Genomic DNA, 55,916 nt, shown 5'->3' with positions numbered 1-55,916 from the left:
GCTCAACATCGCCTGGCGCAGGCGCGTCGGGTCGCCGCTGATGACGCGCGGCACCTGCGGCTGGATAAAACTGATCAGTTCGACGTTCTGCTGTTCGGCCTTGGCGCGGAAAATACTCAGGCAGTCTTCAATCAGCGCGTTGAGGTCGAACTGCACATCGTCCAGCTCGATCTGCCCGGACTCCAGTTTGGAGATGTCGAGAATCTCGTTGATCAGCGTCAGCAGTTCGTTGCCAGCGCTGTGGATGGTTTGCACGTAGTCGCGCTGCTTGACCGACAGCGGCGTACCCAAGAGCAATTCGGTCATGCCAAGCACGCCGTTCATGGGGGTGCGGATTTCGTGGCTGATCTTCGCCAGGAATTCGGCCTTGGCGGCGATCTCGGCATTGCTGGCGGCCAGGTCGCGGCTGAGGCTGAAGCGCGCTTCAACGATTGCGCGCTGGCGCTCGCCCAGGGCCAGGCTCATCAGCAGGCCACTGAGGCAGATAAAGCCGAGCAGGGTCACGATCAAGCCTTGCGGCGCTACCAGTGTCAGGCCGAGCAGGGCCGGGAGGATGATCAGCGTGCCGATGTTGAACACCACCATCGCCGCCACGAACAAACGCGCGGGCCGGTAGCCTTTTTGCCAGTGATACGCCGAGACAAACAGCATGCTCAGGCCGGCCAGGGCCACCAATGCATAAGTGATGATGTTCAGCGGCAAGGTGTTGACGAACAACAGCAGCAGGCCACACAACACGATCAGCAGAATGTCGGCCATCAGCAGCTTATTCAGCGGGTGCGGGCCCAATGGCATGAAGAAACGGTAAGCATACATCAGCCCGCACGGCGCGGTCAGCAGCAGGGCGAGGTAGGCGCCCGGGGTCTGCACGGCGTGCCAGTTTGGCAGCAACGGCCCCACCAGGTTGAGCAGCAGTGCAAGGCTGAGCATCAACAGCACTTCGCAGGCGGCCAGCCATAAACTGCTGCGTGAGCGGTGATAGGCGAAGCGCGTGAGGTTGTGCAGGATCAGCATCACCAGGCAGCCGAACAGCAGGCCGTAGATCAGCGTCTGGTTCTGGTCGGCAGCGGCGAGCACTGCGGGTTCCAGCGTTATGTACGGGCGCAGTTCGTGTTCCGAGACCAGGCGCAGGTACACCTCAAGCGGCTTCTGGCTTTGCGGCATCGGCAGCATGAAGTCGCTGCTGGGCAGCGGGCGTTCCGCCTGGGGCTGGCGGGTGCCGGTGCTTTGTTGCTCCACCAGCGTGTCGCCGTCCAGTACATAGAGGCTCAAGTGCGAGAGGTCGGGGGCGAACACCCGCAGCACTTGCTCGTGCTTGCCGGGTTGCAGCTTGAAGCGTACCCACAGCGCGCCGTCCGGCTCGGCGGCGGTGATCCGGTCCAGTTCGATGGGGCTGAATTGATTGGTGTAGCGGGCGGAACGGATATCGCTCAGCTGCAGGTCGGCCTGTTCATCAAGCAATACTGCCCACCCACTGCCTTGCGCGGCGGCCTGGGCCGGGAACAAGCAGAGCAGTGTCAGCAGGCTGACTGTAAAACCTATGGCGATCCTGAGCCAGCGCACGGCGAAATCCCTTCGTAGGTTGATGCACGGGTTAACTATGCGCGGGGCGACATGGGTACGGCAAGGGCCAGAGGCCCTTGCCTAACCGAACGGATAGCTACGCAAGTGTAGCTGTTCAGCTGTTCTCGCCGCGTTCACGGGCAATCGCGCGATAGCCGATGTCTGTGCGGTAGAACAGGCCTTTCCAGTCGATTTTCGCCGCCAGCTTGTACGCCTGTTGTTGCGCGGCGTCGACACTGGCACCCATTGCGGTGGCACACAATACACGGCCACCGGCGGTTACAACTTTGCCGTCCTTGAGCGCGGTGCCCGCATGGAACACCTTGCCTTCCAGCGTAGCAGCCGCGTCCAGACCTTCAATCACATCGCCCTTGGCGTAGTCGGCAGGGTAGCCGCCAGCCGCCAGTACGATGCCAACGCTTGGGCGCGGGTCCCACTGGGCTTCTACTTTGTCCAGCGCCTGGGCGAGGGCCGCTTCTACCAGCAGCACCAGGCTCGATTGCAGACGCAGCATTATCGGCTGGGTTTCCGGGTCGCCGAAGCGGCAGTTGAACTCGATGACTTTCGGGTTACCGGCTTTGTCGATCATCAGGCCTGCGTACAGGAAACCGGTGTAGACATTGCCTTCCTCGGCCATGCCACGCACGGTCGGCCAGATCACCAGGTCCATCACACGCTGGTGCACTTCGCTGGTGACCACCGGGGCAGGGGAGTAAGCACCCATGCCGCCGGTGTTCGGGCCAGTGTCGGCATCGCCGACGCGTTTGTGGTCCTGGCTGGTGGCCATTGGCAGTACGTTCTTGCCGTCGACCATCACGATGAAGCTGGCTTCTTCGCCGTCGAGGAATTCCTCGATGACGACGCGCGAACCGGCTTCACCAAATGCGTTGCCGGCGAGCATGTCGCGTACGGCGTCTTCGGCTTCTTGCAGGGTCATCGCCACGATCACGCCTTTACCGGCGGCCAGGCCATCGGCCTTGATCACGATTGGCGCACCTTTTTCACGCAGGTAAGCCAGGGCCGGCTCGATCTCGGTGAAGTTCTGGTAGTCGGCGGTCGGGATCTTGTGGCGTGCCAGGAAATCCTTGGTGAACGCTTTGGAGCCTTCCAGCTGGGCCGCGCCGGCGGTTGGGCCGAAGCAATCCAGGCCACGACTGCGGAACAGGTCGACGACGCCTGCCACCAAAGGCACTTCGGGGCCGACGATGGTCAGGGAGACGTTTTTCTCGGCAAAATCGGCAAGCTGCTCAAGGGCCAGCACGTCGATGGCGACGTTTTCGCACTTGGCTTCAATGGCGGTACCGGCGTTGCCGGGGGCGACGAAAACCTTTTGGACGCGCGGGTCCTGGGCAACTTTCCAGGCCAGGGCGTGTTCACGGCCACCGCTGCCAATGATCAAAACATTCATTTCAAAAACCTCAAATTCTGTAGGCGCTCAGGGCGCGCTTCAATGTGGAGCCGAACTCACGTGGCGAGCGGGCTTGCCCCGCGTTGGGTTGCGAAGCGGCCCCAAAACCAGACGCCGCAGATTGCCTGATCCAGAGCGTTCTGCTTGATTGGGGCTGCTGCGCAACCCAACGCGGGGCAAGCCCGCTCGCCACAAAGGGCCCGCTCCCACATTTCGATCGAGTTGTATCAGTGGCGGAAGTGGCGCATACCGGTGAAGACCATGGCGATGCCGGCTTCGTCAGCAGCAGCAATCACTTCAGCATCACGCATCGAGCCGCCTGGCTGGATCACGGCGGTCACACCGGCTTTCGCGGCGTTATCCAAACCATCGCGGAACGGGAAGAACGCGTCAGACGCCATCACCGAACCCTGCACCTGCAAACCAGCATGCTCAGCCTTGATCGCGGCAATACGCGCCGAGTTCACGCGGCTCATCTGGCCGGCGCCGACGCCGATGGTCTGGCGGTTCTTGGCGTAGACGATGGCGTTGGATTTAACGTACTTGGCGACTTTCCAGGCGAAGATCAGGTCGTTGATCTCTTGCTCGGTCGGCGCGCGTTTGGTCACGACTTTCAAGTCTTCGCTGCCGATCATGCCGATGTCGCGGCTCTGTACCAGCAAGCCGCCGTTGACGCGCTTGTAGTCCCAGGCAGCGGCGCGGTCTGCCGACCACTCGCCGCAGGCCAGCAGGCGCACGTTGGCTTTGGCTGCAACGATGGCACGGGCCTCTTCGCTGACGCTTGGAGCAATGATCACTTCAACGAACTGGCGCTCGACGATGGCCTTGGCGGTCTCGGCATCCAGCTCGCGGTTGAAGGCGATGATGCCGCCGAACGCAGATTCAGTGTCGGTGGCGTAGGCCAGTTCGTATGCCTGGCGAATGCCGCCTTCGGCGTCGGGGCTGACGGCCACGCCGCACGGGTTGGCGTGCTTGACGATCACACAGGCCGGCTTGACGAAGCTCTTCACACATTCCAGCGCGGCGTCGGTGTCGGCCACGTTGTTGTAGGACAGCTCTTTGCCTTGCAGTTGGGTCGCGGTGGCGATGCCGACTTCGGCAGGCTTGGCCTCAACGTAGAACGCCGCGCTTTGGTGCGGGTTCTCGCCGTAACGCATTTCCTGGGCCTTGATGAACTGGCTGTTGAAGGTGCGCGGGAACTGGCTGCGATCTTCGGTGCTGAGGGTTTCAGCCGCCTGGTTCACGGTGCCCATGTAGTTGGCGATCATGCCGTCATAGGCCGCGGTGTGTTCGAACGCCTTGAGCATCAGGTCGAAACGCTGGGCGTAGGTCAGGCCACCGGCTTTCAGGCTTTCCAGCACGTTGGCGTAATCGCTGGCGTTAACCACGATGGCCACGTCTTTGTGGTTCTTGGCAGCGGAGCGAACCATGGTCGGGCCGCCGATATCGATGTTTTCGATGGCGGTGGGCAGGTCGCAGCCTGGCTTGTTGATGGTGGCTTCGAACGGGTACAGGTTAACGGCCACCAGGTCGATCGGCTTGATGCCGTGCTCGGTCATGATGGCGTCGTCGATGCCGCGACGGCCGAGGATGCCGCCGTGGATCTTCGGGTGCAGGGTCTTGACCCGACCGTCCATCATTTCTGCGAAACCGGTGTAGTCCGCCACTTCTACTGCGGCCACGCCGTTGTCCTGCAGCAGTTTGAAGGTCCCGCCCGTGGAGAGGATTTCCACACCCAGGGCTTCCAGCTCCCGGGCAAATTCGAGGATCCCGGTCTTGTCGGAGACACTGATCAAGGCGCGGCGGATCGGCAGGCGGGTGGTCTGGTCGGTCATTTCAATTTCCATCAAAAGCAAAGGAGTCAGCAAAAAAGGCGACCGTTTTTTACGCGGGCGCCTTTCTGGTTTGATTGAATGCTTACAGCAAATCGTACTGCTTGAGCTTTTTGCGCAAGGTCCCACGGTTCAGGCCCAGCAGCTCACTGGCTTTAGTCTGGTTGCCCTTGACGTAGTTCATCACGCTCTCGAGCAACGGCGCTTCCACTTCGGAGAGCACCAGGTTGTACACGTCCGTGACGGAAGCGCCCTCAAGGTGGGCGAAATAATTGTGCAGCGCCTTCTCGACACTCCCGCGAAGGGTCTGGCCTTCTTCGCTCGGCGTGTTGAGGTGCTGTTTCAAATTGACGTTGTCGCTCACGGGTGTTGTTCCACTCACTAAAGTCTCGGTCATCATCGTCATGCGGCCACCCCTTTTGCGTCCCCTGTCCCCAGGCTCTTTTCGCGCTCGCTGAAAAACTCTCGAACGGTGGCGACCTGTATTTGCGTTCCATCCAAACGATTGAAGCGGGCGCGAAACTCCTTGGCGCCCGGCAAGGTTGCGAGATACCAGCCGACATGCTTGCGAGCAATGCGTACTCCCATCACGTCTCCATAGAAGGCGTGCAGGGCGGCCAAATGCTCTAGCAGAATACGTTCCACCTCGACCAACTCCGGTGCCGGCAACATTTCGCCAGTACGCAGAAAATGCTCGATCTCACGAAAAATCCACGGCCGCCCCTGTGCAGCCCGGCCAATCAACAAGCCATCGGCGCCGGTAGCGTGCAGCACGCGACGGGCTTTCTCGGCAGAGTCGATGTCGCCATTGGCAAACACCGGCATCGACACTGCCTGCTTGATTGCGGCGATGGTGTCGTACTCGGCTTCACCGGTGTAAAGGTCGGCGCGGGTGCGGCCATGCACCGCCAGCGCTGTAATGCCTGCCTGTTCGGCGATCTTCGCCACCGTCAGGCCGTTCTTGTTGTCCCGGTCCCAGCCGGTACGAATCTTCAGGGTGACCGGTACATCCACTGCGGCCACCACGGCCTGCAGGATCTCGGCGACCAATTGCTCATCTTTCAACAACGCGGAACCGGCGGCCTTGTTGCAGACCTTCTTGGCCGGGCAGCCCATGTTGATGTCGATGATCTGTGCGCCCAGCTCCACGTTGGCTCGGGCCGCATCCGCCAGCATCTGTGCATCTCCACCGGCGATCTGTACCGAGCGGGGCTCGGGATCACCTTCGTGGATCATGCGCATCCGCGATTTGCGGGTGTTCCACAAGCTCATGTCACTGGTGACCATTTCCGAGACTACTAGACCCGCGCCCAAACGCTTGCACAGCTGACGAAAGGGCTGGTCGGTGACGCCCGCCATTGGGGCGAGGATCAAGCCGTTGGGCAATGTGTATGGGCCGATGCGTACCGCCGACATAGGACTTCCCTGTTGTGGGGCCGGATCATTAGAGTTCGAAAAAGGGTTGGCATGATACCCGCTCTCGATGACTGGATAAAGGCTGAATTGGATAAAATCTGAACAGTTATTTCTTTATCGCTACCGGTTTGGTTGCGAGAGGACCAGTCAAGAATCCGCCGTCAAACCTCGGCGTGTGCGCCTGTTCACTCGGGCGAATGGAAACTCAGGCTGTAATTCACCGCTTTGTTGCCCGGATCAAGGATGTCGAGGGAGATATGGATCGGTGTCTGTGATGGCATTTCGCTCACCCCGGCCAGTTCACCGCTCAGGTATTCGGCAGGCTTGAAGCGACGACTGGCAATCAGGCCACCATTCAAATCGGCAAAACGCAGCTCCAGCAGCGGGAAGGGCTGGGAGAACGTGGCACGGTTATAGATGATCGCATCCACCACCAGCGCCCCGGCGAACTCCGGGTTGCTGCGCACCACCAGGTTGCTGCTCTTGATGTGGGAGATATCAACCCGCGATGGCACTGTGCAACCGAGTGTCGGGCACAGTTGTTGGAACCACGGGCGGTAGGCGTCCTGACGGGCGAGGTCGTCGAATTGGTAAGCGACATACTGGGCAGCCAGGCCGGCGGCGGCCAGCAGCACCAGGATGATCCAGATCAGGCGACGGCCCCAGCCTGAAGGGCGTTTGTGCCCATAAAGGTGCAGCGGGTCGTCTTCCAGGTCCTGAAGTACGTCGTCGTGAGCGCTGGTTGCCGGGCGCGGGCGCTTGCCACGCGGTTGCGGCCGCTCTGCGGGTTTCGGCTCGTCCACATCGTGGGGGATGGGGCTGAACGGCGGGTCGAGATCGTCATCATCATCGTCATCGTGTGCGCGCAACGGCGGCGCTTCATCGACATCGTCGACGTGAAACGACATCGACGGTTCGGTGCGCTGCCGGGTTGCCGGCGTTTTGGCTGGCGTGGGTTCGTCTTCGGGCGTTGGGGAGCGCTCCTCAGGCGGTTCACTGAACAGGCTGGCAGCCCACTTTTCTTCTTCGGCCTTGACGGTGTGACGGCTGGCGCTGAGGGCGTCTTCCTTCTGCCTACGGTCAGTATTTGCCTGGCGGCGCTCCGCACCCAGCGGCTGCGCGTGCTGAATCTCGCGGCGTTCCAGCTTGGCCAGTTCTTCGTCCAGGTCCAGGTTGTCCAGGTCCAGCTCTTCGGCGGTCCACTGTTTCTGGCTGATGGCCCGGGGTGCCTCGGGAGCGGGCTCGAGCGTTTTCTCAACGACGACCGGCAGCTCGGGTTCCGGCGCAGACGCTTTAGCGCGCTGCTCCAGCAACTGGCGCGCTGCGTTGAACACTTGCAGGCACGAGCCGCAGCGAACCACGCCGCGGGCCACGCTCAATTGGGCGTGGTTGACGCGAAAGCGTGCTTGGCAATGCGGGCACTGGGTGACGAAACTGTCGGTCATGCGGCCATCCGATTCAGGCAAGCGCTCATTCTAGCGCCGACGACCACTGATGCGTACCCAGCCATCACGGTTAGCGATCGGATCCAGCTCGAAATCCCTGGCATAGGCGGCGGCGACGTCTTCACCTTGTTCGGCGAGGATGCCCGACAGCGCCAGACGGCCGCCCGGCTTGACCAGGCTCGACAGCTGCGGCGCCAGCGACACCAGCGGCCCGGCGAGGATGTTCGCGACCAGCACATCGGCCTGTACCTGGGGCAATTGCTCCGGCAGGTAGAGCGGGAATTTTGCTTCAGGGATGTTGTTGCGCCCGGCGTTATCGCGGCTGGCTTCAAGGGCCTGCACGTCGATGTCGGTGCCGACGGCTTCCTTGGCGCCCAGCAGCAGGGCGGCAATCGCCAAAATCCCCGAGCCGCAGCCGAAGTCGAGCACGTTGCAGTCGGTCAGGTCCTGGCCGTCAAGCCACTCCAGGCACAGCGCGGTGGTGGGGTGGGTGCCGGTGCCGAACGCCAGGCCGGGGTCGAGCAGCAGGTTGACCGCCTCGGGCTCAGGCGCGGCGTGCCAGCTTGGCACGATCCACAAGCGCTGGCCGAAACGCATCGGCTGGAAGTTGTCCATCCAGCTGCGTTCCCAGTCCTGGTCTTCGATGATTTCGCTGTGGTGCTCGGGCAGTGGGCTGCCGGTGAGCAGTTCCATATGGGCCAGAACGGCGGCGGCGTCGGTGCCGTCTTCGAACAGGGCCAGCAAGTGGGTGTGGGACCACAGCGGCGTGGTATTGAGTTCGGGTTCGAAGATCGGTTGGTCTTCGGCGTCCATGAACGTGACCGAGACGGCGCCGACTTCGAGGAAAGCGTCTTCGTAGGTTTCGGCTTGTTCTGGGCTGATGGCGAGACGGACTTGCAGCCAAGGCATGGCGGGCACCTTTGAAAAAATTGAATGTGCAGCGGGGGGCCGCGAAAGCGCGCAAGTTTACGCGAGCGGCGGGAGGGGTGTACACATAACAAATGTGGGAGCGGGCTTGTGTGGGAGCTGGCTTGCCTGCGATGCAGACACCTTGGTTTAACTACCGGACCGCGGCGATGCTATCGCAGGCAAGCCAGCTCCCACACAAGCCAGCCTCCGCAGGTTTTAGTGCTACCCAGAAACAACAAAGCCGCCCGAAGGCGGCTTTGTCTGGTGGAGCACTTACTGATTGGCCAGCTTGTGTTCCAGGTAGTGAATGTTCACACCACCTTCGCAGAAGCCTTCATCACGAACCAGATCCCGATGCAGCGGAATATTGGTCTTGATGCCATCCACCACGATCTCGTCCAGCGCGTTACGCATACGGGCCATGGCCTCGTCACGCGTAGCACCCCAAGTGATCAGCTTGCCGATCAACGAGTCATAGTTCGACGGAACCTTGTAGCCGCTGTACAGGTGCGAATCCACCCGTACACCGTTGCCGCCCGGTGCATGGAAATGCTTGACCAGACCAGGGCTTGGGATAAAGGTTTTCGGGTCTTCGGCGTTGATCCGGCACTCCAGGGAGTGGCCGTGGATCTTCACGTCGTCCTGGGTGTACGACAACACGTTGCCAGCGGCGATGCTCAGCATCTCCTTGACGATGTCGATACCTGTGACCATCTCCGAAACCGGATGCTCTACCTGCACACGAGTGTTCATCTCGATGAAGTAGAAACGGCCGTCCTCGTACAGGAACTCGAACGTCCCCGCGCCACGGTAGTTGATGTCGATGCACGCCTTGACGCAACGAGCCAGAACTTCCTGACGCGCTTTTTCATCCAGGCCCGGAGCCGGAGCTTCTTCCAGGACCTTCTGGTGACGACGTTGCAGCGAGCAATCGCGGTCGCCCAGGTGGATGGCGTGGCCTTGACCGTCGGACAGTACTTGCACTTCCACGTGACGCGGGTTGGTCAGGTACTTTTCCAGGTAGACCATCGGGTTGCCGAACCAGGCGCCCGCTTCGGAGCGAGTCTGCTTGGCAGCTTCGATCAGGTCTTCTTCCTTGTGCACCACACGCATGCCACGACCACCACCGCCACCGGCGGCCTTGATGATCACCGGGTAGCCGACTTCGCGACCAATGCGCAGCGCGGTTTCTTCGTCTTCAGGCAGCGGGCCGTCGGAGCCAGGAACGGTTGGCACGCCAGCGGCGATCATCGCGTCCTTGGCAGAAACCTTGTCGCCCATCAGGCGGATGGTTTCGGCTTTCGGGCCGATGAAGGCAAACCCGGATTTCTCCACCTGTTCGGCGAAGTCGGCGTTTTCCGCGAGGAAGCCGTAACCCGGGTGAATCGCGTCAGCGCCGGTCACTTCTGCGGCGGCGATGATGTTCGAGACTTTCAGGTACGAGTTCGTGGCCAGTGGCGGGCCGATGCAGATGCTTTCGTCCGCCAGTTTCACGTGCATCAATTCGGTATCGGCCGTCGAGTAAACAGCGACGGTCTTGATGCCCTCTTCCTTACAGGCGCGCAGGATACGCAGCGCGATCTCGCCGCGGTTGGCGATCAGGACTTTTTGCAGTTTCTTCGCAGGTTTCAACATCGAAGGCGCTCCGCGGTTCAAACGATGGTGAACAGCGGCTGGTCGTACTCAACCGGCTGACCGTTTTCTACCAGGATGGATTCGATGACGCCGGCTTTTTCAGCAGTGATGTGGTTCATCATCTTCATCGCTTCAACGATGCAGATGGTGTCGCCCACTTTCACGGTCTTGCCGACTTCAACGAAGGCTGGCGAGGTCGGTGCCGGGGTACGGTAGAACGTACCGACCATTGGCGACTTGACCACGAAGCCGTTCAGCGCAGGTGCGGCTGGCGCAGCAGGTGCGGCAGCGGCAGCAGGAGCGGCGGCCGGAGCAGCAGCGGCCGGAGCCGGTGCTTGCATCTGCGGTGCGTAGAACTGTTGTGCTGGCGTCTTGCTGTGACGGCTGATCCGTACGGACTCTTCGCCTTCCTTGATTTCCAGCTCGTCGATACCGGATTCTTCCAGCAGTTCGATCAGTTTCTTAACTTTACGGATATCCATGAATCATCAACTCCCAAGGGTCGGTCAGGGGCGCTTGGCCGGTTGTTCAATGTGTTCCAGGGCGGCCTCCAGGGCCAGTCGGTACCCGCTGGCGCCAAGGCCGCAGATCACACCCACTGCTACATCGGAGAAGTAGGAGTGATGGCGGAAAGCTTCGCGTTTGTGCACGTTCGACAAATGCACTTCGATGAATGGGATGCTCACCGCCAGCAGCGCGTCACGTAATGCAACACTCGTGTGCGTAAAAGCGGCGGGATTGATCAGGATAAAGTCCACGCCTTCGCCACGCGCGGCATGGATGCGATCAATCAATTCGTACTCGGCGTTACTTTGCAGGTAGAGCAGATGGTGGCCGGCTTCACGTGCCCTGCGTTCGAGATCGAGGTTGATCTGATCCAGGGTCACTGACCCGTAGACGCCCGGTTCACGGGTGCCGAGCAGGTTCAGGTTGGGTCCGTGAAGAACCAGAAAGGTCGCCATCGGCTGTTCCTTGTTATTGATGTGGGTACGGCAGAACCCGGCGACTATGCCGCAAAGCCTTTGTGACTGTCCAGTTCTATGCAGTAGGCGGCACGATTAGCGAGGATTGCGCAAAATTTGTGACCGGGGGCCGGATTCCGGTCATTGGTAATACCGTTTCACGGGCTACAAGGATTCAATGTGGGAGCTGGCTTGCCTGCGATAGCGGTATGTCAGCACATGATTTGTTGACTGACCGACCGCCATCGCAGGCAAGCCAGCTCCCACATTTTTGATCTTTGTGAGGCAGCAGATCGGTTCAGACGCGAAACGCCTGCACCGCCGTATTGAGCTGCCCACCCAGCACCAGCAAGTGCTCACCCTGGCGACGCCCCTGGCCAATGCGCAGCAGATTATCCTCGCCCAGCTGGTGAATCCGTTCGCTGTTATCGCGAATCTCACTGACCGCGCCACTTTGCTGCGCCGTCACATCGGCGATGCGCACGGCGGTGTCGGAGATGGTCTGGATGGCGCCGACGATCTCATCCAGCGCGCCATCCGCCGCCTGGGCCTGCTGGGCAGTGGCTTCGGCGTGCTCGACCTGCGCACGCATGCCTTCCACCGACTGGCGGGCGGCGGCTTGCAGGCTGGCGATCAGGCCCTGGATTTCGGCGGTGGCGCCGGCAGTGCGCTGGGCCAGGGAGCGCACTTCGTCGGCGACCACGGCAAACCCACGCCCGGCTTCACCGGCGCGCGCCGCTTCGATAGCGGCGTTGAGCGCCAGCAGGTTGGTCTGGTCGGCAATCGAGCGAATCACGGTGAGCACGCCGCCAATGGTTGCAGACTCTTCGGCGAGTTTTTCGATCATCTGCGCGTTTTGCTGCACTTCACCCACCAGCGCATGCAAACCGGTGAGGCTCAGGCCGATGACCCGTTGGCCCTGTTCCACGGCCTGGCCCGCGCTACGACTCGCCCCGGCAGCCTGGCTGGCGTCACCGGCCACTTGCTGGATAGTCGCTTCCAGTTCGCCCAACGAGTCGCGTATCTGCGCGGTATCCCCGGCCTGGCGTTCGGCGCCGTCATGCAGCCCGCTGCTCAGTTCGGCGAGGGCACGGCTGGTGCCGGCGACTTCTTCGGCATTGCCGCGAATGGTCCCCACCAGATCCACCAGATAGGCGCGCAGGCGGTTCAGCGAGGCTTCGATATCGTGCAGTTCGCGGTTGGTCTTGCCCAGGGCAATCGGCTGGCCAAAATCGCCCTCGGCCCATTTCGACAGCGCCGGTGCCAGGTCTGTCAGCACCCGCGCCAGGCGCCGTTGCAGGGTGTCGATCAGCAGCGCGATCAGCAGGATCAGGCCGATCACCACGCCTTGCATCAGGCGCACTTCGCCCTGGATTTTGCCGTGTTGCGCGCGCACCACCGGTTCCAGACCGGCAATGGCCTGTTGCACGGCGGCGATCTTGAGGTGGGTGCTGGTGGCGAGGTCGGCGCGTTGCTGAATTTGCTCGCGGGTGCGCTTGAGTTCGGCGGGGTAGCGGGTCAGCAGGCTGTTGAGTTCGCGCTTGAGGTCGACGCCAGTGTCCTGCACTTCGGCTTTTTCGCTGTTTTCCAGGCCCATCATCGCGGAAAAGTCATCGGCGCCGGATGCACTGCTGGCCTTTACGCCGAGCAAGGGCAACTGCGCCAACAGGTCGGCCTGAGTGCGGATGCTGGCGATTTCGCGCTCCACATCATCGGCCAATTCCGCGCGCCCGCTGCTCACCAGCTTGTCGCGGGCCAGAGACAATTTGCCCAGGTGCTGGGACGCCGCCAGCAGAGGCGGCAAGTACCGCGCCGCCTCGGGCGAATTGACGCCCGTGGCGTACTGACTCAGTTGCTCCAGGTTCGCGCCCAATTCGCGCTCGGCTTGCAGCAGCAGCGCTTGCGGGTCGCCCGCCAGTTTGCCGGCGGCGAGCAGGTCGGTTTTGCTGAAGGCGTCCAGCTCCACCAGGCTGGGGCGCAGGTTTTGCGCGAGGTCGACAGGCAGGTCATCCAAGTGTTGCAGCAGGTTTTCCAGGCTTTGGCTGGCACTGCTCAAGCGCAAGGCATCGCCGCTGGCCAGGTAGTCGTCGATACTGCGCGCGGCCTGATTCTGGAAGCTCTGGGACAGCCCGAGGTAACGTTCCATCAGCAGGTAAGGACGTTCGAGCGCCCGTTGCGACCACCATAGCGTCGCCCCAAGTGCCAGGCATACGGCCACCAGCAGGAAGGTATTGAGATTGGTCAGCAACTTCAGGCGCATGCGTGGTTTCAACCGACAGCAAAAGGTAAGTGCCTGAAGTTATTGCGTTTCCGTTACAAAGTTATGACGGAATCAGTAGATTCCGGTGAAAAGATGGCACTTTGCTTTGATGCGCGCGCAGCCAGCACCCGGTTGCGCCCCGCGTGCTTGGCGCGGTACAGCGCTTCGTCGGCCTGGGCTGCCATCATCAAGCTGTCGGAACCGTCGCACAGCTCCACCAGCCCGGCGCTGAACGTGCACCACAAATCCTGGGGTTGGGCGGGGTAGTGGATTTCGGCAAAGCGCCCGCGAATTTCGTCCAGCACCTTGCAGGCCGAATCCAGGTCGGTGTCGGGCATCACGATGGCGAATTCTTCACCGCCGTAGCGGCCGATGTAGTCGGTCTTGCGCAAACGCTGCTTGAGAAACAGCGCCAGGCTTTTGATCACGCGGTCGCCCATGGGGTGGCCGTGGCTGTCATTGACGCGCTTGAAATGGTCGATGTCGAGCATCGCAAAGCTCAGCGGCTTGTTCTCGCGGCGCGCGCGAAAGCTGCAGTCTTCGAGCAATTGCAGAATGTGGGTGTGGTTGTACAGGCCGGTCAGGCTGTCACGCACCATCCGCGCCTTCAAATGGCGTGCACGTGCCGCGCGGTTGCGCACGGTGGTGATCAAGTGGCGCGGCTTGATGGGCTTGGTGAGGAAGTCGTCGCCGCCTTCGCTCATGGCGTCCAGCTGTTTGTCCAGGTCGTCTTCGGCCGACAGGTAGATGATCGGCACGCTCACATAGCGGTCGTTGTGGCGAATCACCTTGGCCAGTTCGGTGCCGGTGCAGGCGGGCATGTACATGTCGAGGATGATCAGGTCTGGCTGAAAATCCGCCAGCTCGGCCATGGCCTGAATCGGCTCGATCAAAGTGCGCGTGACAATGCCGGCGCTGTTGAGCAGGCGCTCGGTGTGCAGCGCCTGGGCCCGCGAGTCGTCGATGATCAGCACTTTATACGGCTCGTACTGGGCGACGCAGGTCAGCACTTCGATTTTTTCCAGCAGGCTTGAGGCTTCCAGCGTACCGGTAAGGAATTCCTGGCCACCCGCGCGCACGGCGGCCAGGCGGGTCGGGGTGTCGGTTTCATGCAGGCTGAAAAACAACAGCGGCAGCTTTTGCTCCAGGCCTTCCTGAGCTTGGGCGGCGAGCTTGAGGCCCAGGCCGGTGCCGCAGAAATCCACGTCCATCACAAGGGCTGACGGCAGGCGCTCGGCCATGGAGGCTTGAAATGCGGCCACGCTGTCCAGGGATTGGGCGCTCATGCCAAAGAACTCCAGCTGCTTGGCCAGGCGCTCGGCGCGGTCGTGATCGGCCAGCATCACGTAGATCGGCTTGCGCATCGGCGGCAGTAAGGTTTGTTCCAGACTGTCACCCTGGCGCAGGCCCGTGCGGGACAGGCGCTGCATCAGGCGATTGAGTTCAGTGATCAATTGGCTGCTCAAGCGGCCGCGATTGTCGTCCACGGCCTTGAGGGATTCGCCGATGTGCCGTGCCAACTGGCCGTGCTCCGGCTGTTCGAAGCGCTCGGCAAAGCGCAGCAGGCGCAGGTTGGCTTCGCTGAGTTCGGAAAAATCGGCATTCGACCATTCGCTGCGTTGCAGGCGTTGCCAGATCTCAAGAATTTGACGTGCCTGATGAATTACCCGCTGGGCAAAATGGTGCTTGAGACGCTCACGGCTGGGGTCTTCTGGCTCGGTCATATCCTGACTACTAGTTAGGGTGCATGCTGAGGTCGACTGATGGCTCTATGCTAGCACCTCTTGTCATGCTCCATGAGTGTCATACGTCAATTAAGTACAGGTCGAGGCTATTCAGTTTTCGACCTGATGGTCGCGCAGCGTAAAAAGCGTGCATCCTTTATAGTCCATGCGGTGGCGCGCGCCACTTTCGTGAAAAGCCCCGCACCGATGGGCACGATGGGGTAGGGTTGTGGTCGGAGTGTTTGAACGCACCCGGACCATTGACGTGCATGAACTCAAGTGATTGAAAGGATATCGCCATGCTGGACTGGAAAAACCGTGAAGGAGCTGCCAAAGGCCCCGCCCCTGAGCCCAAATCGGCCAACCGCGGCTATTTTCGCAACCTGCTGATGAGCAAAGCCTTGCTCAGCGTGCTGGTCTTGTACCTGTTGGTCACCGGTGGCCTGGGGTGGTACTGGAGCGAAGAGCCCGCACTGTTCCCGGTTCAGCAAAACGCCCAGCTGGCCGCTGAAAAGGACGGCAAGCAGATGGTGGTGGGCTTCACCACCGTCGAAACCCTCAAAACCGTGGCTGGCACCTTGCTCAGCAAGCCAGGCGGTTACATTTCCAACGACCGTTTCCCGCCAGGCCTGTGGATGGACAACATGCCGAGCTGGGAATACGGCGTGCTGGTGCAGGTGCGTGACTTGACCCGCGCCCTGCGCAAGGATTTCGCCCGTTCGCAGTCGCAATCGGCGGAAGACGCTGATTTGGCCAAGGCCGAGCCGCGCTTCAACTTCGACAACAAGAGCTGGGTGCTGCCGTCCAGCGAGTCGGAATATCAGGAAGGCATCAATTCCCTGACCCGCTACGAAGCGCGTCTCTCCGACCCTAATCAACGCGGCGCGCTGTTCTATGCGCGTGCCGACAACCTGAACAACTGGCTGGGTGATGTCGCCACTCGTTTGGGTTCGTTGTCGCAGCGCCTGTCGGCCAGCGTTGGCCGGGTCAAGCTGAATACTGCACTGAAAACCGAAGCCCTCGCGCCGGGTGAAGTGCCACAGTTGGACGAAGAAATCGTCGAAACGCCGTGGATGCAGATTGACAACGTGTTCTACGAAGCCCGTGGTCAGGCCTGGGCCTTGTCCCACCTGCTGCGCGCCATCGAAGTCGACTTTGCCGATGTGCTGGCCAAGAAAAACGCCACCGTGAGCGTGCGCCAGATCATTCGTGAGCTGGAAGCCTCGCAGGAACCGGTGTGGAGCCCCATGATTCTGAATGGCAGCGGCTTTGGCATCCTTGCCAACCACTCGCTGGTCATGGCCAATTATATTTCCCGGGCCAACGCTGCAGTCATCGATCTGCGTCAGCTCCTCAACCAGGGTTGATGATGGCCGCTACTCACAATGAGGCCGCGCACCGCGCGGCCTCTGACGCTGAACTGATCTGCTGGGTCGACGAACAGGACAACCTGCTCGGCGCCCTTGTCAGGTCCGACCTTCGCCAGCGCGGCCTGATCGGCCGTTGCACCTTTATCTTCCTGTTCAACTCCGCCGGTGAACTCTGCGTGCATCGCCGCACCTTGAGCAAAGCCATGTACCCGGGTTTTTGGGACACGGCGGCGGGCGGAATGGTGGCAGCGGGTGAGTCCTACGCCGTATCAGCGGCCCGTGAGCTGGAAGAAGAGCTGGGCGTCGCCGGCGTGGAGCTGACCGAGCACGACCATTTCTTCTTTGAAGACGGCGACAGCAAGCTGTGGTGCAAATCCTACTCGGCGGTCTGGGACGGCCCGCTGCACCTGCAGCCGGAAGAAGTCATGGAAGCGCGCTTTTTACCCCTTGAAGTTGTGCTGCAGGAAGCCGAACAAAAGCCTTACTGCCCGGACGCTCAGGAGGGCTTGCGGCGCTATCTGGCCTCACGTCGCTAAAGTTGCATAAATTGGCGCCATTTGGGCCTTAGCAAGTCGGCTGTTTGCCGTTACACTGCGCGACTTTTCACCCGAACCACCCTTGGCGGTTCGGTAGCGCTGCCCCTGCCTGAGTGGGGCTTCGCGGTTGGTAACCCGCCTTCTTTTACGAGAGCCGGGTACCGATCAGTCTTTGTCCTCCCAAGAGGATTGCCGGTGGCCAAAAAAGCCGCATCCTTCGCCGCCCTTGGTGGCCTGGTATTTTCCACCGATGCAGGTCGACACTGCCCGGACTGTCGTCAGCCCGTGGACGCGTGTACCTGTAAAAACACCCTGATCCCTGAAGGCGACGGTATTGCCCGCGTGCGACGCGAAAGCAAGGGCCGTGGCGGCAAGACGGTGACCACCATCACCGGCGTGCCCCTGGCCGAGGACGCCCTGAAGGAACTTGCCACCACGCTGAAAAAGCGCTGTGGCACCGGTGGCGCGTTGAAAGACGGGGTCATCGAGATTCAGGGCGAGCACGTCGAATTGCTGTTGGCCGAGCTGATCAAGCTCGGGTACAAGGCCAAGAAGTCCGGCGGCTGAAAGCCTCTTCCAGACCTGTGTCTAAACTCTGTCCTGCAAGTGAGGTCTACCTCCGTTGCAGGCAAATCGTCATTTTCATTCTTTAGACTGCGCCAGCCTCTGATAGGGGCGGCGCGTTCGCCTTCATTTATAGGGGACTTCGATGTCCGTACGACGCACACGCAAAGACGATGGCAGCCAATGGACAGTTGCGGACAGCCGCAGTGTTTACGGGATTCGCCATTGGGGGGCCGGATATTTCGCGATCAATGAAGCCGGTCGCGTTGAAGTCCGTCCTAACGGCCCGAACAGCACGCCTGTCGACCTCTTCGAGCAAGTCGATGAGCTGCGCAAAAGCGGCCTGTCCTTGCCGTTGCTGGTGCGCTTCCCCGACATTCTGCAAGACCGTGTACGCCAGCTGACCGGCGCTTTCGATTCGAACATCGAACGCCTGGAATACCAGAGCAAGTACACCGCGCTGTACCCGATCAAGGTGAACCAGCAGGAAGCGGTGATCGAGAACATCATCGCCACTCAGGATGTGTCCATTGGCCTGGAGGCCGGTTCCAAGCCTGAGCTGCTGGCCGTGCTGGCCCTGGCGCCGAAGGGCGGGACCATTGTTTGCAACGGTTACAAGGACCGTGAGTTCATCCGCCTTGCGCTGATGGGCCAGAAACTTGGCCATAACGTGTTCATCGTGATCGAGAAAGAATCCGAAGTGGCGCTGGTGATCGAAGAGGCGGCCAACCTCAAGGTCAAGCCTCAGGTTGGCCTGCGCGTGCGTTTGTCCTCCCTGGCGTCGAGCAAGTGGGCGGACACCGGCGGCGAGAAATCCAAGTTCGGTTTGTCGGCGGCGCAGTTGCTGTCGGTGGTCGAGCGCTTCCGCGATGCGGGCCTGGACCAGGGCATTCGCCTGCTGCACTTCCACATGGGCTCGCAGATCGCCAACCTGGCCGACTACCAGCACGGGTTCAAGGAAGCCATTCGTTATTACGGCGAACTGCGCAACCTCGGCCTGCCGGTGGACCACATCGACGTCGGCGGCGGCCTGGGCGTGGACTACGACGGTACCCACTCGCGTAACGCCAGCTCGATCAACTACGACATGGACGACTACGCCGGTGTGGTGGTGGGCATGCTCAAGGAATTCTGCGACGCGCAGAGCCTGCCGCACCCGAATATTTTCTCCGAAAGCGGCCGTTCCCTGACCGCCCACCACGCCATGCTGGTGGTGCAGGTTACTGACGTCGAGAAGCACAACGACGAAATCCCGCAGATCGAAAACAAGGAAAGCCTGCCGGAAACCGTGCAATGGCTGGTGGACCTGCTGGGCCCGACCGACATTGAAATGGTCACCGAAACCTACTGGCGCGCCACGCACTACATGAGCGACGTAGCCACCCAGTACGCCGATGGCAAGATCACCCTGGCCGAAAAAGCCCTGGCCGAGCAATGCTACTTCGCGGTATGCCGCCGTTTGCACGACTCGCTCAAAGCCCGTCAGCGCTCGCACCGCCAAGTGCTCGACGAGCTCAACGACAAGCTGGCCGACAAGTACATCTGCAACTTCTCGGTGTTCCAGAGCCTGCCAGACACCTGGGCCATCGGCCAGGTGCTGCCGATTTTGCCACTGCACCGTCTCGACGAAGAGCCGCTGCGCCGTGCCGTGCTGCAGGATTTGACCTGCGACTCCGACGGCAAGATCAAGCAGTACGTCGATGAGCAGAGCATCGAGACCAGCCTGCCGGTGCACGCCTTGAAAGACGGCGAAGACTACCTGCTGGGTATCTTCCTGGTGGGCGCTTACCAGGAAATCCTCGGTGACATGCACAACCTGTTCGGTGACACCGACTCGGTGAACATCTACCAGCGCGACGACGGTTCGGTGTACAGCGCCGGCATCGAGACCCACGACACCATCGAAGACATGCTGCGCTATGTGCACTTGTCGCCGGAGGAGTTGATGACGCACTACCGTGACAAGTGTGCGAGCGCCAAGATCACCGCGGCGGAGCGTACCCAGTTCCTGGATGCGTTGCGCCTTGGTTTGACGCGGTCGTCTTACCTGTCCTCGTAAGTGAAGTGACCCGGCTCTAATGTGGGAGCCGGGCTTGCCCGCGATAGCGGTGTGTCAGTGCAGAAATCCTTGCCTGACACGCCGCTATCGCAGGCAAGCCAGCTCCCACATTTGGACCTTCGTTTGGCAGTACCTTCTGTGTGGGGTCTGAACGATGTCGAGCAAGCTTTTGCAAGTGCTCACCCTGGCCATGGCTGCCCTTCTGGCGGCGTGCTCCCCGATCAAAGTGCTCAACGCACTCACCCCTTCCACTACCTTCAGCAAGACCTCGGCCATCGCTTATGGCGATGACCCACGGCAAACGCTCGATATCTACCGCCCCGTCCCTGCGGTTTCCAACGCCCCGGTTGTGGTGTTTTTCTACGGCGGCAGCTGGAACAGTGGCTCCAAGGATGACTACGGTTTTGTCGGCGAAGCCCTGGCCTCGCGCGGCATTGTGGTGGTGATCGCCGATTACCGGTTGTACCCCCAAGTGCGTTACCCCGCGTTTCTGCAGGACGGCGCCAAAGCAGTAGCCTGGACACACCAGCACGTCGCCGAATACGGCGCCGACCCCGCGCAGATGTACGTGATGGGCCACAGTTCCGGCGCCTACAACGCGTCGATGCTGGCGCTGGATCCGCGCTGGCTGCGCGAGGTGGGCTTGTCGCCTGCACTCTTCAAAGGCTGGATTGGCCTGGCCGGGCCGTATGACTTCCTGCCGATTGAAAACCGGGACGTGCGGCCGGTGTTTTTCTTTCCAAATTCGCCGGCTGATTCCCAACCCATCAACCACGTCAGCGCCGCTGCACCGCCGAGCCTGTTAATTGCTTCGACGGACGACACTCTGGTCAACCCCACGCGCAACACCGGCGGGCTGGCCAATAAGCTACGGGCAGCGGGCGTACCGGTTGAGGAGTTTTATTTCAACCGGACCAACCACGCGACGCTGGTGGCGTCTATCGCCAAACCGCTGCGCTGGCTCGCGCCGGTGCTGGACCGGGTCACCGGGTTTATCCAGGCCACTGATTCCTCCAGGTTAACCTGGGCGCTGACACTGATTATGGTCAGTCGATAGCCCGAATAATCAGGAGGCCCGGTGTATCACCGCTGTGCAGCGATACACCATACGCCGCGTCGCCCGCTGTCTTGGGCGTGGCTGTCAGCGCAAAGCGACTGTCAAAGTGTGCGCGGCCTTGAGCGGGCAGGGTGATGCGCATGTCTTGTTGAGCCACGACTACCTGGAAGTCTGTCTGATTCCAGACCTCCACGCTGGTCGAACTGGCGGGCTCCAACGGGCTTGTTGATGGCTCCAGTATGAAGGGCGATTCGGCGATGTCCGGTGTGGGTTGCGGTACTTCGGCGACAGGCGTGACAACGGGCACGCTTGGCGGCTCGGCTTTTTTCTTCCTGGACTTGCGGGACAAGGCCAGGGCTAACAAGGCAACAACGATCACTGCGCCAATGATGATGTAGGTGGTGTCGCTCATGTGGGCTCGTCCCTGAGTGGAAAGAAGGTCGTACGCCTGAAACGGGCTGCGCTTCAGGACCGACCTCTATTCAACGCTGCAAATGCGCCGTTGTAACCTGTCAGAGTTGACAGGTCGGATCACCCCAGCCACTGATCTTTTTTGTTCAACCGCCAGGCGATTGCCCACAGCGTGAGGCTGCGCAAGGCCATGAATAGCAAAAAGGTCAGCCACAGGCCGTGGTTGCCCAGGCTTTGCAGCGCCCAGGCAAACGGCAGTGTGAGCAGCACGGTCAACAGCATGCCGTTGCGCATTTCCCGCGCGCGGGTGGCGCCGATGAACAGGCCGTCCAACAGGTAGCTCCACACGGCGATCAATGGCAGCACTGCCAGATAGGGCAGGTAGAGGTCTGCGGTTGCGCGCACGCTGGGGATGTCGGTCTGCATGGCGATGAACAAATGCCCGGCAACGCAGAACAGCAGGGCGAAGCCGACACTGGCGATCAGCGACCAACCGCCCGCCACCACTAATGAGCGGCGCAGCGATTGACGGTCGTGGGCGCCGATGGCGTGGCCGCACAGGGCTTCGACCGCATGGGCCAGGCCGTCCAGCGCGTGGGCGGTCAGCAACAAACCGTTGAGCAGCAGCGCGTTGGCCGCCACGGTGGCGTCGCCCAAGCGCGCGCCCTGCACCGTGATCATGAAAAACACCGATTGCAGGGCGAGGCTGCGAATGAAGATGTCGCGGTTGACCGCCAGCAGCGGGCGCCAGCTTTCCCACACTTTCAATGCGGCCCAGGCGATGCGGCCAGGGTAGGCGCGCAGGGCTTTTTGCGTGAGCGCCAGGCCGAGCAGCGCGCCGGTCCATTCCGCGATCACTGACGCACGGGCCGAGCCGACCACGCCCCAATCCAGGCCAAGCACGAACCACAGGTTCAGCGCGATATTCACCAGGTTGGTGGTGAGCAAAATGGCCAATGGCGCGCGAGCGTTTTGCGTCCCCAGAAACCAGCCGACCAGGGCATAACTGGCGAGTGCGGCGGGTAAGCCCAACAATCGGGTGTGAAAAAATGCCTGGGTCAGTTGGTTCAGTTCGGGGGAGGGCTGCATCCATTCCAGCGCCAAATGGCTCAGGGGGATGCCGACCGTGCCGAGCAGCATTGCCAGCCCCAATGCCAGCAACAAACCTTGCAGCAGGATTTGCCGCAGTGCAGCGCCGTCATTGCGCCCGGCGGCCTGGGCGGCGAAACCGGTGGAGCCCATGCGCAGAAACCCCATGGCCCAGGCGAGGAAGGTGTACAGGCTGGCGCCCACGGCCACGGCGCCCAGTTGATGGGCGTGGGGCAGGTGGCCGATGACCATGCTGTCGACCAGAGCCACCAGCGGCACCGAGATGTTGGACAGGATCATGGGCGCGGCCAGGGCCCAAACGCGGCGGTGGGTAGGGCGGTGGCGCCAGTCGGTGAGCAGGGTGGGCATGGGGGGCCTTTGGGGACGGCATTGTAACTGGCCGTCAGCAACAGAGGAGATCCAATGTGGGAGCGGGCTTGCTCGCGAAGGCGGTGTGTCAGTCAACACATCAGTCACTGACCCACCGCCTTCGCGAGCAAGCCCGCTCCCACAGGGTAATGGAGGTTTCGGGGATTAGTGGACGACCCAGCTCAGCAGCCACAGGCCCAGCATCAGCCAGATAATGCCCATGATGATCGACGCCCGCATAAAGGCGCGTACGGCGGAGTACAGCAGCATCAGGCCGATGATCAGGGTGATGATGCTGACGATTGAGGTGTCCATGCCCAGGGTGCGCGACAGGCCTTCGACGAAGTTGCCGCCGGCGTGGGTCAGGGCGCCGAACAGCCCGCTGAGCCCATCGACGATAAAACGGATGATGGAACCGAGCGCCTGGCCCAACCATTCGAAAAAGCTTTCTACCTGCATGTGTGTGTCCTGATGAGAGGTGGGGCGTGTCTGTGCCTTTGGTTGCTGATTACGCGGGCTAGTTCCCCGCTAGCATAGAGGTTTGCCGGTTTGAATTTGCGATTAATCCTGCGGCGCCCGCTGGATCGGTGTACTCGGTCACCTGCGGGAGCAGGCTTGCCCGCGACAGCGCCCCAAAGGTTAACTTGCCTTCACGGCTGATCCACCCGAAGCTACACACCTTCAGGAGCCCCCGCATGAACCTCGAACACCTCACCGAACGCCTGCACCGCATCCGCGATACCAATGAATGGAAGCAGTTCCACAGCCCGAAAAACCTGGCCATGGCCGCCAGCGTGGAAATGTCTGAGCTGGTGGAAATCTTCCAGTGGCTGACCGAAGACCAATCGCGTCAGTTGCCCGCCGACAAGCTTGCCCATGCCGGGCAGGAAGTTGGCGATATCGTGTTGTACCTGCTGTTGCTGTGCAGTGAGCTGGGTTTGGACATGAACGAGGTGGTACGCGCCAAACTGGCCGACAGCGAGCGGCGGTTTTCCCATGAGTGACCGTCATTTCGACCAACTGGCCACGCGCTTCGCCGAGAAAATCTACGGCGGCGCCAAGGGCGCGATTCGCCTGGCCGTGTTGCAGGCCGACTTGACCGAAGCCCTGCCGAAGCGCCCCTTGCGCGTACTGGATATCGGCGCGGGCCTGGGCCATATGTCGTTGTGGCTGGCCGAACAAGGCCATCAGGTGACTTTGGCCGAACCCGCCGAGCCAATGCTCGACGGCGCGCGCCAACGTTTCGCCGATGCTGGCCAGACCGCCACCTTCATCCACGCGCCGTGGCAGGAATTGCTCGGCCAGCTCACCGAACCCTACGACCTGGTGCTGTGCCACGCCGTGCTGGAGTGGCTGGCCGAACCCCACGCGATCCTGCCGGTGCTGCACCAACTCACGGTGCCCGGCGGCTGGCTGTCGCTGGCGTTCTACAACCGTGATGCGCTGATTTACCGCAACCTGCTCAAAGGCCACTTCCGCAAAATGCGCAAGAATGACATGGCCGGCGAAAAGCAAAGCCTCACGCCGCAACAGCCGCTCGACCCACGAGAGTTGGCGGCGCAACTCGAAGGGTTTTGGCAGGTCGAAAGCCAAAGTGGCGTGCGGGTTTTCCACGACTATATGCCGGTGGAGTTTCAGGCCCGCGCCGATTTACAGGACCTGTTGGAGATGGAGCTCGCTCACCGTCGTCACCCAAGCTTTGCCGGACTTGGGCGTTATTTGCACTGGATTTGCCGTCCGGTTTAAGCGGCCCAGTCTGCGGAGGTCGAAATGCGTCGTCTCTGTTTGATCCTGTTGTCCCTGGGGTTGGGCGCCTGTTCCAGCCCCAATCCTTACGTGGCCGCCTCGGCCCCGATCCCGCCGGCCCCGGCTCAGGCGGCCAACACCTTTGATGCCAGCGCTTACCCGGCGCCCGTGCGTGATTACGGCGCCTACCGCAGCTGGGGCTGGCTCAACGGCCAACTGCCGGCGGGTTCGGCCTGGGCCGACTCGGCGCAGATTGCCGAGGCGGTCAGCGGCGCCCTTGACCAGCGCGGCTTGCGCCCGCTGCATGATGCGCGCGCGCCCGACCTGCTGGTCAGCGCCGATGTGCGCCTGGAAAAGCGCCTGCGTCAGGTCCAGGACGATTACGGCTACGGATACGGTGGCTATAACCGTTATGGCAACGGCTACGGCATGTACAACACGGTGCCGCTGGTACGTACCTATGAAGTAACAGTTGCCGTGGCGCGGATCAGCCTGTTCGACGGCCGCACCGGCCAGCCGGTCTGGAGTACCAGCGCCGAAACCACCAGCCAGGGCAGCCTGAGTGAACGGGCGGACGCCTTGCGCGAGGCGATGCAGAAGGCCATGACGGCCTATCCGCCCAGTTAATCGCTATTCTCATCTCAAGAACGGTTCGTCCTTTTTGGAGAAATACCATGCTTCGTCGCATTGCTGCACTGGCTGTCGTTGGGTTGCTGGCGGGTTGCCAGAACAATCAGGTCAACCATGACTTTGACGCCAGCCGCGACTTCGGCGCCTATCGCAACTGGGCCTGGAAAGACCCGGCGCTGCAATACCGCCCCGATGATCCGCGGATCAAGAGTGACCTCACCGAACAGCGCATCCGCCAGGCCGTCGGCGAACAGCTCGACCAGCGCGGCCTGCGCCCGGCAGCGGCGGGTACCAGGGCTGACCTGAATGTGCAGGCCTACCTGATCGTCGAAGACCGCCAGCAACAAGTCACCACCAACTATGGCGGCGCCTGGGGCGGACCGTGGAATGGCTACTGGGGCGCGCCGATGTACAACGAAACGCGCAACATCACCTACAAAGTGGCGACCATCCAGATCGACCTGCTCGACGGCAAGGACGGCAAGCTGGTGTGGCGAGGCAGTGACGAACAGATGATGGCTGACTCGCCCAGCCCTCAGGATCGCGATAACGCAATCCGCACCACCGTGACTAAAATCCTCACCAATTACCCACCACGCTGACCCTACCGCTGAGCCTCTGTGGGAGCCGGCCCTTGTGGCGAGGGCGCGTGCTCCCACTCGACTGCGCGGCAGTCGCCCACTGTGTTTGACGCGCCAGCGTTTTCGCGACATTCGGTCTTTACCGGCCCCAACCCTTGTCTACACTCATCTACACACCAGGAGAGTAAGCGCTCGGCAACTCGCCGGCACAGGAGTGCTCGATGTCTCCCCACCCTCGTCACAAGCAGCGCGGCGCCATCGGCCTGATGGCCGTCGGTGTGTTGGCGTTTGCATTGGTGTTCACCTTGTTGGTCGTTGACAGTGGTCGTCTCTCCCTGGAAAAGCGCAAGTTGCAAGGCGTTGCGGACACTGCGGCGCTGGAGGCCGTCAGCCGCAACGGCACCTGCCTGGCCGGCCTGACAGCGGCGGCCTATGCTGCGCAAAGTGCGGGGCGCAATCAATTCGTCGTGGGCAATGGCAACACCTTGGTGACCCGTTGCGGCGCCGTGACCACGGCGGCCTCAGGCCGACGCGTATTCGCTGAAAACCCTGCGCTGTCGTCCGCGATCCAGGTAGACGTCAGCAAGACCGTGCTTACCAGTGTGGCCAGCGGAATGTGGGCGCTGGCCGCCGGCAAGCCGGTCAGTCTCAATAGCGTATTGACGGCGACAGCCGTGGCGGCAATGCCCCCGCCCACCCTGGCCCAGTTGACCCTCAACAGCACCCTGGCGAGTGTCGACACCGCCAGTGCCAGCCTGTTAGCTCCCTTGTTTTCCGGGATGCTGGGCGGGAGCGTCAACCTGACGCTCGCTGGCTGGAATGGGTTGGTCAACACCAATATCAACCTGCTCAGCTACCTCGACCAACTGGCGATCGACCTGCAAGTCACTGCCGGAAATTACACCCAGTTGCTCAGCACCAACGTCACCGCCGCGCAATTAATCCAGGCCGCCATCACCGTGCTGAACAAGAACGGCGCGACGGTGGACGTTCTCACGGCGCTGGGCAGCCTGAAAATCGCAGCCATCAACCAGGCCCCGCTGACAGTGGGCCAGCTCCTGCAATTGCAGACGGGCACAGAGGCGGCGGCATTGAATGCCAACCTGCAGGTGTTTCAACTGATTCAAGGTGTGGTGCAACTCTCCAGCAGCCAGAGCGCGGCAGCCGTGACCTTGCCCGTAAACCTGCTGGGGCTGGCGAATATCACCACACAGGTCAAGGTGATCGAGCCGCCTAAATTGTCCGCCATCGGCGACCCCAGGCTGGCAGCGGCCAACCCGCAGGGGCCGAATCAGATCTATGTGCGCACAGCCCAGGTGCGCACCCAGGTGACCATCAGCCTGCCGCTGTTGAACGGATTGTCAGGGCTGAGCACGGCAGTGAATGACTTGGTAGGGCCGTTGACCCCCGTGGTCAGCAGCCTGTTGAGTTTGAACCTGGTGACCACAATCAATTCGGCGTTGTGTTTGCTCGGGGCCGGCTGCCAACAGCTGGATTTACGGGTGTTGCCGGGCAACCTGCCGCTCAATATCGTGCTGGATGCCGGCGGCGCCAGCAGTTATGTCACGGCGTACAGCTGCCCGACCGGCAATGCGGGCACCAAGAGCCTGACCACCAGCACCACCACCTCAGTGGCGTCACTGAACATCGGCAACATCAGCAACGCGTTTTCCAGCACCTTGCCGATGACCGTGGCGCCCCTGGCGCTGATCGATATCGGCACCAAAACCTGCCATAAAATCCTCGGAATCGGCTCGTGCGACGCTCGGGTGCCGTTTGCCGGTGGAGGCATTGCGCTCAAGGTGCAAAGCCCGATCGGGGGGAGTGTCCAGACCCAGGTGTTTTCCAGCACCACGCCATTTGCTACGCCGCCGAATGTGGGCCTTACGCCCACCTATCAGGCCGCCACGCCGGCCACCAATGTGGTGAGCAGCTTGTCTGCCACCCTCAACGGCGTCGGCCTTACTGCCTATCAACCGGTGGGAAATAATCCGTTGGGGGCCTTGGCGCAGGGCGTCGTGGCGCTGATCGGCGGCGTCAACAACATCGTTTCGCCAGTGGTGGATAACCTGCTCGGCTCGCTGCTCAATCCGATCCTCAATAACCTGCTGAGCATGCTGGGCATCAGCCTGGCCAATGTGAACGTGGGCGCCAACCTGAGCTGTGGCCAGACCGGCGGCGCCTACTTGGTGATTTAAGCGTCGGTGGCCCTTGGCAGCTCCACACAAAAGCGCGCGCCGTGGTCACCGTTGCTGACGCTCAGGCGCCCGCCCATGTTTTCCACAATGCCGTAGCTCACCGACAATCCCAGGCCGGTGCCCACGCCGATCGGCTTGGTGGTGAAGAACGGCTCGAAAATCCGCTCCAGTAACCGTGGGTCAATGCCGCCGCCGTTGTCTTCGATCCAGATGCGCACGTGGCGGCTGTCGTGCTCGGTGTGGACCGAGATCCACAGCCGCAGGCCGGGGTTTTTTTCGCGCTGGCTCAACAGCGCGTCGCGGGCGTTGACCATCAGGTTGATCAGCACTTGCTCAAGCTGGTCGACGTAGCCTTTGACCTGCACCGCGTTCTCCACTTGGGTCAGGCGCACGTCCACGCCTTTGCCACGCAGGCCTTCATTGAGCAGCGACAGCGTGCCCTCGACCGCCTGCGCCGGGTCGAAGGGTTGCTGCTCGACTTCCGAGCGGCGGCCGAACACGCGCATATGGTCGACCACGCGCGTGGCGCGCTGCACCTGCGCGTCGATGCGCTGGAGTTTTTCGGTGAGGTAGTCGGCCTGTACGTCGCCATTGCCGATGCGCTTGAGCACGTTGACGATGGCCATGCGCATCACGTTCAGCGGCTGGTTGATTTCGTGGGCGAGGCCGGTGGCCATTTCGCCGAGGGTGGCCATTTTTGCGCTTTGGGTCAGTTGCTGTTGTGAGCGGCGCACTTCGGTGTTGTCACGGCCCACGGCCTGCACCTCAACCAATGCACCCTTTTCATCGAATACACCACGGTCCGACCACACCCACCAAGCGTGTTCGCGCCCGGGCAATTGCAGGCTGATTTCGGCAGTGCTCACGGGAAACTCCGGCGTCAGTTGCCCGATGCGCTGTACAAACGCCGCGCGTTGTTCAGCCGATAACCATGCCCCCAGGTTCATCCCCCGCAGTTGGGCGGGCAGGCATTCCAGGTAATTGGCCAATGGCGTGTTGCCAAACGTCAGGGTCAAGTCGGGGCGGTAACGGCAGATCATGGCCGGGGAGTCTTCCACAAGAATGCGGTAGCGCTCTTCGCTGTCCTTGATCTGCTGCGCCGCCAGGGTAGCGTCGGTGACATCCAGCCACAGGCCGACCGCTTCCACTGGCATGCCGAGGTCATCGCGCAGCAACCGGGCTTCATCGAGCAACCAGTGATAGTTGCCCTGAGCGTCCTGCACCCGATAACGACTGCGCACGCTGCCTTCGCGCAGCAACTGGCGGGTGCGCTGGAAGTACAGGTCACGGTCGTCGGGGTGCACCCAGCGCACCAGACTGTCGTCGGTGCATTCGGCCAACGTTCGGCCCAGCAGCGGCAGCAGGCTGTCGCTGAAAAACACCGGCTGCAAGGCGCCGCTCACGTAGCGCTGCACATAGATCACCGCCGGTGAGCTGGCGATCAGGTTATCCAGGCGCGCATGGGCAGCGGCGGCTTCCAGTTGTTGATTCTTGATGTCGCTGATGTCGAGCATGAAACCGATGCAACGGCGTTGCTCGCCCGTGCCCAGCACTTGGCCCTGCACGCGGTACCAGATGGGCGACTGCTCACTGTCAGCCCGGTTGAGGCGCACGCTGGCAAGCAAGGGTTTGCCCAAGGCCTGCAAGTCGCGCAGGCGGCTTTGCAGTTCCTGGCGGTCGGCGGGGTGGATCAGGGTCAGCCACGTGTCCAGCGCTTGCCGGGTAGGGCCTTCCTCCGGGCCGAGGTTGCGCATTAATTGGGGGGCGAGCTGGATTTCGTCGCTGGTCGGCAGCAATTCCCACCAGCCGGTGCCGAGCAGCCCTTGCAGGGCTTCCAGGCGCTCCAGTTGTTGATGGTGACGGTGTTCTCGCAGGCGGCCGAGCAGCGGGGCGGCCACGGCGGCGGCGAGGTTCAGCCAGTCGCGGTCGCGGGTGTGCGGCTCGCCGCTGCAGGCACCGCACAACAGCCACGCTGCAACGCCCTGGTCATCGCGGTACGGCACCAGAAAACCGTCGGCATTGCCGAACACGCTGTGCAGGCGCGGGTGATCGCCGCGCCCATACGGCGCCTTCAGGCTCAACGGCGTCGTACCGTTGAGGCTGTCCAGGCAAGTGCCCAGGCGTTGCCCGGTTTGCCAGAGCAGTGGCGCGTCATGGTTGGCGTACTGGCTGTAGATCGACCAGCCCTGGTCCTCTTGATCGAGCAACGCGAGGGCGACGCAGGGAATGCGCCAGCGTTGCGCCACGGCGGCCAACTGTTCGCTGAGAACCTCGGGCAACCGGGAGAGGCTGCACACACGCAGTTGCTCACTGATCAGGCTCGTCAGGTGCCTGTTCTGTTCGCGTTGCTCAGCCAACTGGCGGCCGCCGAGCAGGTCGCCGATGTCCACCGCATGCAGGATCCAGCCGTTGCCGTGGGCTTCAAGGGTGCCACGGGTGTGCAGGGTTTGCCCAGCCAGGGTCTGGAAATCCAGGTCCAGGCTGTGGCGTTGCCAGTCCGCTGGAACGCCTTCAACCGCCAGGCGGCTGTGAACGCACAGCACGTCGTGCAACAGCGGCGCAGTTGCGTGTTGCGCCAGCTGTTGGCGCAGCGTGCCGCTGATATCGAGCACGCGCCCCTGAGCGTCCAGTTGCACGCGTAACCCGGCGCACGGTGGCGCGGGTGTGTTGATGGCGAGCGCGCCACTTCGACCGAGCAGGCGCCCGAAGATTTTGTCTCCTGAGGTCAAAACTGCAGGCTCGACTGGGCCTGCAATGTCGCCGGCAACTGCGGCACGGTGCCAATGACGGGCAAGACGATGAACGGCATCACTGACTGCAGATTGGCCGAGGGGTAACTGATTTTTACTGACAGCATGCCGCCGGGGGTGAAGGTTGTGGTGACCTGGGTCGCTGCGTCGAATTTGTAGCTGGAAGGGATCCACTCCAAACGCGAGGCGACCGCCGTTTTGGCGGTGCTTTGCACGGCGGCCTGGTAGCCCGGCATGCTCGGGTCCAGCCCCACGCTCTGGCGCACGGCTTCTGCGGTCGCATGGTTGAAGGACTGCAATAACAGCAACGGCAGGCTATAGCTGACCATGCCGTAGAACACCGCGAAAAAAATCACGAACACGCCAATGAACTCGATTGCTGCCGTGCCTTTTTGCTGATGGGGGAGGCCTGTTTTCATCACCGCGTCTACCCTGACGGCTACTACCTGATATCAGCATAGAATCAATCAGCAAAAAGGGATGTTTTTTACGTGATCCATGGCGCAGTGGTGCTGGTGTGGTTGGGCGTATGTGCAGTGCAGGACGTGCGGCAGCGGTTGCTCGCCAATCGCCTGACACTGGGCGCTGCCCTGTTGGCGTTGATTCACCTGCTGTGGACGGGCCACACCTGGCTCGGTGCCACAGGCGGGGAAGGGGTGTGGGCGTTTTTTCTGGCACTGTTGTTGACCTTGCCCGGATACGCCCTGGGCCGGCTGGGTGCGGGTGATGTGAAGTTGCTGTCGGCGTTGGCGCTGGCGTCGAATGCAGACTATTTATTGGGGGCGTTTATCGGGGCGGCGGTGGTGAATCTATTGTGGCTTTTAGTGATGCCAAAACTTTGGCCGCCTATGAGTCAAGGACTTAAAAACGCTCTGGGTCATCTAGCACCCGGCCCGTCAAAAAAACTGCCGTTTGCCCCGTTTTTATTAGTGGGTTTTGCGCTTGCCTGGTTTTGGATCGGCTAACCGTTCGGGGTGATTAACCTTATGTACATAGTCGGAAAGTACGTCTACGTTTATTAAGTCGATGTACAGAATATCGAGTCGTGGGAGATGGGTTAATCATCTGGCTTTCCAGGGCATGGAGTCGCATGTGAATACGCTTACCTCTGCAGTAAAGGTGCTAGTTGTCGATGATGAACCGCTGATCGTCGAAGAACTGTGTGAGTTTCTTGAGCGCAGCGGCTTTCGCTGCGTTCCCTGCGAATCCAGCCAAGAGGCCCTGACGCGTTTCAGCGCAGACGCCGAAATCGGGCTGGTACTGTGTGACTTGCGTATGCCGGATATGGACGGCATCGAGTTGGTCCAGGCGCTGCAGAAAGTGGCCGGCAAACAGCGGGCGTTCGAGGCGATCATGTTGACCGGCCACGCTGACAAGCAAGACGTGATCAAGGCCCTGAGGGCGGGGATCGCCGATTACTATCAGAAGCCGATCAATCTTGAGGAATTGCTCGAAGGTTTGCAGCGCCAGGAGGCCGCCCTGGAGGAGCGCAAAAATGACCTGCAATTGGGGCACTTGAGCCAGAAACTGCAGTTTCTGACCGAGTCCATCAACGACCTTTACCAGGACCTCGACAGAACCCGTCGCAGCTCAACCGTGCTGAAGGGTGAAGACCGTGCAGCCGAGGAGGCCGAGCCGGTGGGAACCCCGTCGATCCTCAACCCGCTGTCACCGCGCCAATTGGACGTGGCCCGGCTGGTGGGCAAGGGGCAGACCAATTATCAGATTGCCTGCGAATTGGGTATCACTGAAAACACCGTGAAGCTGTATGTGTCGCAGGTACTGCGCCTGACGCACATGCACAACCGCACGCAGCTGGCGCTGGCGCTTTCGCCGGGTAACTCGGCGCTGCCCCAGCGAGTACCGGCGCACTGATTCGTTTAAGAGTGCGGGCTTGCTCGCGAAAACCGGGTGTCAGTCACCCGATGTATTGACTGATACTGCGCTTTCGCGGGCAAGCCCGCTCCCACAGTTGATTGAGGTTTTTTCAATTACTGCCCTGGGTTTCCCCACCCACCTTCTGCTCGAAATACTCCGGAATAGGGTGCTTGAAGCTTTCCAGCCAACGCTGGTTGGCCTGGTCACGCTCTGCCGCAGAGGCTTTCTGTAACGTGGCGGACGAGGCTTTGCCGCTGGGTTGCAACGTCAGCCAGCTCTCGGTCGCGGCCTGTTGCGGGGACGAGGGGCCGGGTTCTATCGCCATGACGCTCAGAGGCAGTGCCAGCACTGCCAGGCTTGCGAGATAAGGCACTTTCATCATCAATTCCTCGGGTTGCTGGATATATCGCCTACGGCGGCGACCGAGCCCTTGGCCTTGGCGAGCTTCTGGCTTGAGGCCTTGAGTTTTTCTGCCCTGGCTTGAGCTTCGGTGACCTGTTCAGGGCTCAGGCCCATTTGGCTGACCACTTGGGCGGCTTGTTTCCAGTTGTCCTGATAGATCAGCAGCGTGACCATGTTGACCGCCGGCAAGGGGTCGCTTTGCTTGAGTTCCATGGCGGTCATGAATTCGAAGCGCGCATCCTCCATACGCAGTTGGTTGAGGTAGACGACGCCCAGGTCATTGCGAATTTTCTCGTCGGTCGGCGCCAGGCGCGCCGCGCGTTGCAAGTGGGTCATGGCCTGGTCGTTGTCACCCTTGGCCGACGCCAATTGCCCCAGGCCGTGTTCACCTGCGGCGGCCATGCAGGTGCCGAGCAGGCTGCGGTACAACGGCAGCGCTTCGTTGAGCCCCAGCAGGCGATAAGTCTTGGCCTGGCGCAGGCGTACCTGGGGCAGGTTCGTCGGCAAGCTTTGCAGGTTGGCGAGGCTGGCGTGCAGCTTGCCGTCGTTGGCCATGTCATCGGCCAGGTTCAGTGCCAGCTCCTGATCGGAGCTGGGCTTGGGGCAACTGCCGCCGCCCGTCAGGGCGCCCCACGGGGTTTGGCCATTGGTGGCACACCCCCCGAGCATCAGCAGGCTCAAACCGGCTATCAAGGTTTTCATCGGGTGCTCCTCATAAGTTACTCAGGGCGCGGGTGATGCCGATAAAGGCCGGCCCCCCGAGCACGATCAGCAGGGCGGGAAACAAAAACACCATCATCACGACCGACATCTTCGCCGACATCTTCGAAACGAACTCCTGGATCCGGGTCAGGCGCCGGTCGTCGAGCAATTGCTTGAGCGACAGCAAGGATTTCATCGCGCCGCCGCCTTGTTGCATCAGTTGCTGGAGGATGACGCAGGTGTCGCTGAACTCGTCCACGTCCAGCAGTCTGGCGGTCTTGCCGAGTTCTTCGCTCAGTTCCAGGCCGGAATCGACCCGCGTGAGGATCAGGCGCAGCTCAAGGGTCAGCGCCGGCAGCAGGCGTTGCGCTTCAATGCTCAATACGCGCAGCGCCTGTTCGACGGCCATGCCTGACTCAAACAGGATGCGCAGCAGTGGAATGAAGGTTGATACCTCGCGGGAGAGCTGTTGTTGGCGCGCCTTGGCCGCGCTGGCGAGGATGCGTTTGGGCAACAGGTAGCCCAGGCCCAGCGCGATCAAGGGCGCCAGCCACGGTGAGGCGACAGCTGGAAACAGCACGCTCTGGGTGATCAGCACAAGGCTCATCAGCACCAGGGGTGTGCCGATCTGGAAGGCGGCGAACATTGAGCGCTGGCTGGATTTGCGCCAGCCGATACGGTTGAGCAGGATCTGGGTTTCGTTGTCCAGGCTGACCGAGCGTTGCGCGATCGGGCTGTTGCCCAACTGCCGCATCACCGTGCCAAAGGTGTGTTCGCGGCCCATGTGGCCCTGCAAACGCTGGGTAACCAGGCGCTGACCGCGCCGATGCTTCATCAGGTTGGCAAGCACCAGCGCCAGGGCGGCGAGGAACAACCCAGCGCTGATCAGCAGGGCGATAGCCATCTCATACGCTCCGAAACATTCGCCACAAGGCCAGGCAGCCCAACACCTGCATGCCCAGGGCGACGAACAGCAGCATGCGGCCGGTGCCGTCGTTCCACATGGTCATCAGGTAGGAGGGGTTCACGGCCAGGAAGTAGCCGACCATCGAGATGGGCAGGGCGGTGAGCACGTAGGCGGTCACCCGGGTTTCACCGGTCAACGCGCGCAAATGGCGCGCGGCCTGCTCGCGTTCGCGGATCATCTTGATCAGGTTTTCCAGCAGTTCACTGGCGTTACCGCCATAGCGGTGGTTGACCTTCAAGCCCAGCGCAAACAAGCGAAACTCGTCCCGCTCATAAAATTCGGCGAAGTCGTTGGCGGACTCTGGCAGGCTGACACCCAGCTGCACGTTGCGCTTGATACGGCCCATGGCTTGCTTCAACGGTTCCTGCATCACCTCGATGCCGCCCAGCACCGCATCAGCGAGGGTGCGCCCGGCCTTGAGGCTGCGCACGGTATGGTCGAGCAGTTGTGGCAGTTGCTCGATCATGCGTTTGATGCGCCGTTGATAGCGCCAGGCGATGTACAGCCGCAGCAGCAATGGCGGCAACAGCAGCATCGCCAGCAGGCCGAGCCAGCCGGCGACCAGCGCACCCAACCCCGCGCCGAAGACCCACACGGCCAGCCACACGCCGAGCTTGTCGCTGGGCGTGCCCAGGCCTGCGCGCAGGAACATGCGTTCCACGGCGCTCCACTGGCCGGCTTCTTCGATGAGTTGCGGCTGGCCTTCGGCAAGGCGGCCCAACACGCGCTCGGTCTGGGCGCGGCGCAGGCCGTTTTGAAAGGATCGAATCGACAGGCCGATCAGGATCAGGCAAATGACGAGCAGGATGGCCCCGGTCATGGTCGCATTCCTTACAAGCTAGGCCGGTTCGCGGCGCAGTTTCTCGCCGGCTGGGTTGACCGCTTCGCGCAGGAAGCCGACGCGGGTGCGTCGGTCAAGGCGGAACAGGGTATTGGTCACGTACACGTCTTCACGTATGCCCACCACCTCGACCACTTCGCTGACGCAACGACGGCCATCCGGCAGACGGATCAGTTGAACCACTACATCCAGCGCTGCGCAGATCATTTGCCGCAGGGTTTTTTCCGCCACCATTCGGCCGGTCAACCCCACCAGGGTTTCCAGGCGCAACAGCGCATCGGAGGCATTGTTGGCGTGCACGGTACTCATCGAACCGTCGTGGCCGGTGTTCATGGCGGTGAGTACATCGAGCACTTCCACGCCACGGATCTCGCCGAGAATGATGCGGTCGGGGCGCATCCGCAGGGCGTTGCGGATCAGGTCGCTGGCCTTGACCTCGCCGTGGCCCTCGGCATTCGGCGGGCGGGTTTCCAGGCGCACCACGTGCGGGTGGCCCATTTGCAGTTCGGCCACGTCTTCGATGGTCACGAGGCGCTCGTGGGGGTTGATCAGTTGGCTGAGAACATTCAGCAGTGTGGTTTTGCCGGTGCCCGTGCCGCCGCTGATGAGGATGTTGCAGCGCTTGCCCACGGCTTCCTGGAAGAAGTCGAAGATGTTCTGGTCGATGGTCTGCATGGCCACCAGGTCGCTGCTCTTGAGCATGTCCTTGCGAAACTTTCGAATCGACAGGCATGGCCCGTCGAGGGCGATCGGCGGGATGATCGCGTTGACCCGGCTGCCATCGGGCAGGCGCGCATCGACCATCGGCGACGACTCATCCAGGCGCCGGCCCAGGGGCGCGAGGATGCGTTGCATCACGCGCTCCACGTGGTGCGAGTCGATAAACCGCAAGTCGCTGTGGTGCAGCAAACCGTCACGCTCGATAAACACCCGGTGCGGGCCGTTGACCAGAATCTCCGTCACGGACGGGTCGCGCAGCAGCACTTCCAGCGGGCCGAAACCGGTCAGCTCGTCAACGATCTCTTCGGCCAGGCGCTCCATTTCATAGCGGGAAATCGCCAGGTGCATGCGGTTGATGTATTCGGCGACTTTGTCGATGACGAACTGCGCCAACAGCGGGCGAGAGCCCTCCAGCAAATTCTTTCCCGACTCTTCGATCGCGTCGATGATGTAGCGATGGAGCACCAGTTTCAGCCCGTCGTGGTCAGTGTTGCCACCGTTGCCTCGCGCGGGTGAGCCGAAGAGTTTTTCACCGTTCATTTGGTCGCTCCCAGCAGACGTTCAAGCCAGTTGTGAGATTGTTGTTTCATGCCCTCGGAGCGTTTCGCCAGGCGTTCGCCCAGGGCTTTCAACCCTTGGGTCAAGCCTTCCCGTGGGGCCAGGGCGAACAAGGTTTGCCCCTGATTCTTCGCGTTAAGGCGCACTTCCGGGCTTAACGGCAACACGGCGATGGCCTCCAGGCCAAAGCTTTTGCTCAGCGCTTGCGAATCGGGCGCGCAGCCTTTGATATAGCGATCAACCAACAGCTTGGCGTGCTCCAGTTTCATGCCTTTTTCGCGCCACAGGTTCAGTACGGCCAGGTTGCGACGGCAGTCCAGTACGCTTTGGTCCGTGCACCACAACAGCTTGTCGCAGTGGCTGACAAACGTGCGCAGGGCTTCGCTGTCCGGTTGGCCGGCAAGGTTCACCACGATGTGCTGGAAGTGTTGGCGCAAGGCGCTGAGCAGCATGTACAGCTCGGCGGCACTGGTCTGTTCCAGAGGCTCATCGTTGGGCGCGTAGGCCAGAATGCGCAAGCCCTCGTCGGCGCAGGTGAAGGCGCTGTTGATCAAGGTCGCGTCCAGACGCCTGAGGTGGCGCAGGGCATCGCCAAAATTGAACGAGCTTTCCAGCCCCAGCAACGCCAGGCTGTCGCCCCTGGGCAGGCCCAGGTCCAGCAGCAGGGTTTGCTGCCCGCTCTTTTGCACCACCAGCGCCAAATGGCTGCTCAACAGGGCGCCGTCGGCATTGCTTTGGGTGCCATACAGCACCGTGAGGCCGCCCAGTTGCGTGTTGGTGGTGACCGGTGGCAGGCGCTTGCTCAGGCGGCGTACCAGCCCGGCCACTTCGCTGGAGCGTGAGCCGTAGGCGACAAAATCACGCGCGCCGGCCCGCATCGCGTTCAGCACCAACTGGTTGTCCATGCCGTCACCGAGGGCAACGATCGCCAGCATCGGCTTGGCCTCCAGCGCGCTTTCGATCAGCGCGCTTTGCGCCACCACGTTCTCGCGGTCAAGGCCGATAAACACCAGGCTGGCAAAGGTGACATCGACCAGTGCGAGTAACTCGTCCAGGGTGCCGCTGCCGGCGCTGACCACTTGGCCAAGCGGCGCCAGCGCGCCCTGCAGCCATTCCAGGTCGGTGCTGTTACGGGTGATTGCCAGAAATGTCTGGCTCAGGCTATCGCTCATTGAGACAACCCGTTGAGTCGATCGAAATTACCGTTCTCAAGAAAGTATAGGCGGTACCAGTTCGGGTCGTAATTGCGCAGGTTCTCGCCCGGCAATGACGGCAGTTGCGCATTGGCCGCCAGTGGCTGCACCAGGTGCGGCGTGACGATCATCAGCAACTCCTTGTCTTGGCGGTTGATCGAGGAGTCGCGGAAGAATGCGCCAAGAATGGGGATGTCCCCCAGGCCTGGAAACTTGCTGATGGTGGTGGTGTTGTTGCTGCTGATCAGGCCGCTGATCACGAAGCTTTCGCCATCGGCCAGGGACACGCTGGTGTCGGTGCGGCGGATGGTCAGGGCGGGCACCCGAATATTTTCAATCACCACGGCGTTGGTGTAGTCCAGCTCGCTGACTTCCGGTGCCACCTTGAGGGAGATCCGGTTACGGTCGATCACGGTGGGCGTCAGGGTCAGGCGGATACCGAACTCCTTGTACTCGATCGAGATGGTGTTGCTGCCACTGCTGGGCACCGGGATTGGTATTTCGCCCCCGGCCAGAAAGGTCGCGCTTTGCCCACTCATGGCCACCAGGCTCGGGCGCGCAAGGGTGTAGGCAAAGCCGCTGCTTTCCAGGGCGTTGATCATCGCCGAGACCCGGCCACCGCCAAAACCTATGTTGAAACTGTCAGTGCTGACCGGCAGCTTGAACGTGCCTTGCGTCGGAGACAGCAGGTTGGGGCTGCCAAGAAAAAAGTTGTTCCCGATGCCCAGAATCTTGGTGCTGGCTTCCTTGAGCTTGGTGCGGCTGACCTCGACAAAACGAATGTCGGTCTGCACTTGGCTGGGCAGCGTAGGGTCGTCGGTGGGCGCCAGTGACAGGCTGGTCAGCGCCGAGGTGGCCTTGCCTTTAACGAACACCATGCTCTGACGCGGCTTACTCGAGCAGGCGGTCCAGACCAGCAGGCTGGTGGTGCCGGAGGCGACGCCCGTCAGCAGAAAACCGCGGTCGCCATTCAGATGCACATCGGCGATTTTAGGGTCGCCAATCGCCAGACGAGTGATGGCCACCGGTGATTGCAATTCCTGTTGCAGTCCCTCGCCCACAGAGAGGGCGGCGGGCAACTGACCCAGGCTGCCGCAATTGCCCGTGGCGGCCAAAGCCAGGCCCACAGGCAGAGTCGACAGCATCAGGGCGCAGGCTATTTTCAGCGTGAACACCGGTGCAAAACGTCGGTTCATGCAAAGCATCCTTGTTCAGTCGGGCGTTTGTTGGGTTGCCTGGTTGCCGCGGATCACCTCGACGCCCGTGCGGCGCGGGCTGCTCTGGACGACTTTTTTGGGGGCTTGGGCGAAGGCGAGTTGAGTGAACTGATAGAGGTCGCGGTTAGCGCTTTGCAGTTTGCCTGGGGCATCACTTTCGCCAGCCCAGTAGTGGCTCAGTAAGCGCTCTTCGCTGCTGCGCACGGCCAGGCGCAACGTACCGGCCTGAGAGGCCAGCATCAGCCGGCTCAGCAGTGGTTCGGGCACGGCCAGCACGACGGTGCGAGAAGGGGAGTTGCGTTTGGCTTTTTCTTCGGCGGTGACTGCCGGCGGTGACGCGGGCGTCCCGTCGTTGGTCAGGCCCATCTGGTCGCCGACACTGAGCAGGCGCATGGCGGGGATCACCACCTGGGCCGATTGTTCGAGGTTGGCGGCGTCCTGGCGCAGGTACAACAGCACGTCCACATAATCGCCCGGGCTCATTTGGCCGGCAGCGCCAATCACTTCATCGACGGCAACCGCCAGGGCGCGTTCATCCGGGCGAATCATCCTGGCCAGCGGGCCACCGGGTGTAAAGCTTTCTTCATTCAACCAAGTGCCGGCACGCAGGGCTCGCCACGGGGTACGGCCGACGGCCTGGTCCACGCTGGTGAGGCTTCCCGCCGGTGCGGTGCGCAGTTTTTCAACCGTGAGGTCGGCGGCGTTCAGGGCAATAAAGGGCGGGACATCGTGGGCGAGTACCACCACCGGTTGGCGAGTCTGGTCTTCCACCACGGCAACGGCTTGTTCAACGGGAGCGGCCTGCGCAGGCGGCGGTGGCGGCGCTGGCGCGGGTTCCCGGCTGAGCACCAACCCCCAGTAACCGGCAAACAATGCGCCGACCAGCAGCACCCCGGCCAGTACCATGCTCAGACGCGTGTTCATGACGGCTCTCCCTATCCTGTTGCACCACACCCCGCCTGTCCGGACGGTTCAATTTCGCAACCTGGCTGCAATGAACAGCGACTAACTATTTCGCTATTTGAAGGTAGTTCAGCTAGGACGAAATGCCATTACTGCCAGAAAGATTTCTTTTGCGTACAAACGGCAGCCTTTGAAATCACAGATTTACAGCGCCAGTAAAACGCCCACTACTTTGTGATTAATCCGTTCTTACAGTTGTGAGGGTGGGGTTTGTTGACAATGCTCAAGTTGCACAACGCAATGGCTGTGCAGGACCGGGATACGGCGCCGTGGCGCCTGAGGAGAAGTACTATGATCCTTGATTTTTTGATGAAACTTAACGTTCAACTCCAGCTGCTGTTTCATCGCAAAGACGGCGCAACGGCGATTGAATATCTCATTCTCGTGGCGATTGTGGCGCTGGTGGTTCTGGCGGCCGGGACCGCGTTGGGGCCGCAGATCACCGCTTTCTTTGAAAGGATCGGCGATGCCCTCACACCCGCTGCATGAGGTTGAGTGTTCAGCGGTTGTTTGTGAGTGAAGACCTCATTGAATGGTAATTCCAGGTAGTACTCATGAATGCTGCGACTGCTCCTTTTCGCCAGCAAATTCTGTTGGTGGATGACGAAGAAGATGCCCTTGTTGAGCTGGCGGAATCGCTGGAAAACGAGGGCTTCGTTTGTTTTACCGCTTCTTCTGTCACCTTTGCGTTGCAGGAGTTGACGTTGAACCCTGACATTGCGTTGGTGATTACTGATCTGCGGATGCCTGAGGAGAGTGGCATTTCTTTGATCAAGCGGTTGCGTGAGCATACGGATCGCCAGCATTTGCCAGTGATTGTGATGTCGGGGCATGCGGAGATGGATGATGTGAGTGACATGCTGCGGCTGCAGGTGTTGGATCTGTTTCGCAAGCCGATTTATTTGGTGCGGTTGATTGATACGCTTAACAGTCTGTTTCCGCTGCGCAATTCGCAGATTTAGAGTGGGTGTAGATCCGTTGCTACGGTAACGGCTTGAGTAGTTGAATCAAAGGCGCTGTATTTTTCTGAAGCAGATCGCGATTCTCCAGAACAAATGGAGATCCAACTGTGGGAGCGGGCTTGCTCGCGAATGCGGTGTATCAGCCACCAAGCCCATCAACTGACCACCGCCTTCGCGAGCAAGCCCGCTCCCACATTTCTGACCGAGTAAGACTTCAACACTCCCACCCACAGGCGGCGCGCCGACTCCGGTCCTCAGGCAATAGGTCGCCACTTGCCTACCATGTGCTCAATGTTATCCGCGCCCTTTAACAGCAATTCACCGCTGGAGCCGGGAGCGCTGGCAAACAGGATGACTTCACTTGGCAGGCGTACCGGTTTTTTAAATTCGACGATGATTTCAATATTCGCGGCAGGCAGGTGTTCGCCCAGCGCGGCGAGGGTGTGCGCCTTGTTCCACAACCCGTGGGCGATGGCCTGTGGGAAGCCGAAGAGTTTGGCCGTGAGTGCGCTCAGGTGGATCGGGTTGTAATCGCCGGATACTCGGGCATAGCGGCGGCCGATATCGGCGGGCGCCTTCCAGCGTGTCAGTTCACTGACCTGGGCGGGGCTGGGCGCTCTGTCGTCCGCAGGCTCGCCTTCGAGTTTCACGCCCCGGCACAGCATTTGGCTCTCGGCCTCCCACAGCACGCCGAGGGAATCTTCGACGGTGGTTACCACGTCAAAGGTTGCACCTTTGGCGTGGGGCTTCAGGTTGTGTGCGTGCACCGCAACTGTCAGGTCGTTCACGGCGCCCAGTGGGCGGTGGATGCGAATACGGTTGCTCAGGTGAATCAGCCCCAGCAGCGGGAACGGAAAATTGTTCGCGGTGAGCAACTGCATCTGTAAGCCGAACGCCAGGATGTGCGGATACGTCGCCGGCAGGATCGGGCTGTCGGCAAAACCGCATACCTTTCGGTAGGCCGCCACCTGCTTGGGGTCCACGCTCACTCGGCAGCGCAGCCCCTGCTCGGGCAAGGTGTTACCGGTGATCTTGCGCTTGAGTGCTGCGCGCCAGTACAGCGGCGGTAAAGACGGCGTACTGCCTAACGTTTGCCATTCCATGCTTACGCTCCCAGTAGACTTTGCCCACACACACGCAACGCTTGGCCGCTGACGGCGCCGGAGCCCGGTTGGCCCAGCCACGCCACCGCTTCAGCGACGTCCTGCGGCAAACCGCCCTGGCCCAGTGAGCTCATGCGCCGCCCGGCTTCACGCAGGGCAAACGGGATATGCGCGGTCATCTGGGTTTCGATAAAACCGGGGGCCACGGCATTGATGCTGATACCGCGCTCTTTCAACAGCGGCGCCCATGCCTGGGCCAGGCCGATCAAGCCGGCTTTGCTGGCGGCATAGTTGGTTTGCCCGCGATTGCCTGCGATGCCGCTGATGGAGGCCAGCAACACCACGCGGGCATTGTCGTGCAGGGTGCCGTTGTCGAGCAGGGTTTTGGTCAGCACCTGCGGCGCATTGAGGTTGACCGCCAGCACCGCGTCCCAATATTCCGGGGTCATGTTGGCCAGGGTCTTGTCGCGCGTGATACCGGCGTTGTGCACCAGAATGTCGAGGCCGTCCGGCAGGTGTTCGACCAACTGCGTGGCGGCGTCTTCGGCGCAGATATCCAGCACTACGGTGCGTGCACCCAGGCGCGCGGCGAGGGCTTCGAGGTCGGCCTTGGCTTGGGGCACGTCGAGCAAAATCACTTCGGCGCCGTCACGTGCCAGGGTTTCGGCGATGGATGCACCAATGCCCCGCGCAGCGCCGGTGACCAGTGCCTTGCGCCCGGCCAGTGGGCGAGTCCAGTCCTCGACCGGTGTGGCGCAGGCCTCAAGGCGGATCACCTGGCCGGAGATATAGGCACTTTTTGGCGACAGGAAAAACCGCAGCGCGCCTTCCAGTTGGTCTTCGGCACCGTCGCCGACGTAGAGCAACTGCAACACGCCGCCATTGCGCAGTTCTTTGGCCAGCGAGCGGCTGAAACCTTCCAACGCACGCTGCGCGCTGGCGGCGAACGGGTCGCCGAGGGTTTCCGGCGCGCGGCCGAGAATCACCAGGTGCGCGCTGTTATCGAGGTTCTTGAGCAATGGCTGAAAGAACTCACGCAATTGCTTGAGCTGGTCGGTGTGCTGCAAGTCACTGGCATCGAACACCACCGCCTTGAGTTTGGGGCCGTGGCCGGGAATCCACGTCGACGATTCACTGCCGTAGGTGTAAATCGCATCGGTGAGTTTGGGCGCAAACGCCTGCACCTTGGCGGCGAGCGCACCGCCGCCGAGCAGCAATGCACCTTCGACCGGGCGCAGGCGCCCGGCTTGCCAGCGTTCCAGGCGTACCGGTGACGGCAGGCCAATGGCGGCGACCAGGCGATGGCCGAGGCTTGAGTTGGCGAAGTCGATATAACGGTCAGACATGGAACGCTCTCCGAAGGCTGGGGTTCAAAGGGTTGACCACCCCGGGGCGGTAGTCGTTCGATCAGCCTAGGCTAGTCTGAAAGACTCACCCCACAACCGACAGGGAGCTTTCCATGACTCAATTGCGCCGTGTAGCGATCATTGGCGGTAACCGCATTCCTTTCGCCCGTTCCAATGGCCCTTACGCCACGGCGAGCAACCAGGACATGCTGACCGCTGCCCTGGAGGGCTTGATCGAACGCTACAACCTGCACGGCCTGCGCTTGGGTGAAGTGGCCGCTGGTGCGGTGCTTAAGCACTCCCGCGATTTCAACCTGACCCGCGAATGCGTACTGGGCTCGCGCTTGTCGCCGCAAACGCCGGCCTATGACATTCAACAGGCGTGCGGCACCGGGCTTGAGGCGGCATTGCTGGTGGCCAACAAAATTGCGCTTGGCCAGATCGACTGCGGGATTGCTGGCGGGGTCGACACCACGTCCGATGCGCCGATCGGGGTCAATGAAGGGCTGCGCAAGATTCTGTTGCAGGCCAACCGCAGCAAATCCATGGCGGACAAATTAAAAGTCTTGTTACAACTTCGTCCCCATCACCTCAAGCCCGAACTGCCGCGCAACGGCGAACCGCGAACCGGTTTGTCCATGGGCCAGCATTGCGAACTGATGGCGCAAACCTGGCAGATTCCTCGCGCCGAGCAAGACCAACTGGCCCTTGAAAGCCATCAGAAAATGGCCGCGGCGTACGCTGAAGGCTGGCATAACGATTTGCTCACACCGTTCCTTGGCCTGACCCGCGACAACAACCTGCGCCCCGACCTGTCCCTGGAAAAGCTCGCCAGCCTCAAGCCCGCGTTCGAACGCAGCGAAAAGGGCACGCTCACCGCCGGCAACTCCACGCCGCTCACCGATGGTGCGTCGCTGGTGCTGCTGGGCAGTGAAGAATGGGCGCAGGCGCGCGGCTTGCCGATCCTCGCCTATTTGCGCGACGGCGAAGCGGCCGCTGTAGATTTCGTCAACGGTGCCGAAGGCCTGTTGATGGCCCCGGTGTATGCCGTGCCGCGTTTGCTGGCGAGAAATGGCCTGACGCTGCAGGATTTTGATTACTACGAAATTCACGAAGCCTTTGCCGCCCAGGTGTTGTGCACCCTCAAAGCCTGGGAAGACGCCGACTACTGCAAGACCCGCCTCGGGCTGGATGCGCCGCTGGGTTCCATTGATCGCAGCCGGCTGAATGTGAAAGGCAGCTCGCTGGCGGCCGGGCATCCGTTTGCGGCCACCGGCGGTCGTATCGTCGCCAACCTGGCCAAGTTGCTCGATGCGGCGGGCAAGGGCCGAGGGCTTATTTCGATCTGTGCCGCTGGCGGGCAAGGTGTGACTGCGATCATTGAGCGCTGATTAAGCATCAAACTGGCCTATCTAATGCATTCTTGGGTGGTCAGAGGTCGGTAGCCTCTCCCACCGGCGAGCCGATTGCCGTATAACGAGTGCCACACGCGTGTTTGGTAATACAGGACCCACAATAAAAGCTGATGAAGACTCCTAAACGCATTGAACCCCTGATCGAAGACGGTCTGGTCGACGAAGTGCTGCGCCCACTCATGAGTGGTAAAGAAGCAGCTGTTTATGTGGTGCGCTGCGGCAATGAATTGCGTTGCGCCAAGGTTTACAAGGAGGCAAATAAACGAAGTTTTCGTCAGGCGTCCGAATACCAGGAAGGCCGCAAAGTTCGTAACAGCCGCCAGGCCCGCGCCATGGCCAAAGGCTCCAAGTTCGGCAAGAAAGAAACCGAAGATGCCTGGCAGAACGCCGAAGTGGCGGCGTTGTTCCGCTTGGCCGGTGCGGGCGTTCGTGTGCCCAAGCCGTACGACTTCCTTGAAGGCGTGCTGTTGATGGAACTGGTGGCCGATGAGTATGGCGATGCCGCGCCGCGTCTGAACGACGTGACGCTGGAACCGGACCAGGCGCGCGAATACCACGCCTTCCTGATTTCCCAGATCGTCCTGATGCTGTGCACTGGGCTGGTGCACGGTGACCTGTCCGAGTTCAACGTACTGTTGACCCCGACTGGCCCGGTGATCATCGATCTGCCCCAGGCGGTGGATGCGGCGGGCAATAACCACGCGTTCAGCATGCTGGAGCGTGACGTCGGCAACATGGCTTCCTACTTCGGGCGCTTCGCCCCGGAGTTGAAAAAGACCAAGTACGCCAAGGAAATGTGGGCGCTGTACGAAGCTGGCACCTTGCACCCGGCCAGTCTGTTGACCGGCGAGTTTGACGAGCCGGAAGAGCTGGCGGACGTGGGCGGTGTGATCCGCGAAATCGAAGCGGCGCGGCTGGATGAAGAGCGCCGGCAAGCAGTTCGCGCGGCGGATGATGCGCCACAAAGCAAAGTGCCGGACGAGCCACCGCCGCCGCCCTGGATGCAATGATTCGTTAGCACGAAGCGGGTGCGGTCCCCTGTGGGAGCTGGCTTGCCTGCGATAGCATCACCCCGGTCAGGCTGACTCACCGAGGTGTCTGCATCGCAGGCAAGCCAGCTCCCACAGTTGTTTGGTGTTGGTCTTGTCAGGCGCAGCAACTGCCTGAGGCCAATTCCTTGAGAATCGGGCAATCAGGCCGATGATCGCCCTGGCAGTGTTCCACCAAATCCTGCAACGTGTCCCGCAACTGCCCCAATTCGCGAATCTTCTGGTTCAGCGCCTCGATATGTTGGCGCGCCAGCGCTTTCACATCGGCACTGGCCCGTTGCCGGTCTTGCCACAACGTCAGCAACTTGCCGACTTCCTCCAGTGAAAACCCCAAATCCCGCGAGCGCTTGATGAACGCCAGTGTGTGCAAATCGTCAGCGCCATACACGCGATAGCCACTGTCGGTACGGTGCGCCGCTTTCAGCAGGCCGATGGATTCGTAATAGCGAATCATCTTCGCGCTCAGCCCGCTCTCGCGAGCCGCTTGGCCGATGTTCATGGGCGTTGATCCTCCAAGTCCTCTGGTTTCCAGGTTTTCAACAGTAACGCATTGCTCACCACACTGACGCTGGACAGCGCCATTGCTGCGCCGGCCAGTACCGGGTTGAGCAGGCCGAACGCGGCCAGGGGAATGCCGATCAAGTTATACACAAAGGCCCAGAACAGGTTCTGGCGGATCTTTGCGTAGGTCTTGCGGCTGATTTCCAGCGCGGCCGGCACCAGGCGCGGGTCGCCACGCATTAACGTGATACCCGCCGCGTGCATCGCCACGTCGGTGCCGCCGCCCATGGCGATGCCGATATCGGCGGCGGCCAGCGCCGGAGCGTCGTTGATGCCGTCGCCCACCATGGCCACTACGCCGGTCTTTTTCAGCTCAGCGACGGTGGCGGCTTTGTCGGCGGGCAGCACTTCGGCGTGCACGTCGTCGATGCCCAACGCTTGGGCGACTACTCGGGCGCTGCCACGGTTATCGCCCGTCAGCAGGTGGCTGCTGATGTGCTGCGCCTTGAGTTTCTCCACCGCTTGCAACGCGCCGGGTTTGAGGGTGTCGCCGAAGGCGAACAGCCCCAGCACGCGCGGCTGCGCGCCTGTTTCGATCAGCCACGACAGCGTGCGGCCTTCGGCCTCCCAATCCCTGGCGCAAGTTGCCAGATCACCCGCGCTCAAGCCGCTTTCTTCCAGCATGCGACGATTGCCCAGGGCCAGTTGCCGGCCGTCGAGCGTGCCGGCAATGCCGCGCCCGGTCAGGGATTGGCTGGCGCTTACGTCGGCCACGCTCAAGCCACGCTCGCTGCACGCGTCCAGCACGGCCTTGGCCAACGGGTGTTCGCTGCCACGTTGCAGTGCGCCGGCTTGCCGTAGGAGCAGGGCTTCATTGCCGTCCACCGCTGCCAAGTGCGCAATTTTCGGCGCGCCGGAGGTGAGCGTGCCAGTCTTGTCAAAGACCACGGCGCTGACCTCATGGGCGCGCTCCAGGGCTTCGGCGTCCTTGATCAGAATGCCGTAGCGGGCCGCGACACCGGTGCCCGCCATGATTGCGGTCGGCGTGGCCAGGCCCAGCGCGCAGGGGCAGGCAATCACCAGCACCGCCACCGCATTGATGATCGCGGTTTCCAGTGGCGCGCCGTACAACCACCAGCCCACCAGCGTGATCAATGCCACTACCAGCACAGTCGGGACGAACACCTGGCTGACTTTATCCACCAGTTTCTGGATCGGTGCCTTGGCAGCTTGAGCGTCTTCAACCAGGCGAATAATCCGCGCCAACACGCTTTCGGCGCCGAGGGCCAGGGTGCGCACCAACAAACGGCCCTCGCCATTGATGGCGCCGCCAGTGACGGTATCCCCAGGCTGTTTCGGCACCGGCAGGCTTTCGCCGCTGATCAAGGCTTCGTCGGCATGGCTTTGGCCTTCCACCACTTCACCGTCCACCGGGAAACGCTCGCCGGGTTTAACCAGTATCAGGTCATTGAGTTTCAGCGCATTGATGGCGACGTCTTCTTCGCGGCCCTCAACCACCCGAATCGCCCGCTCCGGGCGCAGCGCTTCGAGGGCGCGGATGGCGCTGGCGGTCTGGCGTTTGGCGCGGCTTTCCAGGTATTTGCCCAGCAGCACCAGCGCGATCACCACCGCCGAGGCTTCGAAGTACAGATGGGGCATGGTGCCAGCCGGTGCGGTGAGCCATTCATACAGGCTCAAGCCGTACCCGGCGCTGGTGCCGATCGCCACCAGCAAATCCATATTGCCCGCGCCCGCCCGCACGGCTTTCCACGCCGCACTATAAAAACGCGCGCCCAAGATGAATTGCACCGGCGTGGCCAGGGCGAACTGCACCCAGGCCGGGAGCATCCAGTGCAGGCCGAAGGGGGCTACCAGCATCGGCAGCACCAGCGGCAAGGCCAGAGCAATCGCCAGCAGCAGCGACCAACGCTCGCGCTGCAGGCGCTGGGCCTGGTTGGCATCGGTGACGGTTTCGCTTTGCGGCAGGCTGGCGCTGTAGCCGGCTTTGTCGACTGCTGCGATCAGCACGGCAGGGTCCATTTGGCCCAGCACTTCGACATGCGCGCGTTCGTTGGCCAGGTTGACGCTGACGCTGCGCACCCCCGGCACTTTGCCGAGCGCGCGCTCGACACGTCCAGCACAGCTGGCGCAGGTCATGCCGCTGATGGGCAGGTCAAAGGTGGTGGATCCATTCATGGGGCAGTCCTCCAGAAGACAATGCCCCCAGCATCAACCTTGACCTGTGGGGAAGGTCAAGCGTGATCGTTCGGGATCAATATTCCAGGGCAGCCGGTTTCAGGTACATGCCATCCGGGCCTTGGGCGATACGCAGTTTGCGTACGTCACCGGCCTTCAACGTGATGTTCTGCGCCGGTGGCGCCAGCAGGCCCGGCAGGCAGCCTAGTGCCTGGCCCGGCAGCAGCTTGAGGCGCAGCGACACATTGCCCGCTGGCAGGTTGAACGAGGTGGCTTGTTCCTGAAACAGGCGCCCGGCCAACTGGTCCTGGATATACAGGCCGATCTCACAGTTAGTCGGCACTTCCAGGCGTTCCCGGGAAATAATCAGCACCGCATAGTCTTGATCGGCGCTGGCCTGGGGGGCAACGGCAGACAAGCTCATCAGGCCGATAAGGCCAAAAAACGACCAGCGCATGGCGAATGCTCCGTGGTTCCCATCAAAGTTAAGTGAAGCTTGGCCGACGGCGCGGCCGAATACCAGCCCGGCTGATGTTTTCAGAACTTGACCTTGCCATGATGGCAAGGTCGACACTGCGTCCACCCTCATTAAAGGAGTCATGTCATGCAAGTATTCAGCGTTGAAGGGATGACCTGCGGCCATTGCGTCGGGGCAGTCACCCAGGCAGTAAAGGGCCAGGATCCGGCGGCCAGCGTGGAGGTCGACCTGGCGGCGAAAACAGTGAGCGTGGAAAGCCAGCTGTCTGCCGAGCAAGTGATCGGCTTGATCACCGAAGAAGGCTACAGCGCCAGGCTCGCGTAAATTTTCTGATAGTTAGCGAGCTATCTTAATGTTCATGGCACCCAAGCGCGGCTAGACTGTCGGGCTGCCGACTCACTTGGGTGCCTGATGAACCTCCGCATAATCCTGATTCTGGGCGCGCTAAGCGCCTTCGCGCCGTTGGCGATCGACTTCTACCTGCCGGGCTTTCCGGCGATGGCCACCGCATTTGCCACTGACGAAAAACATATCCAGCTGACCCTGGCGGTGTACTTCGGCGGCCTGGCCATCGGCCAATTGATCTATGGCCCGCTGGCAGACCGCTTCGGTCGGCGCGGCCCACTGCTCAGTGGCGTAACCCTGTTTACCCTGGCGTCCTTCGCCTGCGCCTATGCGCCCTCCCTGGAATGGCTGATCGGCGCGCGCTTCGTGCAGGCCCTCGGTGGCTGCGCGGGCATGGTGATTTCCCGTGCGGTGGTCAGCGACAAATGTGATGCCGTCGGCTCGGCCAAGGTTTATTCGCAATTGATGCTGGTGACTGGTCTGGCGCCGATTCTTGCGCCCCTGGCAGGCGGCGTGATGGTCGGGATATGGGGCTGGCAGTCGATTTTCCTGGTCTTGTCGGTGTTCAGCGTGATGGCGGCCATTGCTGTAGCCGTCGGGTTGCCGGAAACCTTTCCCGCCGACAAGCCCCGTCAACCTTTGTCTGGGTCGCTGCGTCGATACGCCAGCCTGTTGTCGGACCGGGTTTACCTCGGTTACGCCCTCACCGGCGGCATCTCGATAGCCGGGATGTTTGCCTACATCGCCGGTTCACCGTTCGTGTTTATCAAACTCTATGGCGTGCCACCTGAGCATTACGGCTGGGTATTCGGCTCCAACGCGGCCGGCTTTATTCTGGTGGCGCAAGTCAATGCGCGGTTGCTGTCCAAGCGCGGCCCGGCGTTTTTGCTCTCGCGCACGGTGTGGCTGTACATGCTGGCCGCGCTGACGCTGTTGGGTATTACGGCGTTGCGCACCGACGCCCTTTGGCCATTGCTGGTGCCGCTGTTTATCTGCATCGCCAGCCTGGGCTGCATTTTGCCGAACACCTCGGCCTGTGCCATGGCCGGGCAAGGTGCTCGGGCGGGCAGTGCATCGGCATTGCTCGGGTGCATTCAGTTCGGTGTGGCGGCGGGGGCGGCGTCGCTGGTCGGCGTGCTGCACGACGGCACGGCGATGCCGATGGCAATGGTTATCAGCTTGTGCGGTGTACTGGCGGTGACGGTGGCGGTGTTGACCCAGCGCCTGCAACGGGCAAGGGCCGCGCAGGCGCAGGTCTGACGCGCGGGTTAGCCAGCGGCGTAACGTTGCTGGCTCAGGGGAATACGGTGGGGCGCCTGGATGCGCGCTTGCAGGGTATCGGCAAAGGCACGGGCCTCGGCTTCGGTGCGAAAGGTGAAGGCGTCGCCGTCGAGGCTGACTTGCCATTTGTGGCCTGGGGATTTTGCTAACGCTTTTATCAGGATTTTCATTGCTGACTTCCTCGCGTAAAAGAATCGTGGCAAAGGCGGCCAATATAAACCCGAATGCGCTTGCAAATATGACAAAGATCAACTCTCTGACTAATGGCAGCGAACGGAGGAGCCCGGTATCTGTGGCGAGCGGGCTTGCCCCGCGTTGGGCTGCGTAGCAGCCCTAAAACTGGCCCCTCAGGAGTAGCTGAATCACCGCAATCATCTTTTTGGGGCTGCTGCGCAGCCCAACGCGGGGCAAGCCCGCTCGCCACAACAAGCCCGCTCGCCACAACAAGCCTGCTAGCCGCAACAGGCCCGCTAGCCACAACAGGCGGGCTAGAAACCTTCCAGCACGATCTTGCCCTTGGCCTTGCCACTTTCGAGCAGGGTGTGGGCGCGGCGCAGGTTCTCTGCGTTGATCACACCAAAGTGCTCGCCTACCGTGGTTTTCAAGGTGCCGGCGTCGATCAGTTCGGCCACGCGGTTGAGCAGGTTGTGCTGCTCGATCATGTCCGGGGTCTCGAACATCGAGCGGGTGTACATGAACTCCCAATGCAGCGACAGGCTCTTGCGCTTGAGCTTGCTCACGTCCAGCACCTTGGGGTCGTCGATCAGCGCCAGCTTGCCTTGCGGCTGCAGGGCTTCGACCAATTGGTCCAGGTGCTGGTCGGTCTGGGTCAGGCTGGCGACGTGGGTCACCTGCCCATGCCCGGCGGCTTTCAGCGCTTCGCTCAGCGGCTGGCTGTGGTCGATCACCAGGTCGGCGCCCAAGGCCTTGGTCCATTCCTGGGTTTCCGGGCGCGAGGCGGTGCCGATGACTTTCAGTGCGGTGAGCTGGCTGGCGAGTTGGGTCAGGATCGACCCCACGCCACCGGCAGCACCAACGATCAGCAGGCTTTGGCCTTGATCTTCCTTGCCCTCACGCACTTGCAGGCGCTCGAACAAGAGTTCCCAGGCGGTGATCGCGGTCAGCGGCAAGGCGGCCGCTTCAGCAAACCCCAGGCTTTTGGGCATGTGGCCGACGATGCGCTCGTCCACGGTGTGCAGCTCGCTGTTGCCGCCAGGGCGAGTCAGGGAACCGGCGTAGAAGACCTTGTCACCGGCCTTGAACAGCGTCACTTCGCTGCCGACGGCCTTGACCACACCGGCCACGTCCCAACCCAGCACCTTGGCGGCGCCGTTTTCCGGGGCGGCGTTCTGGCGAACTTTGGTGTCGACCGGGTTAACCGAGATGGCTTTCACCTCCACCAGCAGGTCGCGTGGGCCGGCGACCGGTTCTGGCAGTTGAATGTCTTGCAGGGATTCTGGATCGTTTATCGGCAGTGACGCGTAGTAAGCAATGGCTTTCATGGGGGCTCCGGAAAAGGCGGTGATCAGGCGAGAAACTGCAGGCGCTTGAGTTCGAAGTGTTCGAGGACGTCGGCGGCTTTGGCGCGGAAGCTCTGGATATGTGCGCTTGCGTCGTGGTCGGCCAGCGCCGCGTCGTCGCTCCAGCGTTCGAGCATGTAGAAGGTCTCGGGGTGTTGCAGGTCCTGGTGCAGGTCGTACTGTTCGCAACCGGCTTCAAGGCGAGTGGGTTCCAGCAGGCCGCGCAGCAGGGTTTCCAGGGTGGCCTGTTGGTCAGGTTTGGCGATCAGCGTGGCGATGACGTTAAAGGCAGAGGACATTTTCAACTCCAGACACGTGATGAACGGGATGAGCAGATGATTGGCTATTTCCCGTGGAGATAAAAGCCGCTAAAACAGAGGTCTGTTTCAATAAAATTTTGATAATGGATGTGCAGAGTGCTGCGTTTTGACGATTTACAGTTGTTTGTGCGCGCGGCGGATTTGGGCAGTTTGTCGGCGGCCGCGCGAGTGATGGACTTGTCGCCTGCGGTGGCCAGCGCGGCACTCAAGCGAATCGAACAGCAATTGGGCGCGCGTTTACTGGCGCGTTCCACCCGCAGCCTGCGCTTGACCGCCGAAGGCGAGGGGTTCCTCGAATATGCCCGTGCCGCCTTGAGTTCACTGGATGAAGGGCGGCGCTTACTGGCCAGCGGCCAGGACCATGTCAGCGGCGTGTTGCAACTGTCGGCACCCTCGGACTTCGGACGCAACCAGTTGTTGCCGTGGCTGGATGAGTTCCAGCGGGAGCATCCGCAGCTGAGCGTGCGCCTGTTGCTGGGCGACCGGATTGCCGACCTGTTCCGCCAGCCGGTGGACATCGCCCTGCGCTATGGCGAGCCCGAAGACTCCAGCCTGATCGCGCTGCCCATCGCCCCGCAGAATGTTCGCGTGCTCTGCGCCGCCCCCAGCTACCTCGCCCGCCATGGCGAGCCCCGTCATCTGGAGCAACTGGCCCAACACAATTGCCTGCTGTATATGCTCGGCAGCCGCGTGCATGACCATTGGGGGTTTCACGACGGCAAGCGCGACGTCAGCCTGACGGTGACCGGCGACCGGTTCAGCGACGACGCGGACGTGGTGCGCCGCTGGGCGGTGGCGGGTGTGGGCATTGCCTACAAGTCGTGGCTGGACGTGAGTGCCGACGTACTGGCGGGGCGCTTGCGGGTCATTTTGCCGGAGTTGCGGGGCGAGCGTACGCCGCTGAATTTGCTCTGCGCCCACCGTGCGCAACTAAGCAAACCCATCAACCTGTTGCGGGAAATGCTCGTGTCCCGTTGTGCGACGTTGACTGCGCTCTGGCCGGAACGATTGAACACGCCGCAATAGCCTCCACCAAAGCCGGAAATTTCACTCAGCTCCTGTCCCTATCCATGCTGTAAGACCGCGCGGAACTGGCGATTTGCGCCCCTATACTTTGGCGCAGACCGCACAGACCAATGATTAACAGGGAGTGAAACCATGGAAGCAGCACCTTGCATCAGCCAGATCGCCAGCTTGCTCGCAGAGCCCAAGCGCACCGCCATGCTCTGGGCCTTGATGGACGGTTCGGCAAAGTCCTCGGAGGAATTGGCGACGGTCGCCGGGTTGTCGTCAGCGTCGGCCAATGCACATTTGGCGCGGCTCACCGGCGGCGGTTTGTTGCGCACCGAAGCGCGGCGCGGCAAGCGGCTGTTTCGAGTGGCGGCTGCCGACGTCAGTGCCGCGATTGACGCGTTGGCCATTACCACCGTGGCCAGTGCAATACGGCGCACACCCCAGGCTGCACCGCCCGCCCTGGTCGCACCGCAGCCGTTGCGTCACGCCCGGTTGTGCCAGGGGCACCTGGGCGGTGAGCTGGCAGCGGGGCTTTACCAGCGCATGCTGGCGGCGGGCTGGATCGAGCGTCACGAACTGCGCACCGATGTCAGCGTGAGGGGCGCGCAGAAACTGGCGGGCCTGGGTATTTTTACCCAGGCACTGACCTCGCCTTTGGTCTGCGATTGCTTCGATTGGAGCCAGCAGCAACCCCATCTGGGGGGCGCGTTGGGCGCCGGGCTGTTGCAGTTGTTTTTACAATCGAACTGGGTCAGCGCCACAAACGAGTCCCGCGCCTTATCGGTGACAGACCTGGGGCTATGGGAAATCAATCGGCTCGCCACGCCTGATCACTGCCCTTTGAGTCGTTCATAGTTTCAGTCAGGTCGCATCCAGCAATTACGGGGCAAAACGATGCCGCACACTCGCTTTGGGGATTTTTCACACAGGGGGATGCGGCATGGGTATGACAGGCTATAGCGCAGCGGAACGGCTGGAACGGTTGCCCATCAGCGGCTACCACCGAATCATTTTCATCATCATCGCCCTGGCGTTTTTCTTCGACTCCATGGACCTGGCGATGATGACCTTCCTGTTGGGCTCGATCAAAACCGAATTCGGCCTGAGCACGGCCCAGGCCGGTTTGCTCGCCAGTTCGAGTTTTTTCGGCATGGTGGTGGGCGCCTCATTGTCGGGGATGCTCGCGGACCGCTTCGGGCGCAAGCCGGTGTTTCAGTGGAGCATCGTGTTGTGGGGCATTGCCAGCTACCTGTGCTCCACCGCGCAGACGGTGGAGATGCTGACGCTGTTTCGCATCCTGCTGGGCATCGGCATGGGCATGGAGTTTCCCATCGCGCAGTCGATGTTGTCGGAGCTGATTCCGGCGAAAGGGCGCGGGCGTTATATCGCCTTGATGGACGGCTTCTGGCCGTTGGGCTTCGTGGCGGCCGGTGTGCTGTCGTATTTTCTGCTGCCGGTGATCGGCTGGCGCGACATCTTCCTGGTGTTGGCAGTGCCAGCGGTGTTTGTGCTGGCGATCCGATTTTTTATCCCGGAATCGCCGCGCTGGCTGGAACAGGCCGGGCGGCATGACGCGGCCGACAAGGTATTGCTGGGGATTGAGCAGAAGGTGCGCGACTCGTTGGGGCGTACTGAGTTGCCGGAGCCGATCGGTTTACCACGGGTTGAGAGCGCGCCGGGGACTTTTTTTTCGGCGTTTCATCAGCTGTGGTCGCCGCAGTATCGCCAGCGCACGATGATGATCTGGAGTGTGTGGTTTTTCGCGCTGCTCGGGTTTTACGGGCTGACGTCGTGGCTGAGCGCGCTGTTGCAACAGTCGGGGTTTGCCGTGACCCAGTCGGTGTATTACACGGTGATTATTTCCCTGGGCGGCATTCCCGGGTTCCTGATGGCGGCGTGGCTGGTGGAGCGCTGGGGGCGTAAACCGGTGTGCGTCGTGACCTTGCTCGGCGGCGGCGTGATGGCGTTTTTGTATGGGCAAAGTGCGGTGTTTGGCGGCAACGTGGGGTTGCTGATTACGTCTGGCTTGCTGATGCAGTTCTTTTTGTTTGGCATGTGGGCGGTGCTGTACACCTACACGCCGGAGCTGTATCCCACTTCGGCGCGGGCGACCGGTTCCGGGTTCGCGTCGGCAATTGGCCGGGTTGGCTCGTTGCTGGGCCCGCTGGTGACCGGGCTGGTGTTTCCGATGACTGGGCAGGGCGGGGTGTTTGCGCTGGGGGCGCTGTGTTTTGCCGTGGCGGCGGTGGTGGTGTGGGTGTTCGGGATGGAGACGAAGGGCAAGACTTTGGAAGAACTCACCGACATTTAACGGCCAATACAAACCAGTGTGGGAGCTGGCTTGCCTGCGATGCAGACGCCTCGGTTTTTCAGTTGCACCGAGGTGATGCTATCGCAGGCAAGCCAGCTCCCACATTTTTAACCGGTGTCT

At 61.6% G+C, this 55,916-nt stretch carries 53 protein-coding genes and 1 pseudogene (1 of these 54 only partly in view); 21 read left to right on the top strand and 33 right to left on the bottom strand.

The window, feature by feature from the left end:
* The 12 genes and pseudogenes from ACP7A2_RS14490 to ACP7A2_RS14435 all read right to left on the bottom strand — a co-directional run.
* On the bottom strand, positions 1–1,563 hold the 5' portion of the coding sequence (locus tag ACP7A2_RS14490; RefSeq protein WP_426134750.1) for a response regulator. It extends 1,209 nt beyond the left edge of the window; 1,563 of the gene's 2,772 nt are visible here — the first part of the coding sequence; the start codon lies at positions 1,561–1,563; its stop codon lies beyond the left edge, outside the window.
* A 115-nt stretch (positions 1,564–1,678) separates the two neighbouring features.
* On the bottom strand, positions 1,679–2,971 hold the full coding sequence (gene purD / locus ACP7A2_RS14485) for a phosphoribosylamine--glycine ligase (protein ID WP_426134749.1): 1,293 nt from the start codon (positions 2,969–2,971) through the stop codon (positions 1,679–1,681).
* A 227-nt stretch (positions 2,972–3,198) separates the two neighbouring features.
* The gene (gene purH, locus ACP7A2_RS14480; RefSeq protein WP_426134748.1) at positions 3,199–4,806 is read right to left on the bottom strand and encodes a bifunctional phosphoribosylaminoimidazolecarboxamide formyltransferase/IMP cyclohydrolase; all 1,608 of its coding nucleotides are present in this window, start codon (positions 4,804–4,806) and stop codon (positions 3,199–3,201) included.
* 82 nt (positions 4,807–4,888) lie between these two features.
* Positions 4,889–5,209 (bottom strand): DNA-binding transcriptional regulator Fis, encoded by a 321-nt coding sequence (fis, locus tag ACP7A2_RS14475; RefSeq protein ID WP_002555375.1) that lies wholly within the window; start codon positions 5,207–5,209, stop codon positions 4,889–4,891.
* A complete protein-coding gene (dusB, locus tag ACP7A2_RS14470; RefSeq protein WP_426134747.1) occupies positions 5,206–6,219 on the bottom strand; it encodes a tRNA dihydrouridine synthase DusB in 1,014 nt (337 codons plus the stop codon). The genes fis and dusB overlap by 4 nt, the downstream gene beginning before the upstream one ends.
* A gap of 185 nt (positions 6,220–6,404) precedes the next feature.
* Entirely contained in the window at positions 6,405–7,664 is a 1,260-nt protein-coding gene (locus ACP7A2_RS14465; protein ID WP_426134746.1) for a DUF3426 domain-containing protein, read from the bottom strand.
* Positions 7,665–7,694: 30 nt separating this feature from the next.
* Positions 7,695–8,573: a 50S ribosomal protein L11 methyltransferase gene (gene prmA / locus ACP7A2_RS14460; RefSeq protein WP_426134745.1), complete on the bottom strand. Its 879-nt coding sequence runs from the start codon at positions 8,571–8,573 to the stop codon at positions 7,695–7,697.
* A gap of 273 nt (positions 8,574–8,846) precedes the next feature.
* Positions 8,847–10,208 (bottom strand): acetyl-CoA carboxylase biotin carboxylase subunit, encoded by a 1,362-nt coding sequence (gene accC, locus ACP7A2_RS14455; RefSeq protein WP_426134744.1) that lies wholly within the window; start codon positions 10,206–10,208, stop codon positions 8,847–8,849.
* Between the two features lie 17 nt (positions 10,209–10,225).
* Positions 10,226–10,690, bottom strand: coding sequence for an acetyl-CoA carboxylase biotin carboxyl carrier protein (accB, locus tag ACP7A2_RS14450; protein ID WP_003188191.1), 465 nt, complete (start codon positions 10,688–10,690; stop codon positions 10,226–10,228).
* Positions 10,691–10,714: 24 nt separating this feature from the next.
* Complete coding sequence (aroQ, locus tag ACP7A2_RS14445) at positions 10,715–11,170, bottom strand: type II 3-dehydroquinate dehydratase (protein WP_426134743.1); 456 nt, start codon at positions 11,168–11,170, stop codon at positions 10,715–10,717.
* Positions 11,171–11,468: 298 nt separating this feature from the next.
* Positions 11,469–11,984, bottom strand: a pseudogene (locus tag ACP7A2_RS14440) (methyl-accepting chemotaxis protein); the annotation flags it as partial.
* 1,499 nt (positions 11,985–13,483) lie between these two features.
* Positions 13,484–15,154 (bottom strand): diguanylate cyclase, encoded by a 1,671-nt coding sequence (locus tag ACP7A2_RS14435; RefSeq protein ID WP_426134742.1) that lies wholly within the window; start codon positions 15,152–15,154, stop codon positions 13,484–13,486.
* Positions 15,155–15,543: 389 nt separating this feature from the next.
* On the opposite strand from ACP7A2_RS14435, the gene ACP7A2_RS14430 reads away from it, so the two are divergent.
* The 5 genes from ACP7A2_RS14430 (at position 15,544) to ACP7A2_RS14410 (ending at position 20,740) form a co-directional block, all read left to right on the top strand.
* Positions 15,544–16,521 carry a DUF2333 family protein gene (locus ACP7A2_RS14430; RefSeq protein ID WP_426134771.1) on the top strand — a complete coding sequence of 326 codons (978 nt, stop codon included), beginning with the start codon at positions 15,544–15,546 and terminating at the stop codon, positions 16,519–16,521.
* Positions 16,521–17,060: an NUDIX hydrolase gene (locus tag ACP7A2_RS14425; protein WP_426134741.1), complete on the top strand. Its 540-nt coding sequence runs from the start codon at positions 16,521–16,523 to the stop codon at positions 17,058–17,060. The genes ACP7A2_RS14430 and ACP7A2_RS14425 overlap by 1 nt, the downstream gene beginning before the upstream one ends.
* 195 nt (positions 17,061–17,255) lie before the next feature.
* The gene (locus ACP7A2_RS14420) at positions 17,256–17,627 is read left to right on the top strand and encodes a translation initiation factor Sui1 (protein ID WP_426134740.1); all 372 of its coding nucleotides are present in this window, start codon (positions 17,256–17,258) and stop codon (positions 17,625–17,627) included.
* Between the two features lie 142 nt (positions 17,628–17,769).
* Positions 17,770–19,683, top strand: coding sequence for an arginine decarboxylase (gene speA, locus ACP7A2_RS14415; protein WP_426134739.1), 1,914 nt, complete (start codon positions 17,770–17,772; stop codon positions 19,681–19,683).
* A gap of 154 nt (positions 19,684–19,837) precedes the next feature.
* Entirely contained in the window at positions 19,838–20,740 is a 903-nt protein-coding gene (locus ACP7A2_RS14410; protein WP_426134738.1) for an alpha/beta hydrolase, read from the top strand.
* On the opposite strand, the gene ACP7A2_RS14405 is transcribed toward ACP7A2_RS14410, so the two are convergent.
* From ACP7A2_RS14405 to ACP7A2_RS14395, 3 genes are all read right to left on the bottom strand, one after another.
* On the bottom strand, positions 20,730–21,152 hold the full coding sequence (locus tag ACP7A2_RS14405; RefSeq protein WP_426134737.1) for a hypothetical protein: 423 nt from the start codon (positions 21,150–21,152) through the stop codon (positions 20,730–20,732). The genes ACP7A2_RS14410 and ACP7A2_RS14405 overlap by 11 nt on opposite strands.
* 119 nt (positions 21,153–21,271) lie before the next feature.
* Positions 21,272–22,609 (bottom strand): MATE family efflux transporter, encoded by a 1,338-nt coding sequence (locus ACP7A2_RS14400; protein WP_426134736.1) that lies wholly within the window; start codon positions 22,607–22,609, stop codon positions 21,272–21,274.
* Positions 22,610–22,774: 165 nt separating this feature from the next.
* On the bottom strand, positions 22,775–23,068 hold the full coding sequence (locus ACP7A2_RS14395) for a hypothetical protein (protein WP_348059068.1): 294 nt from the start codon (positions 23,066–23,068) through the stop codon (positions 22,775–22,777).
* 236 nt (positions 23,069–23,304) lie between these two features.
* Here ACP7A2_RS14395 and ACP7A2_RS14390 point away from each other — a divergent pair, with 236 nt between their 5' ends.
* From ACP7A2_RS14390 to ACP7A2_RS14370, 5 genes are all read left to right on the top strand, one after another.
* Positions 23,305–23,613 carry a MazG-like family protein gene (locus ACP7A2_RS14390; RefSeq protein WP_426134735.1) on the top strand — a complete coding sequence of 103 codons (309 nt, stop codon included), beginning with the start codon at positions 23,305–23,307 and terminating at the stop codon, positions 23,611–23,613.
* Positions 23,606–24,355, top strand: coding sequence for a methyltransferase (locus tag ACP7A2_RS14385; RefSeq protein WP_426134734.1), 750 nt, complete (start codon positions 23,606–23,608; stop codon positions 24,353–24,355). Before ACP7A2_RS14390 ends, ACP7A2_RS14385 begins: the two co-directional genes overlap by 8 nt.
* 24 nt (positions 24,356–24,379) lie before the next feature.
* A complete protein-coding gene (locus ACP7A2_RS14380) occupies positions 24,380–24,982 on the top strand; it encodes a DUF4136 domain-containing protein (RefSeq protein WP_348059062.1) in 603 nt (200 codons plus the stop codon).
* Between the two features lie 47 nt (positions 24,983–25,029).
* On the top strand, positions 25,030–25,587 hold the full coding sequence (locus tag ACP7A2_RS14375) for a DUF4136 domain-containing protein (RefSeq protein WP_426134733.1): 558 nt from the start codon (positions 25,030–25,032) through the stop codon (positions 25,585–25,587).
* A gap of 200 nt (positions 25,588–25,787) precedes the next feature.
* A complete protein-coding gene (locus ACP7A2_RS14370) occupies positions 25,788–27,764 on the top strand; it encodes a pilus assembly protein TadG-related protein (protein WP_426134732.1) in 1,977 nt (658 codons plus the stop codon).
* Here ACP7A2_RS14370 and ACP7A2_RS14365 read toward each other — a convergent pair.
* Entirely contained in the window at positions 27,761–30,493 is a 2,733-nt protein-coding gene (locus ACP7A2_RS14365; protein WP_426134731.1) for an ATP-binding protein, read from the bottom strand. The genes ACP7A2_RS14370 and ACP7A2_RS14365 overlap by 4 nt on opposite strands.
* Entirely contained in the window at positions 30,490–30,933 is a 444-nt protein-coding gene (locus ACP7A2_RS14360; protein ID WP_426134730.1) for a TadE/TadG family type IV pilus assembly protein, read from the bottom strand. Before ACP7A2_RS14360 ends, ACP7A2_RS14365 begins: the two co-directional genes overlap by 4 nt.
* Positions 30,934–31,005: 72 nt before the next feature.
* Here ACP7A2_RS14360 and ACP7A2_RS14355 point away from each other — a divergent pair, with 72 nt between their 5' ends.
* Both ACP7A2_RS14355 and ACP7A2_RS14350 read left to right on the top strand, forming a co-directional pair.
* Entirely contained in the window at positions 31,006–31,479 is a 474-nt protein-coding gene (locus tag ACP7A2_RS14355; protein WP_426134729.1) for a prepilin peptidase, read from the top strand.
* Positions 31,480–31,606: 127 nt separating this feature from the next.
* On the top strand, positions 31,607–32,389 hold the full coding sequence (locus ACP7A2_RS14350) for a response regulator transcription factor (protein ID WP_426134728.1): 783 nt from the start codon (positions 31,607–31,609) through the stop codon (positions 32,387–32,389).
* Positions 32,390–32,501: 112 nt separating this feature from the next.
* On the opposite strand, the gene ACP7A2_RS14345 is transcribed toward ACP7A2_RS14350, so the two are convergent.
* The 8 genes from ACP7A2_RS14345 to cpaB are packed head-to-tail and all read right to left on the bottom strand — an operon-like array spanning position 32,502 to position 39,916.
* Positions 32,502–32,771, bottom strand: coding sequence for a DUF3613 domain-containing protein (locus tag ACP7A2_RS14345; RefSeq protein WP_426134727.1), 270 nt, complete (start codon positions 32,769–32,771; stop codon positions 32,502–32,504).
* A gap of 2 nt (positions 32,772–32,773) precedes the next feature.
* A complete protein-coding gene (locus ACP7A2_RS14340) occupies positions 32,774–33,496 on the bottom strand; it encodes a tetratricopeptide repeat protein (RefSeq protein WP_426134726.1) in 723 nt (240 codons plus the stop codon).
* A 10-nt stretch (positions 33,497–33,506) separates the two neighbouring features.
* Positions 33,507–34,400 carry a type II secretion system F family protein gene (locus ACP7A2_RS14335; RefSeq protein ID WP_426134725.1) on the bottom strand — a complete coding sequence of 298 codons (894 nt, stop codon included), beginning with the start codon at positions 34,398–34,400 and terminating at the stop codon, positions 33,507–33,509.
* Between the two features lies 1 nt (position 34,401).
* Entirely contained in the window at positions 34,402–35,283 is an 882-nt protein-coding gene (locus tag ACP7A2_RS14330) for a type II secretion system F family protein (protein WP_426134724.1), read from the bottom strand.
* An 18-nt stretch (positions 35,284–35,301) separates the two neighbouring features.
* Entirely contained in the window at positions 35,302–36,564 is a 1,263-nt protein-coding gene (locus tag ACP7A2_RS14325; RefSeq protein WP_426134723.1) for a CpaF family protein, read from the bottom strand.
* The gene (locus tag ACP7A2_RS14320; protein ID WP_426134722.1) at positions 36,561–37,754 is read right to left on the bottom strand and encodes an AAA family ATPase; all 1,194 of its coding nucleotides are present in this window, start codon (positions 37,752–37,754) and stop codon (positions 36,561–36,563) included. The genes ACP7A2_RS14325 and ACP7A2_RS14320 overlap by 4 nt, the downstream gene beginning before the upstream one ends.
* Positions 37,751–38,971 (bottom strand): type II and III secretion system protein family protein, encoded by a 1,221-nt coding sequence (locus ACP7A2_RS14315; RefSeq protein WP_426134721.1) that lies wholly within the window; start codon positions 38,969–38,971, stop codon positions 37,751–37,753. The genes ACP7A2_RS14320 and ACP7A2_RS14315 overlap by 4 nt, the downstream gene beginning before the upstream one ends.
* A 15-nt stretch (positions 38,972–38,986) precedes the next feature.
* Complete coding sequence (gene cpaB / locus ACP7A2_RS14310; protein WP_426134720.1) at positions 38,987–39,916, bottom strand: Flp pilus assembly protein CpaB; 930 nt, start codon at positions 39,914–39,916, stop codon at positions 38,987–38,989.
* Positions 39,917–40,246: 330 nt separating this feature from the next.
* Here cpaB and ACP7A2_RS14305 point away from each other — a divergent pair, with 330 nt between their 5' ends.
* Both ACP7A2_RS14305 and ACP7A2_RS14300 read left to right on the top strand, forming a co-directional pair.
* Positions 40,247–40,444, top strand: a complete 198-nt coding sequence (locus ACP7A2_RS14305; protein WP_426134719.1) for a Flp family type IVb pilin — start codon at positions 40,247–40,249, stop codon at positions 40,442–40,444.
* A 65-nt stretch (positions 40,445–40,509) separates the two neighbouring features.
* Positions 40,510–40,917 (top strand): response regulator, encoded by a 408-nt coding sequence (locus ACP7A2_RS14300; RefSeq protein ID WP_426134718.1) that lies wholly within the window; start codon positions 40,510–40,512, stop codon positions 40,915–40,917.
* Positions 40,918–41,171: 254 nt separating this feature from the next.
* On the opposite strand, the gene ACP7A2_RS14295 is transcribed toward ACP7A2_RS14300, so the two are convergent.
* Positions 41,172–42,020, bottom strand: coding sequence for a MaoC family dehydratase (locus tag ACP7A2_RS14295; protein ID WP_426134717.1), 849 nt, complete (start codon positions 42,018–42,020; stop codon positions 41,172–41,174).
* Between the two features lie 2 nt (positions 42,021–42,022).
* Positions 42,023–43,366 (bottom strand): 3-oxoacyl-ACP reductase, encoded by a 1,344-nt coding sequence (locus ACP7A2_RS14290; protein ID WP_426134716.1) that lies wholly within the window; start codon positions 43,364–43,366, stop codon positions 42,023–42,025.
* A gap of 113 nt (positions 43,367–43,479) precedes the next feature.
* On the opposite strand from ACP7A2_RS14290, the gene ACP7A2_RS14285 reads away from it, so the two are divergent.
* Positions 43,480–44,757: an acetyl-CoA C-acetyltransferase gene (locus ACP7A2_RS14285; RefSeq protein ID WP_348059052.1), complete on the top strand. Its 1,278-nt coding sequence runs from the start codon at positions 43,480–43,482 to the stop codon at positions 44,755–44,757.
* A gap of 134 nt (positions 44,758–44,891) precedes the next feature.
* Positions 44,892–45,791, top strand: a complete 900-nt coding sequence (locus ACP7A2_RS14280; protein WP_348059050.1) for a PA4780 family RIO1-like protein kinase — start codon at positions 44,892–44,894, stop codon at positions 45,789–45,791.
* A gap of 136 nt (positions 45,792–45,927) precedes the next feature.
* On the opposite strand, the gene cueR is transcribed toward ACP7A2_RS14280, so the two are convergent.
* The 3 genes from cueR to ACP7A2_RS14265 all read right to left on the bottom strand — a co-directional run bounded on the left by cueR (position 45,928) and on the right by ACP7A2_RS14265 (position 48,984).
* Positions 45,928–46,329 (bottom strand): Cu(I)-responsive transcriptional regulator, encoded by a 402-nt coding sequence (gene cueR, locus ACP7A2_RS14275; protein WP_348059048.1) that lies wholly within the window; start codon positions 46,327–46,329, stop codon positions 45,928–45,930.
* Positions 46,326–48,527 carry a heavy metal translocating P-type ATPase gene (locus ACP7A2_RS14270; protein ID WP_426134715.1) on the bottom strand — a complete coding sequence of 734 codons (2,202 nt, stop codon included), beginning with the start codon at positions 48,525–48,527 and terminating at the stop codon, positions 46,326–46,328. The genes cueR and ACP7A2_RS14270 overlap by 4 nt, the downstream gene beginning before the upstream one ends.
* 76 nt (positions 48,528–48,603) lie before the next feature.
* On the bottom strand, positions 48,604–48,984 hold the full coding sequence (locus tag ACP7A2_RS14265; RefSeq protein ID WP_426134714.1) for a hypothetical protein: 381 nt from the start codon (positions 48,982–48,984) through the stop codon (positions 48,604–48,606).
* A gap of 147 nt (positions 48,985–49,131) precedes the next feature.
* Here ACP7A2_RS14265 and ACP7A2_RS14260 point away from each other — a divergent pair, with 147 nt between their 5' ends.
* Both ACP7A2_RS14260 and ACP7A2_RS14255 read left to right on the top strand, forming a co-directional pair.
* Complete coding sequence (locus ACP7A2_RS14260) at positions 49,132–49,329, top strand: heavy-metal-associated domain-containing protein (RefSeq protein WP_426134713.1); 198 nt, start codon at positions 49,132–49,134, stop codon at positions 49,327–49,329.
* Positions 49,330–49,416: 87 nt separating this feature from the next.
* Positions 49,417–50,610, top strand: coding sequence for a multidrug effflux MFS transporter (locus ACP7A2_RS14255; protein ID WP_348059040.1), 1,194 nt, complete (start codon positions 49,417–49,419; stop codon positions 50,608–50,610).
* An 8-nt stretch (positions 50,611–50,618) separates the two neighbouring features.
* Here the strand turns inward: ACP7A2_RS14255 and ACP7A2_RS14250 are convergent, their stop codons facing one another.
* The 3 genes from ACP7A2_RS14250 to ACP7A2_RS14240 form a co-directional block, all read right to left on the bottom strand.
* Entirely contained in the window at positions 50,619–50,801 is a 183-nt protein-coding gene (locus ACP7A2_RS14250; RefSeq protein ID WP_426134712.1) for a hypothetical protein, read from the bottom strand.
* Between the two features lie 318 nt (positions 50,802–51,119).
* Positions 51,120–52,133 (bottom strand): zinc-binding alcohol dehydrogenase family protein, encoded by a 1,014-nt coding sequence (locus tag ACP7A2_RS14245; RefSeq protein WP_426134711.1) that lies wholly within the window; start codon positions 52,131–52,133, stop codon positions 51,120–51,122.
* Positions 52,134–52,156: 23 nt separating this feature from the next.
* Positions 52,157–52,450, bottom strand: a complete 294-nt coding sequence (locus ACP7A2_RS14240; RefSeq protein ID WP_426134710.1) for a putative quinol monooxygenase — start codon at positions 52,448–52,450, stop codon at positions 52,157–52,159.
* Between the two features lie 117 nt (positions 52,451–52,567).
* On the opposite strand from ACP7A2_RS14240, the gene ACP7A2_RS14235 reads away from it, so the two are divergent.
* From ACP7A2_RS14235 to ACP7A2_RS14225, 3 genes are all read left to right on the top strand, one after another.
* Entirely contained in the window at positions 52,568–53,497 is a 930-nt protein-coding gene (locus tag ACP7A2_RS14235) for a LysR family transcriptional regulator (protein WP_426134709.1), read from the top strand.
* A 132-nt stretch (positions 53,498–53,629) separates the two neighbouring features.
* Positions 53,630–54,340, top strand: a complete 711-nt coding sequence (locus ACP7A2_RS14230) for an ArsR/SmtB family transcription factor (protein WP_426134708.1) — start codon at positions 53,630–53,632, stop codon at positions 54,338–54,340.
* Positions 54,341–54,425: 85 nt separating this feature from the next.
* Complete coding sequence (locus tag ACP7A2_RS14225; protein WP_426134707.1) at positions 54,426–55,796, top strand: MFS transporter; 1,371 nt, start codon at positions 54,426–54,428, stop codon at positions 55,794–55,796.
* Positions 55,797–55,916: the final 120 nt, after the last annotated feature.

Origin of the sequence: Pseudomonas sp. PWP3-1b2, assembly GCF_049896045.1 — a bacterium.
Taxonomy (GTDB): Bacteria; Pseudomonadota; Gammaproteobacteria; order Pseudomonadales; family Pseudomonadaceae; genus Aquipseudomonas; species Aquipseudomonas antarctica_B.
The sequence above is the reverse complement of the archived record's forward strand: the minus strand, read 5'-3'. Positions and strand labels throughout refer to the sequence as shown.

Bases quoted from the DNA above. Each gene is read 5' to 3' on its own strand.
- purD (WP_426134749.1), bottom strand. From the start codon at position 2,971: ATGAATGTTTTGATCATTGGCAGCGGTGGCCGTGAACACGCCCTGGCC.
- purH (WP_426134748.1), bottom strand. From the start codon at position 4,806: ATGACCGACCAGACCACCCGCCTGCCGATCCGCCGCGCCTTGATCAGT.
- fis (WP_002555375.1), bottom strand. From the start codon at position 5,209: ATGACGATGATGACCGAGACTTTAGTGAGTGGAACAACACCCGTGAGC.
- dusB (WP_426134747.1), bottom strand. From the start codon at position 6,219: ATGTCGGCGGTACGCATCGGCCCATACACATTGCCCAACGGCTTGATC.
- ACP7A2_RS14465 (WP_426134746.1), bottom strand. From the start codon at position 7,664: ATGACCGACAGTTTCGTCACCCAGTGCCCGCATTGCCAAGCACGCTTT.
- prmA (WP_426134745.1), bottom strand. From the start codon at position 8,573: ATGCCTTGGCTGCAAGTCCGTCTCGCCATCAGCCCAGAACAAGCCGAA.
- accC (WP_426134744.1), bottom strand. From the start codon at position 10,208: ATGTTGAAACCTGCGAAGAAACTGCAAAAAGTCCTGATCGCCAACCGC.
- accB (WP_003188191.1), bottom strand. From the start codon at position 10,690: ATGGATATCCGTAAAGTTAAGAAACTGATCGAACTGCTGGAAGAATCC.
- aroQ (WP_426134743.1), bottom strand. From the start codon at position 11,170: ATGGCGACCTTTCTGGTTCTTCACGGACCCAACCTGAACCTGCTCGGC.
- ACP7A2_RS14435 (WP_426134742.1), bottom strand. From the start codon at position 15,154: ATGACCGAGCCAGAAGACCCCAGCCGTGAGCGTCTCAAGCACCATTTT.
- ACP7A2_RS14430 (WP_426134771.1), top strand. From the start codon at position 15,544: ATGAGCAAAGCCTTGCTCAGCGTGCTGGTCTTGTACCTGTTGGTCACC.
- ACP7A2_RS14425 (WP_426134741.1), top strand. From the start codon at position 16,521: ATGATGGCCGCTACTCACAATGAGGCCGCGCACCGCGCGGCCTCTGAC.
- speA (WP_426134739.1), top strand. From the start codon at position 17,770: ATGTCCGTACGACGCACACGCAAAGACGATGGCAGCCAATGGACAGTT.
- ACP7A2_RS14410 (WP_426134738.1), top strand. From the start codon at position 19,838: ATGTCGAGCAAGCTTTTGCAAGTGCTCACCCTGGCCATGGCTGCCCTT.
- ACP7A2_RS14405 (WP_426134737.1), bottom strand. From the start codon at position 21,152: ATGAGCGACACCACCTACATCATCATTGGCGCAGTGATCGTTGTTGCC.
- ACP7A2_RS14400 (WP_426134736.1), bottom strand. From the start codon at position 22,609: ATGCCCACCCTGCTCACCGACTGGCGCCACCGCCCTACCCACCGCCGC.
- ACP7A2_RS14395 (WP_348059068.1), bottom strand. From the start codon at position 23,068: ATGCAGGTAGAAAGCTTTTTCGAATGGTTGGGCCAGGCGCTCGGTTCC.
- ACP7A2_RS14390 (WP_426134735.1), top strand. From the start codon at position 23,305: ATGAACCTCGAACACCTCACCGAACGCCTGCACCGCATCCGCGATACC.
- ACP7A2_RS14385 (WP_426134734.1), top strand. From the start codon at position 23,606: ATGAGTGACCGTCATTTCGACCAACTGGCCACGCGCTTCGCCGAGAAA.
- ACP7A2_RS14380 (WP_348059062.1), top strand. From the start codon at position 24,380: ATGCGTCGTCTCTGTTTGATCCTGTTGTCCCTGGGGTTGGGCGCCTGT.
- ACP7A2_RS14375 (WP_426134733.1), top strand. From the start codon at position 25,030: ATGCTTCGTCGCATTGCTGCACTGGCTGTCGTTGGGTTGCTGGCGGGT.
- ACP7A2_RS14370 (WP_426134732.1), top strand. From the start codon at position 25,788: ATGTCTCCCCACCCTCGTCACAAGCAGCGCGGCGCCATCGGCCTGATG.
- ACP7A2_RS14360 (WP_426134730.1), bottom strand. From the start codon at position 30,933: ATGAAAACAGGCCTCCCCCATCAGCAAAAAGGCACGGCAGCAATCGAG.
- ACP7A2_RS14345 (WP_426134727.1), bottom strand. From the start codon at position 32,771: ATGAAAGTGCCTTATCTCGCAAGCCTGGCAGTGCTGGCACTGCCTCTG.
- ACP7A2_RS14340 (WP_426134726.1), bottom strand. From the start codon at position 33,496: ATGAAAACCTTGATAGCCGGTTTGAGCCTGCTGATGCTCGGGGGGTGT.
- ACP7A2_RS14335 (WP_426134725.1), bottom strand. From the start codon at position 34,400: ATGGCTATCGCCCTGCTGATCAGCGCTGGGTTGTTCCTCGCCGCCCTG.
- ACP7A2_RS14330 (WP_426134724.1), bottom strand. From the start codon at position 35,283: ATGACCGGGGCCATCCTGCTCGTCATTTGCCTGATCCTGATCGGCCTG.
- ACP7A2_RS14325 (WP_426134723.1), bottom strand. From the start codon at position 36,564: ATGAACGGTGAAAAACTCTTCGGCTCACCCGCGCGAGGCAACGGTGGC.
- ACP7A2_RS14320 (WP_426134722.1), bottom strand. From the start codon at position 37,754: ATGAGCGATAGCCTGAGCCAGACATTTCTGGCAATCACCCGTAACAGC.
- ACP7A2_RS14315 (WP_426134721.1), bottom strand. From the start codon at position 38,971: ATGAACCGACGTTTTGCACCGGTGTTCACGCTGAAAATAGCCTGCGCC.
- cpaB (WP_426134720.1), bottom strand. From the start codon at position 39,916: ATGAACACGCGTCTGAGCATGGTACTGGCCGGGGTGCTGCTGGTCGGC.
- ACP7A2_RS14305 (WP_426134719.1), top strand. From the start codon at position 40,247: ATGATCCTTGATTTTTTGATGAAACTTAACGTTCAACTCCAGCTGCTG.
- ACP7A2_RS14300 (WP_426134718.1), top strand. From the start codon at position 40,510: ATGAATGCTGCGACTGCTCCTTTTCGCCAGCAAATTCTGTTGGTGGAT.
- ACP7A2_RS14295 (WP_426134717.1), bottom strand. From the start codon at position 42,020: ATGGAATGGCAAACGTTAGGCAGTACGCCGTCTTTACCGCCGCTGTAC.
- ACP7A2_RS14290 (WP_426134716.1), bottom strand. From the start codon at position 43,366: ATGTCTGACCGTTATATCGACTTCGCCAACTCAAGCCTCGGCCATCGC.
- ACP7A2_RS14285 (WP_348059052.1), top strand. From the start codon at position 43,480: ATGACTCAATTGCGCCGTGTAGCGATCATTGGCGGTAACCGCATTCCT.
- ACP7A2_RS14280 (WP_348059050.1), top strand. From the start codon at position 44,892: ATGAAGACTCCTAAACGCATTGAACCCCTGATCGAAGACGGTCTGGTC.
- cueR (WP_348059048.1), bottom strand. From the start codon at position 46,329: ATGAACATCGGCCAAGCGGCTCGCGAGAGCGGGCTGAGCGCGAAGATG.
- ACP7A2_RS14270 (WP_426134715.1), bottom strand. From the start codon at position 48,527: ATGAATGGATCCACCACCTTTGACCTGCCCATCAGCGGCATGACCTGC.
- ACP7A2_RS14265 (WP_426134714.1), bottom strand. From the start codon at position 48,984: ATGCGCTGGTCGTTTTTTGGCCTTATCGGCCTGATGAGCTTGTCTGCC.
- ACP7A2_RS14260 (WP_426134713.1), top strand. From the start codon at position 49,132: ATGCAAGTATTCAGCGTTGAAGGGATGACCTGCGGCCATTGCGTCGGG.
- ACP7A2_RS14255 (WP_348059040.1), top strand. From the start codon at position 49,417: ATGAACCTCCGCATAATCCTGATTCTGGGCGCGCTAAGCGCCTTCGCG.
- ACP7A2_RS14250 (WP_426134712.1), bottom strand. From the start codon at position 50,801: ATGAAAATCCTGATAAAAGCGTTAGCAAAATCCCCAGGCCACAAATGG.
- ACP7A2_RS14245 (WP_426134711.1), bottom strand. From the start codon at position 52,133: ATGAAAGCCATTGCTTACTACGCGTCACTGCCGATAAACGATCCAGAA.
- ACP7A2_RS14240 (WP_426134710.1), bottom strand. From the start codon at position 52,450: ATGTCCTCTGCCTTTAACGTCATCGCCACGCTGATCGCCAAACCTGAC.
- ACP7A2_RS14230 (WP_426134708.1), top strand. From the start codon at position 53,630: ATGGAAGCAGCACCTTGCATCAGCCAGATCGCCAGCTTGCTCGCAGAG.
- ACP7A2_RS14225 (WP_426134707.1), top strand. From the start codon at position 54,426: ATGGGTATGACAGGCTATAGCGCAGCGGAACGGCTGGAACGGTTGCCC.